Below are 56506 nucleotides of genomic sequence, written 5' to 3'. Positions count from 1 at the left end.
TCGGCCTCGCGCCGCCGCGACGCGGGCCGGCATGCGCACTTGGCACGGCAGGACAAACATGACTCTCGATTTCGCACTCCGTCTTTTCACTGCGTTCGCCTGCGGCGTCGCGATCGGCCTCGAACGCCAGATGCGGCAACGCACGGCGGGCCTGCGCACGATCACGCTCGTCGCGAGCGGCGCCTGCCTGTTCGTCACGCTCGGCGTGCTGACCGGCAACGGCGTGGCCGGCGTCACGCAGATCGCCGCTTACGTCGTGTCGGGCGTCGGCTTTCTCGGCGGCGGCGTGATCATGCGCGACAAGGGCTCGATCCAGGGCATCAACACGGCCGCGACGCTGTGGTGCTCGGCCGCCGTCGGCGTGCTGGCCGGCTCCGGTCACTTCGTTCCGGCGCTGGCCGGCACGGGCGTCGTGCTGCTCACCAACACGGTGCTGCGCGGCGTCAGCCAGGCGATCAACGCGACCCCCGTGTCGAACGCCGACCTCGTGCGCGAATACCAGATCACCGTGATCTGCCTGGCCGACGACGAAGTGCACATCCGCACGCTGCTGTCGAACGCGATGTATGCGAAGCCGCTGTCGTTCCAGAGCCTGACGAGCGAGGACGTGCCCGAGCAGCCGGACCGCCTGAAGGTGACCGCGACGCTGAAGCTGCACCCGAAGGATCAGCAGAAGCTCGAGCAGATCGCGAGCCGGATGAGCATGGAGAAGAGCATTTCCAGCGTGAGCTGGACCGCGAAGGAAGCGGAGCCGATGATGGAGTGAGCGGCGGCCGCCGACGCGACACGACCGCCCCGCCGCCAGCGCCGGGTCAGGGTGTATCGATGAGTCCGGCCGCGATCGCCTTGACGACCGCCTGGACCTTGTTGGTCGCGCCGAGTTTCTCGAGGATGTTGTTCACGTGGAAGTTGACCGTGCGCTCCGAGATGCAGAGGATCTGGCCGATCTCGCACGCGGTCTTCCCTTCGGCCGTCCAGCACAGCACCTCGCGCTCGCGCGCGGTCAGCGTGACGCTCGACTCGGGCGACAGCTTCGGCACCATGAAGCGGCTCATCAGCGAATGCGACAGGTTCGCGAGCCAGTTGGTCTGCAGCGTCAGCATGTTGATCTCGGCCGGCGTGAGCCGGTCCGCATGACGCGCGATGCTCAACAGCCCGAACGCGCCGCGCGCCGCCCAGCTCGACTGCGCGACACCCACCGACAGCCCGTAATCGCGCGCGTCCTGCCACAGCGGGCACGGATCGATCCGGTCGACGTCCGGCCAGACGATCATGTTGGTGCTGAGCGCGCCGTCGCGAACCGTCGAATCGATCTCGATGTAGTTCTGCGCCTGATAGTGCGCCATCCAGCCGTCCGGATAAGTATTGAAGATCGCGACGGCCGGCTTCGACACCGGCAGCGGCACGCGAATGCCGTAACAGCAATATTCGAAGCCGAGGCGTTTAGAATAAGCGGCGATCCGCTGGAAGAGTTGCTGCTCGTCTTCCGCGGCGCTGAATTGTTGGTAGGCATCCTGCCAGCGCAGTTCCATTCGTTCTCCGACAACGTTACGCTGTCATACCTGTCAGGTGCCAGCACCGGTTCGGGGCTGATACATTCCGCGCATGACTTCACCTTTGTTGCATCCGGTCCGCGGCCCGTCTCCGGACGGCTACGTGCGCCTGTCCGAAAGTGCACTGGCCGCGCTCGTGCTCGACCACGTCGCAAGCGGCCTCGATGCATCGCTGCTCGCGGAACTGCGCGACAGCGCCATCGACGCGCGCCTGGCCGGCTATACCGAATGGCATCGCCCGGCCAGTGCCGGCGTCGCATACCTGACGGTCGGCTGGGACTGGTATCTCGAGCGCGCGACGGGCACGTTCGTGATCGCGGGCGGCGACGTTCGCAGCAACATCATGGCCGTCGATGCCACCGGCGCCGACCTCGGCATGTTTCGCACCGCCGCCGTGCTCGCCGCGCGGCTCGTACACGTCGACTGGCCGGCCGCGGTCGCGTCGTCGCTGCTCGGTCGCAACGACGCCTATCATGCCGGTCCCACGCTCCAGTGACAACCGGCCGCGCTTTCCTCTGACATTTCCGCAAGACTGGCGCTCTTTATAAGCAAAAGCCGCCCGTATTTCAATCCCGCCGATCAAGAAACCGATACCACCGGTCGAATGGTATCGGCCTCCCCTCACCCTGTAAGAGTTACCAGTTACCGCCCCCTCGGGACGCGCGATGTAATGCGTGCATACCAAAGTACAGATCCGAGGACACCATGCGGACCTTCGTTCACGAGGAAGGGCGGTTGCCACACGAACTTGCAGCGGATCTCGGGCGCTATCGGCGCCGCGTGTTCGTCGAGCAGCTCGGTTGGGCGCTTCCGTCGGCGAACGAAAGTTTCGAGCGCGACCAGTTCGATCGCGACGATACCGTCTACGTGTTCGCGAGAAACGCCGGCGGCGAAGTGTGCGGATGTGCGCGCCTGCTGCCGACCACGCGCCCGTATCTGCTGAAGTCGCTGTTCGCCGACCTGATCGCCGACGACGTCGCGCTGCCGCAATCGGCAGCCGTCTGGGAGCTGTCGCGGTTCGCGGCGACCGGCGACGAAGGCGGTCCGGGCAATGCCGAGTGGGCCGTCCGCCCGATGCTCGCCGCGGTCGTCGAATGCGCGGCGCAACTGGGCGCGCGGCAGCTGATCGGCGTGACGTTCGCGAGCATGGAAAGGCTGTTCCGCCGGATCGGCGTGCACGCGCACCGGGCAGGTCCCCCGAAACCGGTGGACGGTCGTCTGGTTGTCGCGTGCTGGATCGATATCGATCCGCAAACGTTTGCCGCACTTGGAATCGAGCCGGGACGGGCCACCCGGCAGGCCATCGCCGCCTGAGCCGGAACGCGCGTAGTCCGGCCGGGCGGCATCGTAACGAAGGAGAACCACCGTGGACCAGTCTCAGGTCTTTCGCGCGATGATGCCCGGGTTGACGGGTGCCGGCGGCGCCCGCATCGCAGTCACCTACCCGTCGTTTCCGCGGCCGCTTCCGCTCGTGCGGCTCGATCGCCACGGGCTCGTGTTCCGGGCGGCCGGCGCCGCACCGCTCGTGTGCGGGTTGCCGCGCGCGGCGACGCTGCTGGTTGCGGACGAGCCGCTCTGCTCGCTGCGCCTCGTGATCCGCGACGTCGCTGCTGTCGGCGACGGCCGGCACGACCTGACGATGCAGCCGTCCGGGGCCGCCGGCGACGAACTGCTGTGGCACGCGCTGCGCGACCGCGAACCATACCGGCAGATCGGGCAGCCGCTTGCGCCCGTCGATGCGGCCATGGCGCCGAACGGCGAGCCGCAGACCGTCAGCGCCGCCGCGCAGCATCCGTCGCGCAGTGCGGCGTTCCGTCTGCGCTGCCACAGCGATGCGCTGTTCTTCGCCGACTGGCTCGAATATCACTTCGACGAGCTGCGCGCGCTGTCGCAACGGCACGGGCCGCAATTGCAACTCAAGCAGCTACAGCGGCAAGTCACCGACGATGAGGTGGGCGTGCGCTTCGTCTACGACATCGACGGACACACGACGCGGCACGCGCTGACCGACTGCGCGCGAGAGGCCTGCGCGTGGATCGAGACGGAAATGCGCGACAAGTACGCGGTGCCGGTCGCGCAGGAGCGGTTCGGCGCGTTTGCCGCGCACGCGCGGGCGGGCGGAATGTGAATGCGCCTGCGGCTTCGCGGTTACGCGAAGGCCGCCGCACCGAGGGACGCCGTTTTTTCGGCAGGACACTGCGGGATACCCGCAAGGGCTGTATGGCGCGCCACTCCACCCTTGTCGGGAAGGCCCGGCAGCGCTGCGTTGCACAATTACAACTAGGGCTTGCCAGCCCTCGGGTTTTCCCTTAAAGTTACATCCGTCTCCTCCATGTCTCCAAACATGGATTCAGCCCGCTCCAGTAGCGGGCTTTTTCTTGCCTGCGTGATTTATGAGGGCCGCATCAAAGCGCCCTGTCATCCGCTACCAGTACGCGCGGCCCTGCCCCGGCGGCTTACCATCGGCGAACGGCTTACACATAGCCGATGTCGTCATGCGCCCACCTGTGTATTGCCCTTCGAGATGTCTGGATGCACGCGCATGCGCCGCCGCGCACGGCTTCATGCGAGTGGCGTCATTCAATCTGTATTGGATGCATCCAGACAGGCGTTCGAGGACGCGGACGGTTACCGGATCGCGCTGCAGAACGCGGAGTGGCGCTGACGGGCGCAGATGCCCGGGCCGTTATGTGCTGACGTGGCCGTCGAGACGAACGGACGTTGCGTGCTTGACGAACACCACATGCTGCCGCAAGGCATGTCCCCGCGGCAACGCAGGATGATCGAAATCGCGCAAGGGCTGTCGCGCCATCCCGAGCCGCTGCGCCACGTGCCGCGATCGCAAGTTGGCGGCGGCCGTCCACGCGAAGATTTCGCCGAGCCCGATCCGGCCGAATCCGTCGGCCAATACCGCGGCGGCCGCTTCGCCAACATGGCCATGCCCCCACGATGATCGGGCCTGGCGCCATATGATCTCGACACACGGCGCCATCGGGTGCTCGTCGCGAACTTCGCGTGACAAACCGCAGAGCCCGATCAGCGCGCTCTCCGCACGACGCTCGATCGCCCACACACCGAAACCGTGCGCATCGAAATGCGCTTCGAAGCGCACGATGGTGGCCGCCGCCTCATCGACGGACATCGGGCCACGCGCGAGCCACGCGGTCACATCGGGATCCGCATGCATCGCAGCCAGCGCACCGGCATCGTCCGGTCGCCAGCGACGCAATGTCAAACGTTCGGTTTCAATCTTCACTGGCGGGTTCAACCGTGATCGGGACATGCAGAAGGCACGGGATGCGCCGGCCCGTGCGCACGCAATTCTCGCAGCGAAAGAACACGCCCGAAGGCGCAGCGGCGAGACGAGTCAATCGCGAGCGCCACCTGCGCCGGCAAGGAACGTCGACGGCCGCAAGAACCGGCAACAGGAATTGAATGCAGCGCGACGCGTCGTCCCGCCCGTCGTTCGCCGAACGAGCGCACGACGCCCGCGCTCAGGCGCCAGCGCGTCGAATGCGATTACTCGTTTTCCTCGAAGTAATGCCCAAACTTCGCCTGCTTGGTCCGGATGTAACGCTCGTTTTCCTCGCGCACGGGTACCGCGAGCGCCACGCGTTCGCAGACGGGAATGCCGTGCTTCACGAGCGTATCGAATTTCTTCGGGTTGTTGCTCATCAGTCGCACCGACGTCACGCCGAGGATCCGGAGGATCGCTGCGGCCGAGTCGTATTCGCGGGCGTCGTCGGGCAAGCCGAGGTCGAGATTCGCCTCGACGGTGTCGCGCCCCTGCTCCTGCAACGCGTATGCGCGGATCTTGTTGCTCAGGCCGATGCCGCGCCCTTCGTGGCCGCGCAAATAAAGCAGCACGCCGCGGTCTTCCGCCGCGATGTAACGCAGCGCGAGGTCGAGTTGCTCGCCGCAATCGCAGCGGTAGGAGCCGAACACGTCGCCGGTCAGGCATTCGGAATGAAGCCGCGTCAGCACGGACTGCTCGCCGGTGACGTCACCCATCACGAGCGCGAGATGTTCGGCATCGCTGCCCGATACGCGGAAGGCGTACGACGTGAACGTACCGTAGCGCGTGGGCAGCGACGCCGTGGCGACGAGCGTCACGCACTCGTCGGCCTGGCCATTGCCCGGCGTGGGCGATTGGGGACGCGAAGACATCATGAATTCAATCGAAACGATCAGGAATGTAGGAATTGTGTGGATGGTGCGTGACCGGAGTTTACCGCTAATCTGGAAACGTCACGCGACTGCCGCAACAGGCCCGGCTATACTGGGCCCGTCGGGTGCCGCGCATCACGCCCTGCCTTCCCTGCATCGTCCCGCACACGGAGAAAGCAAATGAGCACGACTGTCGCGCAAATTCTCAAAGCCAAGCCGGATTCCGGCCGCACGATCTACACCGTCACGAAAGCCGATTTCGTCTATGACGCCATCAAGCTGATGGCGGAAAAGGGAATCGGCGCATTGCTGGTCATGGACGGCGACGACATCGCGGGCATCGTCACCGAGCGCGATTACGCGCGCAAGGTCGTGCTGCAGGACCGTTCGTCGAAGGCCACCCGCGTCGAGGAAATCATGACGGCCAAGGTGCGCTACGTCGAGCCGTCGCAATCCACCGACGAGTGCATGGCGCTGATGACCGAACACCGGATGCGCCACCTGCCCGTCCTGCAGGACGGCAAGCTCATCGGCCTGATCTCGATCGGCGACCTCGTGAAGAGTGTGATTGCCGACCAGCAATTCACGATCAGCCAGCTCGAACACTACATCCACGGCACACCGACGGTCACGTCCGCCTGACCCATCCCAGCAAAAAAGGCCCAAACGCGCGAGCGTCTGGGCGGGAAAGCCGCCGGAATGCGGCGACGGAGGTTCTGCTCTGCTGACGCGGACGCGCGCGAGTGGCGCGCGCCCCGTCGGTCACATGCTGTGCGCGGGCAGACCCGGGGATGTTCAGTTGCCGAAGTAGACCGAGTTCACGGGATTCGGGGCTTCACGCGTCATGCGGCGGCCCGACTGGCCTGCGCCCGTCGCCACCGCACCATAGCCGCTCGTGTCGGCTTGGGCGAGCATCGGCTGATTCGGCTGGCTCCGTTGTTCTGCGGCCTGGATGTTCTGCGGATATTGCGCGTCGCTCGCGAGCGGCTTGTAGCCGTTCTGTTCGAGTTGCACGAGTTCGGCCCGGACCTGATCGCGGGTCAAGCCCTGCTCGGACTGCGCGAACGATGCGATCGGGGCGGCAAGGACGGATGCAGCGATCGCTGCGTAGATGATCGACTTCATGATGGACCTCCGAAATATGTTCTCTTTTGGCGTCGCTTCCGGCTGGACTGTCTGAAGCGATGGATCAAGTGTAGTGCTCGCGATACCAAGGGGAAACCCTTGGTTTGAACATACAGCGTTGCATTTTCGGAAAAAATAGACCGGTGCCCTCGTGCAAGATCGCGATTACTTCAATCATTTCCACAACAATGCCTGACGAAAAGCCGACAGCCTGATCACCGACCCGGAAGGTTGTGTTGTAGAATCGAAAGGTTTTATTCGCCTGTCGATACCCCATTCACCATGCACGCGCCCACGCCTCTTTCGGTTTCGCCGTCCGGCCCGTCCGGCGTGCGTGCGCGCGCCGGCCACCCGGCGCACCCCTGCCTTCGACGCACGGCCCAGGCACCGCTCGCCCCTGCCCGGCGCCTGATCTGACAGCACGGCCTCCTCCCGGAGCCAGGTCAGACAGGCTCCGGGCGATCCCCATAGGCACGCCACGCCTGCCCCATGCCGATCATTTGGAGAACTGCCATGAAACAACGCCTTTATCAGTTGACCGAACTCGACGTCGCTCGTCTCGAGAAGCACGCCGAACACAACCCGCGCTTCCAGACGATGCTCGACACGCTGCTCGAGCGCGCGGACATCGTGCAGCCCGACGCCATCAAGTCGAACGTCGTCACGATGAACTCGCAGATCACGCTGCTCGACGAAGCGTCCCAGGAACAGGCCACCTGGACGATTGTTTATCCGGATGCCGCCAATCTCGAACTCGGGCGCCTGAACGTGTTCTCGCCGGTCGGCATGGCGCTGCTGGGCACGCAACGCGGCCAGCTGGTGAAGGTGCTGCAGCCGAGCGGCGCTGAAAAGCTGATGAAGGTCGCGGCAATCGTGTTTCAACCGGAAGCCAACGGCGAATACACGCGCTGATCCACGGATCAAGCGCAACACCTGCGCGGAATGCAAAAAGCGAGGCCTGTGCCTCGCTTTTTTGCATCCCAACGATCCGGATTATCGTCATCGTATTTCACATGCGAAAAAAAGGCGCCCGAAGGCGCCTTTTTCGATGCTGCGTAGCTGGTTACCCAGCCGTCACGCTTAGAAGCGGTGACGCAGACCAACCGTTGCTGCGGTTTGGTTGATCGACGAGCTTGCCGGCGTCGTGTTGTCGCCGTTGTAGATCGACGTGCCGATCGCGTTGCCCTTCGCACCACGTTGGTACACAGCTTGTGCGTACACGTCCGTGCGCTTCGACAGCGAGTAGTCAGCTTGCACGCCGAACTGGTTCCAGTGCGAGCTGCCACCGTCGACCTTCGTGTTCGTGTACGTGTAAGCTGCGCCCAGGCCGAGAGCCGGCGTCAGGTTGTACTTTGCGTTGACTTCGTAGTTGTCCGTGCGGAACGCGCCGGTCAGGCCCGGGACGTTATCGATACGCGATTGCGTCCATGCAGCACCGACTTGTGCCGGGCCGAATGCGTAGCCAGCACCAGCACCGTACGTACGGATACGGCCTTGCGAAGCGATGTTCGTCGCGCCGTTGGCGTTGGTACCGTCACCGAGGTTGGCTTGCGAGTACGCTGCACCCAGCTTCAGGCCTTGGAACTGGTACGACAGACCGCCGCTGTAAGCACGGTTGTTGCCGAAGTTCTGGTTGTTCGAGAACGAGTACGTGCCGCCGAACTGCAGGCCAGCGTAGTTAGCGCTCGTGAACTTGACCGAGTTGTTCAGTGCGACGTCGCCGTTCGTGCTCAGGCGGTCGTTGTTGCCGCGGTGCGCGAAGTACGTGCCGCCCCACGTGCCCGTTGCCGTCAGCGGCGCCAGGTAGTCTTGCGTTGCGTCGTACTGCTTGCCCAGCGTGACCGTGCCGTACTGGCTCGACAGGCCAACGAATGCTTGGCGGTTGAACATGCCGCCGTTGTTGCCCAGCTTGCCGTTACCGATGCCGAAGCCGCTTTCCAACGTGAAGATTGCCTTCAGGCCGCCACCGAGGTCTTCCGAGCCACGCAGGCCGAAACGGCTCTGGTCGATGCCCGAGCCCATCGACCACAGCGACTTGCCGGCGACGTTGCTTTGGTAGGTGATGCCTGCGTCCAGCACGCCGTACAGCGTGACGCTGCTTTGCGCGTGAGCGACGGTAGCGAACGATGCTGCAGCTGCTGCAACGATCAGAGTCTTGTTCATTCGTGGAGCTCCCTTCTAAAAAGAGGCAGGTCTCGCGACCTTGTTCATAAACGGTCTGCAACCGCCCGGGAGCGCCATCGGTCCTTCTGGCCGCGCCCGGATAGTTGCCCGTTTGGGAACCGTGAGTTTAGGGGTGTACCCTAGGGGCGCGATCTGCAAATAAAGAAATAAGCTTTTCCAGAACTAGAAATAATGAAAGTGGGCGCACCTTATAAGTATTTGTTTTAACGTCTTTTTTTGACTGATTGACGGATGCTTTTTGGAGGCTTTCATCGCACCATTCTTTCATGTCATCGTCTTGACGGTTGCATAGAAACAACAAACGGAATCGATGGAACCACGCAAAACCGGTAATTTTTACCCGAATCAGTCTCAAATATTGGGCCTACCCGCCTAAAACGCTGCGACCGAACTGTAAACACGCGGCGGTGCAGCCGTTGCCGTCCCTGTTGGACCGCCAGCGCCTGCAGAGTGGGATCGGTGGCGGGCGCCCCGGCTGCCCGCAGGTCGTCGTGACATGCGGTAACAGCCTTAACGCCCCGCGTAACCCGGCCCCGCGACCAGCCAGCTAACGTAAGGCAGCCCGAATACCTATTAGATAGAGGACTCGCCATGAATCGACGCTCGCTGTTGCGCGCCATCGGACTGACCGCCGCCGTCGCCGCCACCGGCGGTTGGCTGCGCACCGCCTCGGCCCAACCCGCACCGCCCGGGTATCGGCCTCCCGGGCCGCCTCCAGGCCCCGGCAGGCCGCCTTATTCCGATCGCCCGGGCTTCGCGCCACCCGCACTGCGACATGATCGCCGGCCACCGCCGCCGCGGCCGCATGGCTATATCTGGACCGACGGCTACTGGCGCTGGCAGCGCGGCCGCTATATATGGGTGCCCGGACGCTGGGTCGCTCGCCGCCCCGGGCGCAGGTGGGTGCCTGGATACTGGCGTCGCCAGGGGCGAGTGTGGGTCTACGTCGACGGTACCTGGCGATAAGTCGCCCGCGCCGGCCATCGGCCGGCGCGGTGCCGCTGCTTCCACGGCCTTGTCGATCGACACGTCGCGCCGTCCTGCATACGAATCGACCGATCGAGCGGAGGCGGATCGCCCCGCCACAACAGTTCATATCCGTCATACGCCGGTCGCCGCGCGTGCGTCGCACCCCTCGCGACGCCGCATGCGTGAGCAATTCGCTCAAAACATTCGGATAACGAAATCATCCGATGCTGCCGCAACACACGCATACAGTCGCGGATCGCCACACGCCCGCACGACGCACTCCGCTCAATGCCCGTTGCTCTCTAGCTCGCACGCACGGCGACGTGCGGCGCATATCGCACGATGATGTTCGTCGGCCCAACGAATCATCGCGTCCATCGGCGTCAGGAACGAACGCCCGAGGTCCGTCAGCGCATATTCGACGCGCGGCGGCACCTCGGCATACAGCGTGCGGCTGACGAAGCCGTCCTGCTCGAGCCGCTTGAGCGTGCGCGACAGCATCTGCTTCGATACGTCGCCGATCGCGCGGGCGAGTTCATTGAAACGCATCGTGCCGCCGGACAGCGCCTCGAGCACGAGCAGGCTCCATTGGTCGCCGATGCGATCAAGCACATCGCGGATCGGGCACGGCTGATCGAGTTCGACAGATTCGTCGGCGGACGTAAACGGCATGACGGGATTCTCTTTCACGGGCGATGCACGGTCACCGCGGCGTGACCTGCTCACTCCGCGGTGACTTCTTGTGACGGGTTCGCGGCAACTGTACCATTCGATCGACCCGATGGCCGCACGGATTTTCAAGTTCTGCGAAGCATACGGATGCGCACGGTCGGCACTCCTTCGCCCGCCGATGATGACGATCGGCGTCATCCGCGGTCGCGCACCGTGCGCCCACCCACGAACCCCCAGACAAGGAACCCGCCACATGTCACCGCTCCGCTCCCCCGTCCGCGCCGTTGCCGCGTTCGTCCTGCTTGCCGCATCGACCGCCGCGCCGGCCGCCGGTCATGTCACGCGCGACCTGGCCGCCGAGGAAGCCAACCGCCAGCTCGTGCTGACGTTCTACGACCGCTTCTTCAACAAGCACGAAGCGGTCGAGGCTGCCGCCGTCGTCGCCGACGACTACAAGCAGCACAACCCGCACGTGCCCGACGGCAAGAAGCCGTTCGTGTCGTACTTCGTCGGCGCGTTTCAGAAGAACCCCGAATCACGCGCGCAGATCGTCCGCAGCTCGACCGATGGTGACCTCGTCTATCTGCATGTGCATGCGACCGAGCGGCCGGGCGATCGCGGCGACGCGGTGGTCGACATCTTCCGCGTGAAGGACGGCAAGATCGTCGAGCACTGGGACGTGATCCAGTCGGTGCCCGAAAAGGCCGCGAACGCGAACACGATGTTCTGATCGGGCGGCCCGTGGACCGATGCTCGGCCGACCTCGCGACACGACGCTGCCCGGCACGCGCGAACGCCCCTACATCGGGCTTCGCCGCCACGCCCGTCCGACCGCGCCAGGGCCGTCGTCCGCCTGCGCGCGGCCGAGCACGGCTCGGGCCCGGCCGCGCGCATCAGGCGACGTCGAGCGCGAGCACCTGCCCGGTCGTCAGCACGTCGCCGAACGTGTCCGACAGCTCGGCCAGCGTGGCGCGGTGAAGGTCGCGGTGCGACACCGTGCCGCCGTCCGCGACATCGAGGTCGCGCGTCGCGCACGCGTCGTCGACGACGATCACCGCGTAGCCGAGAGGCACGGCATCGCGGGCCGCGCCGGCGACGCACGCATGCGTCATCAGCCCGGTGACGATCAGCGTGTCGATGCCGGCCGCCTTCAGGCGCGCGTCGAGGTCCGTCGTCGGAAACACGCTCACCGACGTCTTCTTCACGACCGCGTGATGCGGCGCCGGCTGCAGGTCCGCATGAAAGCGGAAGCCGTCGCTGCCGTCGGCGAAGAGCGGGCCGCCGGCCGCGCCGACGTGCTGGACGTGGAATACCGGGATGCCGGCGCGATCGGCGAACGCGATCACGCGTCGCGCATTGCCCAGCGCGCGCGGCCCTTCCGGAATCGGCAGGCGGCCGCTGAAATATTCGTTCTGGAAATCGATCACCAGCAGCGCGGTGCGGGCGGCATCGATCGACGTCGGCGCGCTCGCGCCGGCCAGGGTACGGATGGTCGGATGTTGCATGGGTCGCTCTCTACTCAAGGTTGGCACATCGAACGAAACGGCGGCCCGGCAAGGCCCGCGCCACCGCACGCAGCCTTGCGGCAGGTCGCCACCGTGCGTGGGCTGGCCTGCCGTGACCGCGAGGCGCCAGTGTCGTGCCGTGCGGCCCCGCGCGACAGCGGCCCGCAGGACAACGTCCGACAGGATCGGGCCAACCTGCGCGCAGCCGTCTACGACAGCGCGACCGCGCACCTTTAGCGCACCATCATCACGAAGCTGAGCGGGAAGCCCGAGCCGCCGATCCACAACAGCCTGGTCTCGCCGAATACGGGCAGCAGGTTCGTGAGCGGCTCGCCCGAAAACTGCCGGCTGACGGTCAAGGCCCCGAACGCGCGACAACGCGCAGACGCGCCCACTCGCTTCTCCCCCACCGCGCCGCGTCCCCGCGGCTAGTCCGTTTGGATGGCACGAAGCGCCAGGTTTATTGCCATCATGGCCGTCATTCGTCGCACGCCGCATGCCGCATCGAACGGCGCCGCGCACGCTCGCGCCCCCGCCACGGAGACATCATGAACGCCCCCGTCCTCGGCCCCGTCGACCAGATCGGCTATGTGGTCGCCGATCTCGATCGCAGCATCGCGCGCTGGCGCGCCCGCCACGATGCGGGCCCGTGGACCGTGTTCCGCGACGTGCGTCTCGACGGCCGCTACCTCGGTGAAACGGTGACGGTCACGATGGATGTCGGGCTCGCGTATCTCGGCGGCGTGCAGATCGAACTGATCCACGTGACGAACGATGCGCCGTCGCCATACCGCGACGCGCACGGGCAACCGCTCGCGGGCCTGCATCACGTCGCATGGGTGGTCGACGATCTCGATGCCGCGGTGGCGCGGCTCACGGCGCGCGGCCTGCGCGTCGTGTTCGAAGCGCGCAACCCGGCCACGCGCGTCGCCTACCTCGACGACGCCGACGATCCCGGCGTGCGCGTCGAAGTGATCGAAGGCGCCGGCATGCGCGACATGATCGCGCGCGGCATCGCCGAAGCACGCGCATGGGATGGCGCCGATCCGGTCCGCATCATCGACGCGCCGGCCGCCGCATGAGCGGGCTCGTGCGTCCCCCTTCACTCACAGGAGCAACACGATGAAACGACTCGAAGGTAAGGTGGCGCTGATCACGGGCGGTGCCCGCGGCCAGGGCGAGGCGGAGGCACGCCGGTTCGTCGCCGAAGGCGCACGCGTTGTGATCGCCGACGTGCTGGACGACGCCGGCCAACGCGTCGCGGCCGAACTCGGCGACGCCGCACGCTACCAGCATCTCGACGTGACGAACGAAGACGACTGGCACACCGCCGTTCACGCGACGCTCGCGCACTTCGGCCGGCTGGACGTCCTCGTGAACAACGCGGCGATCCTGAAGCTCGTGCCGATCGAGTCCTGTTCGCTCGACGACTATCGCAGGGTGATCGACGTGAACCAGGTCGGCTGCTGGCTCGGCATGAAATCGGCATTGGCCGCGCTGAAGGACGCGGGCGGCGGCTCGATCGTCAACGTGTCGTCGACGGCCGGGATGGAAGGCGTGGCCGGCGGCAGCGCGTATGTGTCGAGCAAGTTCGCCGTACGCGGGATGACGAAGGCCGCCGCGCTCGAGTTCGGCCGCTATGGAATCCGCGTGAACTCGGTCCATCCGGGCGGCATCGACACCGTGATGGCACGCCCGCCGGAATACGCCGATTTCGACCCGTCGTCGATCTACAGCGGGCTGCCGATCGCGCGCATCGGCAAACCCGACGAAGTGGCGAGCCTCGTGCTGTTTCTCGCGTCCGACGAATCCGCGTATTGCACGGGCTCGGAGTTCATCGTCGACGGCGGAATGCTCGCGGGCAGCACGTTCCACTGATCCGCGGCGGGGTCGACGGGCAGGTCCGGCCGCCCATCCGCACCGACCATCAAGCGTCCGAAAACGACCATGCCGCCGGCGGCTTTCCCGCGCAGCGGCACGATGGTTTCCGAAACGAAGCAGCAAACGATGCGGCGCTTCAATACCCCTTCGGCTGGATCGCCGGCGCGCCGACAGCACGCGCCGCCTGCCCTCGGCCGCGCACCAGGAAGCGTCCGTTCGGGCCGTACACGCCGTCCGCTTCCGGATGCACCGTCAGCAGCACGAAATACAGCAATCCGCCGACCAGCAACGACACCGGCACGCTGAGATCGAGCCCGCCCGCCAAGGCGCCGAGCGGCCCGACGAACTGGCCCGGCAGATTCACGAACGACAGCCCGATGAACGCCGCCGGCAGCCACGCGCCCATCGCGCGCAGGTTCCAGCCGTGCGTGAACCAGTAGTGGCCGCCGCGCAGCCCGCGATTGAATACCTGCAGGTCGTCGGCGAGATAGAAGCCGCGACGCGTCACGTAGCCGATCACCATGATCGCCATCCACGGGCAGCTGAACGTGTCGATCAGCGTCGAGAACGTCGCGACGCTTTCGACGAGGTTGAACCAGAAACGCCCGACGAAGATGAACGCGATCGCGATCGTGCCGATCAGCAGCGTCGCACGCACACGGTTCAGGACGCGCGGAAACATGCTCGACACGTCGAGGCCCGTGCCGTACAGCGCGGTCGTGCCGGTCGACATCCCGCCGATGATCGCGATCAGGCACATGGGCAGCAGAAACCAGCGCGGCGATACGGCGAGCAGCCCGCCGACATAGTCGTTCGATGCGATGAACGCGGGCGCCTTCGACGCGATGATCGTCGCGGTCGCGAGGCCGAAGAAGAACGGCACGAAGGTCGCGATCTGCGCGGCAAACACTGCGCCCATCACGTGCCGCTTCGGCGTCTGTTGCGGGATGTAGCGCGCCCAGTCGCCGAGCGTCGACGCGAACGACACCGGGTTGCTCAACGCGACCAGCACCGCGCCGACGAACGCGGCCCAGAAACCCGCACTGCCCTGGCCCAGCGTGCCCGCGTAGTTCATGTCGAACATCCCCGCGAACGCGAACAGGCCGGCGACGAACAACAGGCTCGCCGCCCACACGGCGATCTTGTTGACCCACAGCATGAAGCGAAAGCCGTAGACGCAGACGATCAGCACGAGCACCGCGAACACCATGTACGCGGCGCCGAGCGTGAAGCCGTTGACCGGCACGCCGACCATGTTGTGCGCGCCGCCGACGAGCGCGTCGCCGGAACTCCACACCGCGAGCGAGAAGAACGCGATCGACGTGAGCAGCGCGAGAAACGAACCGACGATCCGGCCGTGGATGCCGAAATGCGCGCCGGACGACACGGGGTCGCTCGTACCGTTGCGCGGACCGAACAGGCTCATCGGCGCGAGGATGCAGGTGCCGGCGAGCACGCCGAGCACGATCGCGCATACGCCCGCCTTGAACGACAGCCCGACCAGCACGGGGAAGCTGCCGAGCACCGACGTGGAAAACGTATTGCAGCCGCCGAACAGCAACCGGAACAGATCGATCGGACGTGCATAGCGCGATGCGTCGGGAATCCGCTCGAAACCGAACGATTCAACTTGCGTAATCCTGCCTTCAGCCATTTGTCTCCAACTCCTCTGGTGCATCGGTACGGCCTGCGACTTCGGCCATACGACACATCGTCATCAATTTGCGGCCACTCTAAACCGGATCGGGCGGCGCAAATATCACGCATTCAAGACGTTTACGACGAAGGAGAACAATGTTTCGCGGCCGGAAATCGGCCGCGTGCCGCGCCGCGCATGCGGTGCGGGCGATGCAAGGCAGGTACGACGGCGAAGCGCGGGGCCGCCGCCAGCAGACAGCGGAACCACAGCCCGGCGCTCACTCCTGCTGAACGGCGGGCAGACGCACCGCGCCCGCCCGCCGCGCGGCCCGGCGTGCTACTGCACCGATCGCGCGAGCGGCCCCGGTGCGGCCTGCGCCGTTCCCGCCGGCCAGCCGCCCGCGAGCGCCTTGTACAGCGCGACCGTCGACGCCGCGCTGCGCACCCGCCCGTCGGCCGCCGCGTCCTGCGCCTGCAGCAGCGTCCGCTGCGCGTCGAGCACTTCGTAATAGTCGATCGCGCCCGCCGAGAAGCGCGTCTGCGCGAGCTGCGCCGCGCGTGCGCTGTCGTCCGCCGCCCGCACGAGGTGGGCGGTCTCGTCCCGCGTGCGGGCGACACGCAGCAGCGCGTTCTCGGTTTCCTCCAGTGCGCCGAGCACGGTCTGACGGTATTGCGCGAGCTGGCCGGCCGCCTCAGCGTCGCTCGCCGCGATCCGCGCGCGCACGCGGCCGACGTCGAGGAACGACCAGTCGACGCCGAGCGCGATCAGGTTCGTGTCACTGCCCGCACGGAAGAACCCATAGCTGCTCGTCGCGCTGCCGAGCAGCCCCGACAGCGTGAAGCGCGGAAACAAGTCGGCCGTCGCGACGCCGACCCGCGCGGTCGCCGCATGCAGCCGCGCCTCGGCGGCCGCGACGTCGGGGCGCCTGCGCAGCAGGTCGCCCGGCGTGCCGGGATCGATGTCGACGGCAAGCGCCGGCAGCGGCACTGGCGTGCCTTTCGATGCGTCGGCGTTCGGCACGTCGAACCGGCCGATCAGCGCATCCGGCGTCTGTCCGGTCAACACCGCGAGCCGGTGCTCGTCGACGCCGATCGCCGCTTCGTACACGGCGATCCGCGACGTCGTCGATTCGAACTGCGCGCGCGCCCGCGCGGCATCGAGTTCGGAACCGCGCCCCGCGCCGACGCGCGCATTGATCAGCGCGAGCGTCTGCTTCTGGTTGTCGGCGTTCTCGCGTGCGATCCGAAGCCGCTCCTGCGAGCCGCGCAGATCCACGTACGTGCTCGCGACCTCGCCCGCGATCGCGACACGCACCGCGCGCACGTCGGCTGCGCTCGCGGCCGTTTCCGCGCGCTGCGACTCGATCGACCGGCGCACGCGGCCGAACAGGTCCAGTTCCCACGCCGCGTTGATTCCGACATTGGAGATCGGCGTATCGCGCTGGCTGCGCGGCGCGCCGAACGCCTGGTCCTTGCTCATCAGCTGGTGGCCGATCCGGCCGCTCGCGGTAATCGTCGGATAGCGGTCGAATGTGGCCTGCGACAACAGCGCGTTCGATGCGTCGTAGCGCGATACGGCGACCTGCAGGTCCTGGTTCGCCGCGAGCGCCGCGTCGATCAACTGCGTGAGCGCCGGGTCGCCGAAGCCGCGCCAGAATGTGGCATCGGCAGCCGCCGACGCATCAGGCGACGACGCATCCTGCGTGGCCGGATGCGCGTCGCGTGCGAAGCGCGCGGCGGCCGCGGTGTCGGGCCGTTTGAAGTCGGGGCCGACCGCGCACGCGGCAAGCGTCACCGACATCGCGAGCGCGGAAAGACGGAAAGCAGCGCTCATCGGTTTTCTCCTTCGAGGGTGCCATGCTGTTCGCTCCACACGGCCGGCGTGCCGCCCGCGAGCTTGCGGATCGCCACATAGAACACGGGCGTGAGGAACAGCCCGAACAACGTGACGCCAAGCATCCCCGCGAACACGGTGACGCCGGTGGCCGCGCGCACCTCGCTGCCCGCGCCGCTGCCGACCAGCAGCGGCACCGAGCCCGCGATGAACGCGACCGACGTCATCACGATCGGCCGCAACCGCAGCCTGCACGCCTCCAACGCCGCGTCGATCACGCCCTTGCCCTGGATTTCGAGCTCGCGCGCAAACTCGACGATCAGGATCGCGTTCTTGCACGCGAGACCCATCAGCACGACGAGACCGACCTGCACGAACACGTTGTTGTCGCCGCCGGACAGCCATACGCCGAACAGCGACGCGCACATGCACACCGGCACGATCAGGATCACCGCGAGCGGCAGCGTCCAGCTCTCGTACAGCGACGCAAGCACGAGGAACACGAGCATCACCGCCAGCGGGAACACGACGATCGCCGCGTTGCTCTGCGTGACCTGCTGGTAGCTGAGGTCGGTCCATTCGAGCGTGATGCCCGGCGGCAGCACGTCTTTCGCGATCTGCTGCAGCTTCGCGATCGCCTGCGACGACGACATCGCCTTCGGGTCCGCGTCGCCGATCAGGTCCGCGGCCGGATAGCCGTTGTAGCGGACGACCGGATCCGGCCCGGACGCGGGCGCGACCGTCACCATCGAGCCGATCGGCACCATCTCGCCTTTCGCGTTGCGCGTGTGCAGGTTCGCGATGTCGGCGGCCGTCTGCCGGTGACCGGCATCGGCCTGCGCCATCACGCGGTACACGCGGCCGAATGCATTGAAGTCGTTCACGTACATCGAGCCCAGATAGACCTGCAGCGTGTTGAACAGATCGGTCAGCGCGACGCCCTGCGCCTTCGCCTTAAGCCGGTCGACCTTCACCTCGAGCTGCGGGATGTTCGCCTGGTACGCGCTGACGGGGTAGCTCATCCCCGGCGTCTTCGCGACCGCGGCCTGGAATGCCGTCAACGCCTTCTGCAATTCGCCGTAGCCGAGCCCGCCGCGATCCTCGAGATACAGCGAGTAGCCCGAACCGTTTCCGAGGCCCTGGATCGGCGGCGGCATCAGCGCATAGGTGATGCCGCCGCCGATTGCCGCGAAGCGCGCGTTCAGGTCCGCGTTGATCTGCGCGGCGCTGCGGTGACGCTGGTCGAACGGCTTCAGGATCACGTACGAGTTCGTGATGTTCGGTGTATTCACGCCCTGCAGCGCGTTCAGTCCGGCGAACGCCGGCACCATCTCGACGCCGTCGGTGCCGAGCGCGATCTTCGTCATCTGCTCGGTCACCGCGCTGGTGCGCGCGAGCGACGCGCCTTCCGGCAACTTCGCGCCGGCGAACAGATACAACTTGTCCTGCACGGGAATGAAGCCGCCCGGCACTGCGTTGAACAGCAGCGCGGTCGCCGCGAGCAGGGCCGCATAGACCGCGAACACCGCGCCGCGCCGCTTCAGCGTGCGCGCGACGACGCCGTGATAGCGACCGGAACTGCGCTCGAAGAAGCGGTTGAACGGATGAAACAGCCAGCCGAATGCGCGGTCGAGCGCACGCGTGAGCGCATCCTTCGGCGCGCCGTGCGGGCGCAGCAGTTTCGCGGCGAGCGCGGGTGACAGCGTGAGCGAATTGACCGCGGAAATCACCGTCGAGATTGCGATCGTCACCGCGAACTGCTTGTAGAACTGGCCGGTCACGCCCGACATGAACGCCATCGGCACGAACACCGCGCACAGCACAAGCGCGATCGCGACGATCGGCCCCGACACCTCGCGCATCGCCTGATGCGCGGCGTCGCGCGGGCTCAGCCCCTGTGCGATGTTGCGCTCGACGTTCTCGACCACCACGATCGCATCGTCGACGACGATCCCGATCGCGAGCACGAGCCCGAACAGCGTCAGCGTATTGATCGAATAGCCGAGCAGGTAGAGCCATGCAAACGTGCCGACCACCGACACCGGCACCGCGACGAGCGGAATGATCGACGCGCGCCAGGTCTGCAGGAACAGGATCACGACGAGCACGACCAGCACGACGGCCTCGATCAGCGTGTGCTGCACCGCGCGGATCGATTCGCGCACGAACACGGTCGGGTCCCACACCGGGCGATACGCGATGCCCGGCGGGAAGCGCTTCGACAGCTCGTCGAGCTTTGCATACACGGACTTCGCGACGTCGAGCGCGTTCGCGCCCGGTGACAGGAAGATGCCGACCACGGCCGAATGCCGGTCGTTGAAATACGAGCGCAGCGTGTAGTCGCCCGCACCGAGCTCGATGCGCGCGACGTCGGACAGCTTCACGACCTGGCCGTCGTCGCCATTGCGCAGCACGATGTCGCCGAATTCCTGCACCGTGCGCAGCCGGCCGCGCACGTTGATCGACACGAGGAAATCGTTCTTCTTCGGCGTCGGCTCCGCACCCAGCTGGCCGGCCGATACCTGCACGTTCTGCTCGCGCACCGCGGCGATCACGTCGCTCGCGGTCAGCCCGCGCGATGCGAGCCGGTTCGGGTCGAGCCAGAGCCGCATCGCGTAATCGCCGGAGCCGTACACGCCGACGTCGCCGATGCCGGTCAGGCGCGACAGCTCGTCCTTCACGTTCAACGTCAGGTAGTTGCGCAGATACAGCGAATCGCGGCTGTTGTCCGGCGAATAAAGGCTCACGTACATCAGCGGCGTCGGCGACTGCTTCTGCGTGGTCACGCCGTACTGGCGCACCTCGTCGGGCAGACGCGACAGCGCCTGGCTCACGCGGTTCTGCACGCGCACGGCGGCCGTGTCGGGATCGACGCCCTGCAGGAACGTGACGACGACCTGCAGGCTGCCGTCCGAGCCCGCGACCGACTTCATGTACATGATCCCTTCGACGCCGTTGATCGCTTCTTCCAGCGGCTCGGCGACCGATTCGGCGATTTCCTTCGGGTTCGCGCCAGGGTACGTCGCACGCACCACGACGCTCGGCGGCACGACTTCCGGATACTCGCCGGCCGGCAGCATCGGGATCGAGATCAGGCCGATCGCGAAGATGACGATCGACAGCACGACCGCGAAGATCGGCCGGTCGATGAAGAATCGGGAGAAATCCATCGCAGGTCTCCCGTTATTGCGCGGCCGGCGCGCCGGCGTCGGCCACGGCCTGCGTGCCGCTGCCCGGCCCGGCGCCGGTGCCCGCATCCGCGCGTGCGGGCAGCGCCTTCGGCTTCACCTGCGCACCCGGATAGTAGATCCGCTGCACGCCGTCGACGACCACGCGATCGCCCGACTGCAGCCCCTTTTCGACGATCCGCTCGCCGTCCAGCACACGGCCGATCGTCACGTCGCGACGCATCGCCTTGTCGCCGGCATCGATCACGTAGACATACTTACGATCCTGGTCGGTGAGCACTGCCTTGTCGTCGACGAGCAGCGCATCCTGGTCGCGGCCGCTGACGAGCTGCACGCGCGCATAGAGGCCCGGCGTGAACGTGTGATCCGCGTTCGGCAGCCGCACGCGCGCGCGGATCGTGCCGGTTTGCGGATCGAGCCGGTTGTCGAGGAAATCGACGGTACCCGCATGCGGGAAGCCCGTCTCGTTGGCGAGGCCCACGCGCACCGGATCCGCGCCGATCGCCCGATGCTTCGGGTCGGCGCGCCGCGCGTTGTAGCGCAGGTAGCTCTGCTCGTCGCAATCGAAATACACGTAGACGGGGTCCTGCGACACGACCGTCGTCAGCAGCGTGTCGTCCGCGCGCGCGAGGTTGCCGGCGGTCGCGATCGCACGGCCGACGCGCCCCGCGATCGGCGCACGCACTTCGGTGAAGCCGAGATTGAGCTTCGCGTCGGCGACGGCCGCGTCGGCCGCCCGCAGGTCGGCGCGCGCCTGCTCCGCGGTCGCGCGCGCGTTGTCGAGTTCCTCCTGGGAGGTTGCATGCGCATCGATCAGCGTCCGCACGCGCTTGAGCTGTACATCCGCGAGGCTCGCGGCCGCGCGCGCCCGCTGCTGCTGCGCGTTCGCGCGATCGAGCGCGATCCGGTACGGGCGTGGATCGATCTCGAACAGCACCGCGCCCTGCGCGACGAGGTCGCCCTCCTTGTACGCGATGCGCTGCAGATAGCCGCTCACGCGTGGCCGCAGCTCGACTGCGTCGACCGCTTCGACGCGTCCGTTGAATTCGTCCGCGAGGCGGATCGTGCGCGGCGCGACGGTCGTCACGCCGACTTCGGGCAACTGATGGGCCGACGATTCGCCTTTGCCGTCGTGACAGCCCGACAACGCCAGCAGCAATGCGCAGGCCGCGCCCAAAGGCGACGTCCTGCGTAGGGATAAGAAGAGCATGATGCCTCGCGACGGGTTAAACTGCCGCGTAGCATAAAAGTTGAAGTTAACTTCAAGTCAAGCTTTCCCGGAGGGCGTCATGGGTATCGACGAAACCCCGCAATGGCCGCTGATGTCGATCCGCGAAGTGGCCGCGCGCAGCGGCGTGCCGGCATCGACGTTGCGCTTCTATGAGAAGCGCGGGCTTATCAAGTCGCACCGCAACGGCTCGAGCCATCGTCACTATTCGCGTGCGGTGCTGCGGCTGATCGCGTTCATCGTGTTCGCGCAGAAGATCGGCTATTCGCTCGACGAGATCGCCGAACAGCTCGTGAGCCTGCCGGAAGACACCGCGCCGACCAACAAGGACTGGCAGCGGCTGTCGCGCGGCTGGAAGCAGCGCGTCGCGAACCGGATCGAGGAACTGCAGCGGCTCTACATCAACCTCGACGAATGCATCGGATGCGGCTGCCTGTCGCTGAAGCGCTGCAAGCTGACCAACCCCGAAGACCGCGCGGGCCGCAACGGGCCCGGCGCGCGGCGCTGGCTCGGCGACGCGCCGCCCGATCTCGACTGACGCGGGCGTCGCGCGCGCGGCGCTCAGACGCGCAGAATGCTGAGCGCGACGTCGAGCACGGCCTGCCGGAACGCATCCTGCCGCGTGGGCAGCGACGTGAACTCCAACATCATGTGGCTGTACGACACCGTCGTGCCGACCGCGCTCGCGATCATGAAGAACAGCACGTTCGGATCGACCGGGCGGATTTCGCCGGCCTCGACCGCGTCGGCCAGCAGCGGAAACATCGCGTCGTGATACGGGCGCACGATCCGCTGCTGCAGGCAGTCGAGCCGCCCGCCCTCTTCGGTCGCCGCCGTCGAGAAGAACATGCCGATGTCCGGCTCCTCGAATTCGTGGTCGACGCACAGCTCGATCGCGCGCCGCACGCGCTCGCGATGCGGCAATGACGACGTGCGCAGCGCGCGCAACGCTTTAAACAGCGGCTCGGCGAGATCGGCGATCTGCTCGACGACGGCCAGCCACAACGTTTCCTTCGCGCCGAAATGGTGGGCGATCAGCGCGGCGTCGATGCCCAGCTCGCGCGCGACCTCGCGCACGCTCGTCGCATCGTAGCCGCGCTTCGCGAACGTGCGACGCGCGGCCCGCAATATCACGTCCGGACCGACGGACGCCTCCGCCAGCGGCCGCCCCCGCGTACGCCGCTTCGACGGCGCGCGCTCAGTGACTTCAGCCACGTTTTCCTGCTCCCGTTGAATGAATCGAATGCCCGCGTTCGGGCCCCGGTTCCACATCGCCAGAACCGGGTCGCCTGCCCCGCTCCGTTGACACGCGAAGCCGGGAAGCGCTAGGATCATACATTATTCATCATGTGATGATTTATCCATGACAGCCCCTACTCGCATCGTGATCGTCGGCGGCGGCATCGCCGGATTGCAGCTCGCGACCCGCCTCGGCGAACGTCTCGGCCGCACCGGGCGCGCCCAGGTCACCGTCGTCGACCGCAGCCCGACCCATATCTGGAAGCCGATGCTGCACACGATCGCGGCCGGCACGCGCGACGTGCAGCAACAGCAGGTGATCTTCCTCGCCCATGCGCGCGATCACGGCTACACGTACCAGCCCGGCGAACTGACGGGGCTCGATCGTGCGCGTCGCCGCGTGCAGCTCGCCGAGATCCGCTCGCAGGACGGCGAACGAATGATCGACGCGCGCGAGCTCGAGTACGACGTGCTGATCCTCGCGCTCGGCAGCCAGGCCAACGATTTCGGCGTGCCGGGCGTGCGCGAGCACTGCTACTTCATCGACAGCCAGCAGCAAGCCGAAACCTTCAACGAAGCGTTGCGGATGCGCGTGTTTCGCAGCATCGCGCGCGACGAGCCGTTTCGCGTCGCGATCGTCGGTGCGGGCGCGACGGGCGTGGAGCTGGCGGCGGAACTGAGCCGGCTGCTGGAAGTGGCGCAGGCATATGGCGACGAGACGGTGCGCGAACGGCTGCGGCTGACGCTGCTCGAAAGCGGCCCGCGCATCCTCGCCGCGTTTCCGCCGCGGATTTCCGCGTCGGCGCAGCGGCGGCTCGAGCAGATCGGCTTTCACGTGCTGACGTCGACGCGCGTGACGGCAGCCGATGCGAACGGCTTCCACCATGGCGATGGTTCGTTCGCCGAAGCGGATCTGATGGTGTGGGCGGCCGGCGTGAAGGCGCCCGATTTCATGCAGGCGCTGGGCGGGCTCGACACGAACCGCGCGAACCAGATCCTGGTCGGGCCCACGTTGCAAGCCACGGCCGACGAGCACGTGTTCGCGATCGGCGATTGCGCGAGCCTGCAGCTCGACGGCCACGAGCGGCCGCTGCCGCCCACCGCGCAGGTCGCGGCCCAGCAGGCGGAGCATCTCGCGAAGCACTTGCCGGCATGGCTCGACGGCAAACCGCTGCCGCCGTTCGCGTTCCACGACTTCGGCGCGCTCGTGTCGATCAGCGACTACGACGCGTTCGGCACACTCGGGCAATTCGGGTTCTTTCGCGGCGGCTTCATCCAGGGGCGTTTCGCGCAATTCAGCCATCTGATGCTGTATCGGCGCCACCAGCAGGCGCTGCACGGATTTTCCAAGGCGACGCTGCTGTGGATCGCCGAACGGATCAACGGCTGCGTGCAGCCGCGCATCCGCCTGTCGTGATGCCGCACGTCGCGGCATCGCGTAACGTTTCGAGGGAAACAAAGATGAGCAACAGTGCAGTAGCCTGGCTCAAGACGGTCGCCGCGATCGGCAGCTTCGACATGCCGTCCGTCTCATGGGCCGCACCGCGACGGCGCAGCATCACGCGCGATCGCCTGCCGTCGTGGGACGCGACGAGCCAGCCGACGATCAGCGTGCTCGAACGTCCCACGGCCGACACCGTGATGATTTCGTGGCGCGACGCGTGCACCGGCCACTACGGTTATCAGAAGTGGCGGCTGTTCACGACGCGCAAGCGCGGCGTCTGTGCGCTGTCGGGGCAGCCGATCGCGCCCGGCGACAGCGTGTATGCGCCGCAACTGCTCGGCTCGGCGCCGGGCAACGCCGCCGCGATGGTGCTCGCGGCGTCCATCGACGAGGCGTGTGCCGCTTAAACGGACGTCGCCTGACCGGCACCATAGGCCGGTTCGCTGTTCTGCCGTTCCAGTTCCGCATCGAGATGCGCGGCATGCGCCAATGCTTCGGACTCCGACATCAGCTCGCCTTCCCACTTCGCGACCACCGCGCTGGCGATCGAATTGCCGACCGCATTGGTGGCCGAGCGGCCCATGTCGAGGAACGTGTCGACACCGAGGATCAGCAGCAGCCCCGCTTCCGGGATATCGAACTGATGCAGCGTCGCCGCGATCACGACGAGCGATGCGCGCGGCACGCCGGCCATCCCCTTCGACGTCAGCATCAGGACCAGCAGCATCGTGATCTGCGTGCCGAGCGACAGATGAATGTTGTACGCCTGTGCGATGAACAGCGACGCGAACGTGCAGTACATCATCGAGCCGTCGAGGTTGAACGAATAGCCCATCGGCATCACGAAGCTCGAGATCTTGCGTCGCACGCCGAACCGGTCGAGCGCGTCGAGGATCTTGGGATACGCGGCCTCGGAGCTCGCGGTCGCGAACGACAGCATGAACGCTTCCTTGATCAGCACGAGCAGCTTGAATACGCGGCGGCCGAGGAACAGCAGGCCGGCGATCACGAGCGTGCTCCACAGCAGGAACAGGCTGACGTAGAAGTCGCCCATGAACACCGCGAACTTCAGCAGCACCGACAGCCCGTTGACCGCGACGGTCGCGGCCATCGCCGCCAGCACCGCGAGCGGCGCGAGTTTCATCACGTAGCCGGTGATCTTCAGCATCACGTGCGCCAGCTGGTCGATCGCGGCCACGAGGATCTTGCCGCGCTCGCCAAGCGCCGACAGCGCGACGCCGAAGAACATCGAGAACACGACGATCTGCAGGATTTCGTTGTTCGCCATCGCCTCGGCGATCGACTTCGGCACCATGTGGCTGACGAAATCCTTCAGCGTGAACTTGGACGTTGCGAGATGCGCGGATGCGCCGATGTCCGGGAGCGGCAGGCCGAGGTTCTCACCGGGGCGCAGCAGGTTCGCCATCAACAGCCCGAGCAGCAGCGAGATCAGCGACGCGGTGACGAACCAGCCGAACGCCTTCACGAACACGCGCCCCACCGACGATGCGTCGCCCATGTGCGCGATGCCGACGACGAGCGTGGAGAACACCAGCGGCCCGATCACCATCTTGATCAGGCGCAGGAACACGTCGGACACGAGGGAGATGTAGCCGGCGATTTCGGTCGCCGCCTGCTTGTCGGGAAACTGCGTGTAGATCATGTAGCCGATGAAGATGCCGGCCGCCATCGCGAGCAGGATCCAGACTGCCGCAGACATTCGTTTGTTCATAACGGAACTCGACGCACGGTGCAGGAGTGAAAGAAAAAATACGCGCGCCGATGCCGTGCCACGGCGCACGTTGCGAGCAAGGCGGGCCCGGGACTCCGGGCACCCGCCACGCTCGATACTGCGAACGTCCGAGAACGGACGCGCTGTCGCTGCCGCGGCGCTCGCGCGAGGGCGAACGCCGGGGCAACCGTTCAGCCTGATGCAATCAAATCGAATCTCATCCGCTCAGGTCAGTAGCCGATCGCCGAACCGGCCGGCCGGCGCGGATCATTGACGCCGTAGATGTAGCCGACGCGCACGTTGCCGGACACCGACGAGTCGTTGCCGGAACTCTGACGGCTCGCCGCCTCGGTGCCGGGCAGGCCGACCAAGATCAGCTCCGCTGCGCCCCACGGCGTCTGCTCGACCATCTTGTAGCCCATGTTGCGCAGGATCGCGAGCGTGTCGGGCGACAGGCCGCGGGTTTCGTAATAGACCTGATCCGGCAGCCATTGATGATGGATGCGCGGCGCCCCGACCGCATCCTGCGGCGTCATTCCGTAGTCGATCACGTTCAGCACGGTCTGCAGCGTGATCGTGATGATGCGCGAGCCGCCCGGCGAGCCGACCACCATGAACACCTTGCCGTCCTTCTTCACGATCGTCGGCGCCATCGACGACAGCGGACGCTTGCCCGGTGCGATCGAGTTGCGCGTGCCCTGCACGAGGCCGAACAGGTTCTGCGCGCCGACCTTGACCGTGAAGTCGTCCATCTCGTCGTTCAGGAAGAAGCCCGTGCCCGGCGCGATCACCACGGCGCCGAAGCGGCCGTTGACCGTGTACGTGGTCGACACCGCGTTACCGTCGCGGTCGATGATCGAATAGTGAGTCGTCTCCGGCTTTTCGTGCACGCCGACACCCGGCTGCACATCGACCGACGCCGTCGCCGTGTCGCCGCTGATCTGCTTGCGGATCTCGGCCGCATAGGTCTTGCTCGTCAGCTTCGCGACCGGATTGTCGATGAAGTTCGGGTCGCCCAGCAGCGTGTTGCGATCCTCGTACGCGTGGCGCATCGCCTCGGTCATGTAGTGGACCACCGAAGCCGACTGGTAGCCGAACTTGCGCAGGTCATACCCTTCGAGGACGTTCAGCGTCTCGCACATCGTCACGCCGCCCGAGCTCGGCGGCGGCGCCGACACGAACTCGTAGCCGCGATACGTGCAGGTCAGCGGCGCCATGTCCTGCGCACGATACGACGCAAAGTCGGCCGCCGTGATCAGCCCGCCGCCGCGCTTCGCGGCCGCTTCGACGATCTTCGGAATCTCGCCGTGATAGAACGCGTCGGGGCCCTGCTCCGCGATGCGCTCGAGCGTGCGCGCCAGGTCCTTCTGCACCAGGCGGTCGCCCGGCTGCAGCGGCGTACCGTCCGGGCGCAGGAAGATGCGCGCGGCTTCCGGGTCCTTCTTGAAACGGTCGATCGTCGTGTCGAGGATGTCCGTATCGCCGCGCGTCAGCACGAAGCCGTCGCGCGCGAGCCGGATCGCCGGCGCCATCACCTGCCGACGCGTCAGCTTGCCGTACTTGCGCTGCGCGAGGTCGAGACCCGCGACCGTGCCCGGCACACCGACCGCGCGATAACCGTACAGGCTGTCGTCCGGAATGACGTTGCCGTTCGCATCGAGATACATGTTCGCGGACGCCGCGGCCGGCGCGGTCTCGCGGAAGTTGATGAAGCGGTCGCGGCCGTCCGCCAGGTGCAGGGTCATGAACCCGCCGCCGCCGATGTTGCCGCAGCACGGGTTGGTCACCGCTTGCGCGTAGCCGACCGCCACGGCGGCGTCGACCGCGTTGCCGCCTTCCTTCAGGATGTCGACGCCGATCTGCGACGCGAAGTGCTGCGACGACACGACCATGCCGTTCTTCGCTTCCACCGCGGGTTCCGAAGCGGCGAGCGCGCCTGCGCTCAGGGCCGACAACAGGGTGAGTACGACGAACCGCCTCATGACGGAATCCTCCAGACGAATGACCGGGCCTTGCCGGTCGACGTTGCTGATCCGGCATGTAATGAACGATACATTCCGGCGAGGCCGCGATCATACATCGGCATTTTGATCTCAAAACCTAGGGTTATCACTCAGCTTATGCGCGAGATCACGCGCTGATCGACCGCGTGGGATGTTCGTTTTATTACACATATGAATGTTTGACGCCCGGAGTGATGCGTCCCTCTAATCTGCGACCTCACGCGATTGGCGGCCTGTCGATGGGCTAACATGCATGGAGTCGCCGGCAGACGCATGTCTGCCGTTTGTCGTTCATTCAGATAAGAGCAAGCCGGAGTGCCCGATGGGGACAAGCATCAGGGCGTTGCTGCTATCCCAGATGGATAGCTTCACGCCGTCGGAACAGAAGGTCGCGCACGCGCTGCTGGATCGCTATCCGAGCCTCGGGCTCGGGCCGATCGCGAGCTTCGCGAAGCAAGCCGAAGTCAGCGACCCGACCGTGTTTCGCTTCGTCGTGCGGATCGGCTTTCCGAACTACCCGTCGTTTCAGCAGGCGCTGCACGACGAGATCGACACCGCGATGAATTCGCCGCTCGCGCGGATGGACGCCTTCCACTCGGAATCGGGGATGCGCGACAGCCATGCGGCGATCTTCCAGCGGCTTTCGCAATCGCTCGCCACCACGATCGAAGGACTCGATGCGGCGGCGTTCGACGAAGCGGTGACGCTGCTGGCCGATCCGGATATCCGCGTGTTCTGCGGCGGCGGACGTTATACCGCCCCGCTTGCGTCGCTGTTTTCCTTCACGCTCGCGTATGCGCGCCCGCATGTGCAATACGTCGAGCCGAACGTGAATCTCGCGTCGGTCTCGCTGACGGACATGGGGCCCGGCGACGTGCTCGTCATTTTCGATTTTCGCCGCTATCAGAAGGACAGCATCCGGTTCGCGCAGGCCGCGCACCGGCTCGGCGCGCGGATACTGCTGATCACCGACGAATGGCGCTCGCCGATCAGCGCGTTCGCCGAGATCGTGCTGCGGATCCAGGGGCGCCCGTTCGCGATGCTGCAGACCAATGTGCCGGCGCTCGCGCTCGCCGAAGCGCTGGTGATCGGCGTGACGAACCGGCTTCCCGAACTGGCGCGGCAGCGGATGGAAAAGATCGAGCGGCTGAGTACGGGCGGCAGCGAGCAGGATGCGAATCAGTGGGATTTGCCCGAATGACGGTCGGCCATCATTCGGGCGCGGGCGTCAGCTCTCGACATCCTCGAGACTGAACACCTCCGTCTTGTCGTTGTACGAGAAGACTTCGCCGTAACGGCCCCAGTCGATCACCGCGTCGAGCGTTTCCTCGGCCGCCTCGTCCGACAGGAAATCCTCCAGCTCCTGCTCGAAACGCACACGCGGCGCGCGATGTCCGGGGCGCTCGTTCAGCACCTTCCTGATTCGCGCGGCGAGCGGCACGTGCTTCAGCAGGTGATCCGCGAACATCAACTTGCGCTCCTGCGTGCCGAACTCCGCGAACACGCGCGCGGGCGGCGTGAGGAACACGTCACCTTCGCGCACGTCGGCGAAGCCGAGGTATTGCAGCACTTCGGCGATCGGGAACAGTTCGTCCACTTCCAGATGCAGCGTGCGCGCGATTTCCGGCATGTCGGCGCGGCCGTGGTACGGCGCCATCGCGAGCGTCTCGATCAGGCCGGCCATCAGGTTGGTCGACACGCGCGGCATCCAGCTGCCGAGCTCGAGCCCCTTCTTCGTCGCCTCGCCGGTCTGGCGTGCGGTCATCTTCGCGTAGATCTCGTCGACGAGCTTGCGGAAATCGGGATCCAGCCGGTTGCGCGGATGCTTGAACGGCACCTTGATCTCCGCGATCACGCGGCCCGGATTCGACGACAGCACGAGAATCCGGTCGCACATGAACACCGCTTCCTCGATGTTGTGCGTGACGATCAGCACCGACTTGATCGGCATGCGGCCTTGCGTCCACAGGTCGAGCAGGTCGGTACGCAGCGTTTCGGCCGTCAGCACGTCGAGCGCCGAGAACGGCTCGTCCATCAGCAGGATCGTCGGGTCGACGACGAGCGCGCGCGCGAAGCCCACGCGCTGACGCATGCCGCCCGACAGCTCGCGCGGGTATGCGTTCTCGAAGCCGTCGAGACCGATCAGGTCGATCGCGGCGAGCGCGCGTTCGCGCCGCTCGCGTGCGCCGACGCCAAGCGCTTCCAGCCCGGCCTCCACGTTCTGCAGCACGGTCAGCCACGGGAACAGCGCGAAGGTCTGGAACACCATCGCGACGCCTTCGGCCGGGCCGGTCAGCGGCTTGCCGAGGTAGGTCACTTCACCGCCTGTCGGCTCGATCAGCCCGGCGATGATCCGCAGCAGCGTGGACTTGCCCGAGCCCGAACGGCCGAGCAGCCCGACGATCTCGCCTTCGCGCAGCGACAGGTTCGCGTCGTCGAGCACGAGCAGTTCGCCCTGCGACTTGTTGAAGCCGCGGCTCACGTGCTCGACGCGCAGGATTTCCTCACCGAGGCGCGGCGGCTGAAGCGGCTGAGACGTCTGGGCGGGGGCGTTGATTACAGTCGAATTTTGCATCGCGCTTACTCTCAATCGAGACGGAGCCGGGATTCCGCATAGGCATACATCGGACGCCACAGCAGGCGGTTGAACAAGGTGACGAACAGGGACATCACGGCGATGCCCAGGATGATCTTCGGGAAGTCGCCGGCCGCGGTCGTCTGTGCGATATACGAGCCGAGGCCGTGCGCGACGACCTTCGTGTCGCCCCACTGCACGAACTCGGACACGATGCTCGCATTCCACGCGCCGCCCGACGCGGTGATCGCGCCGGTCACGTAATACGGGAAGATGCCGGGCAGCATCGCCTGCCGCCACCACTGCCAGCCGCGAATGCGGAAATTCTTCGTCGCCTCCTTGTAGTCGTTCGGATAGGACATCGCGCCGGCGATCACGTTGAACAGGATGTACCACTGCGTGCCGAGCACGATCAGCGGCGACAGCCAGATGTCCGCGTTCAGATGGAAGTGGACGATCACGATCACGAACACCGGGAACAGGAGGTTCGCCGGGAACGCGGCGAGGAACTGCGCGAGCGGCTGGATCTTCTCGGCCAGCGCGGGGCGCAGCCCGATCAGCACGCCGAGTGGCACCCAGACCACCGACGCGATCGCGATCAGCACGATCACACGCAGCAGCGTGATCAACCCGAGCGTCAGCACGTGGCCGACCTCGCTCATCGTCACGCCGGTCGAGACGAAGCTGACGACGCGCCACGCGACGTACACGGTCATCAGGATCACGAATGATCCCCACACGATGTCGCCGACGCGCGACGACCCGCGCGCCGACGTGCCGCGCGAACGCTTGCCCGCAAGCGACGGCACGCGCAGCGGAATCCGTGCGGCCTGAGACAGCAGCCAGCCGGCCGGCACCAGCAGCTGATGGATCAGGTGCGTGCGGCGCAGCATGTCGAGCAGCCAGGACTGCGGCGCATCGCCCGACGCGGTGTTCTCCATCCGGAACTTGTCGGCCCATGCGACGAGCGGGCGGAACAGGAACTGGTCGTACGCGAGGATCACGATCGACATCGCGACGATCACCCAGCCCACCGCGCCGAGGTTCTTGTCCGAGATCGCCTGCGCGAGATACGCACCGATCCCGGGCAGCGTGATGGTCTGGTTGCCGACGGTGATGGCCTCCGATGCGACGACGAAGAACCAGCCGCCCGACATCGACATCATCATGTTCCAGATCAGCCCCGGCATCGAGAACGGCACCTCGAGCTTCCAGAAGCGCTGCCACGACGTCAGGTGAAAACCGCGCGACACTTCGCTCAGGTCGCGCGGTACCGTGCGCAGCGACTGATAGAAGCTGAACGTCATGTTCCACGCCTGGCTCGTGAAGATCGCGAAGATCGCCGCGAGCTCGGCGCCGAGCACGCGGCCCGGGAACAGTGCAAGGAAGAACGTGACCGTAAACGAGATATAGCCGAGCACCGGCACCGACTGCAGGATGTCGAGAATCGGGATCAGCACCATGCCGGCGCGACGGCTTTTCGCGGCGAGCGTGCCGTAGACGAGCGTGAACGCGAGCGACGCGACCATCGCGGCGAGCATTCGCAGCGTGGTGCGCAACGCGTATTCGGGCAGGTTCGACGGATCGAGCGAGATCTTCTGCGTCTGCAGGGTCGCGATCGGCGCCATCGTCTCGTGGAAGCCGACGATCGCCATCGCGAGTAGGCCGATGATCAGCGGAAACGCGACCGCATCCCAGCGGTTGGGGAGCACGCGCCACGCGGACGCGTTGGCGGTGCGATTCGGATCGAAGAAACTGATGTCCATCGGTAGCGTCTGGTTCGAATTGAAAATCGATGGGATCGGCCGCGTGCCGCACGGCCGGGTATGGCATCGGCCGGCGCGGCTCAGAACAGCGAGTGAATCGCCCAGTACAGTGCCGCCGACAGCGCGACGAAGCGCAGCACGATCGGCAGGACCGAACGCTCCTTGACGGGACCGGAATCCGCGCTCAGGCGAGCGCCGACATGAACGATGCCGCAGGCAACGCTCGGAAAGAACGATGCGAGGCCGATGGTGCGCGTGCTTCGACCGCCCGCACCACGGGTTTCCGTTGCCGCGAGATTCGGCATGAGGGGCTCCGGAGAGGTGATTCGGTGTCGCAGGCTAACGAGCGAACATGACGCAAACGTGACGTGTCACTTACAGGACATTGACAGGTCATCCGTCAGCGATCCGTCATCGCGCCGCAAGCCTCGAACGGCCGCATCGGGCCTCGCAAATAAACGGGAATAAATCCGTCGCCGCATCGGTATGGCATGCGAAGGCGCCGGCTAATTCCAGGACGATCCGGCCGTCCGGTTCCGTCATACGAATGCGAGGCAAACATGTCTTCATCGACTCCCACCCGCCCGTCGCGCCGCAAGGCCCTGCAATGCATGGCGTTCGGCGGCCTCGGCACGCTGTTTACGCTGTCGGGCGGCATCCTCACGCCGTTCGATCTCGCGCTCGCGCAAAGCGGCGCCGCGCTCCCCGCGAATGCGGGCCGGCCGCTGTTCGTGCAGATCAGCGACACGCACATCGGCTTCAACAAGGACGCGAATCCCGACGTCGCGGCCACGCTGCGGCAGACCATCGATCTGGTCAACGGAATGCCTGCCACGCCCGCGCTCGCGATCCATACCGGCGACATCACGCACCTGTCCAAGGCGGAAGAATTCGATCACGCGTCGCAACTGCTGTCCGGGCTGCGCGTGCCCGAGCTGCACACGGTGCCCGGCGAACACGACGTGACCGATGGCTCGGGCGCCGAATATTTCAGCCGGTTCGGCAAGGCGTCCGACAACCGCGGCTACTACAGCTTCGATCACGCGGGCGTGCACTTCGTCGCGCTCGTCAACGTGATGCACTTCAAGCCGAACGGGCTCGGCAGCTTCGGCGACGAACAGCTCGCGTGGCTCGCGCAGGATCTGAAGGGGCAATCGTCGAGCACGCCGATCGTCGTGTTCTCGCACATGCCGATGTGGACCATCTACGAGCCGTGGGGCTGGGGCACCGGCGACGCGCCGCAGACGATGGCCCTGCTGCGCCGCTTCGGCTCGGTCACCGTGCTGAACGGGCACATCCATCAGATCGTGTCGAAGGTCGAGGGCAACGTGACGTTCCACACCGCGCGCTCCACCGCGTTCCCGCAGCCGACCGCCGGCAACGGCCCGGGCCCGGTGCCGCTCACGGTGCCGCGCGACCGGCTGCCTGCGATGCTCGGCGTGACGACCGTCGACTTCGCCGGCCATCCCGTCGCGGCATCGCTGCACGACACGACGCTGGCCTGAACCCGACACGCAAGGAGACCGACATGACCTTCCTCAAGCCCTCGACGCTGGCGGCCGCACTGATCCTGAGCGCGGCTGCCGTCGGCACGCCGCTCGCCGCATGCGCGCAGACCCCGGCCGGCCCGCTCGTGACGATCCGCAATTTCATGTTTTCGCCGATGTCGACCACGATCAAGGCCGGCACGACGGTCACGTGGAAAAACCTCGACGCGGAACCGCATACCGTCGTCAACGACGCGGGCATCTTCCACTCGAAGGCGCTCGACCAGGACGAAACCTACTCGTTCCGTTTTGACAAGCCGGGGGTCTACAAGGTGTTCTGCGGGATTCATCCGTACATGAAGGAGACCATCACCGTGGAATGACGCGGCGCGCCGCAAGGCCCCGCGAACATCCGCACCGCGGACGCTGCCCGACGATCGCCTACACTGGTTCCATCCGGCCGGCCCCCGCCGGCCGTCACCGACCACGAGGCAAGCGATGACGGCAAGTCAACCCGCACATCCGAAACTGCCGGGCCAGGTCGTGCTCGTGCTCCAGGGCGGCGGCGCGCTCGGTGCGTACCAGCTCGGCGTATTCGAGGCGATGGATGCGGCGGGCATTCAGCCCGACTGGGTCATCGGCACGTCGATCGGCGCGATCAACGCGGCGCTGATCGCCGGCAACGCGCCCGGACACCGCGCGCAACGGATGGCCGAATTCTGGCGCCATGTCACCGAACGGCCCGCCGTGAACGTGCCGGGCTTCCCGACGAGCTGGGACAAGATCGGCTCGGAACTCGCGGTCATCGGCGCGGGCCTCCCGGGATTCTTCCGGCCGAATCCCGCCGCGTGGTTCGGGCCGCTGGCGCGGGTCGGCGTCGAGCGCGCGTCGTACTACGTGGTCGAGCCGCTGCGCGACACGCTTGCGTCGCTCGTCGATCTCGACCTGCTGAACGCGTGCCGGCCGCGACTGACCGTCGGCGCGGTCAACGCGTGCACGGGCACGATGCGCTATTTCGATTCGCGCGACCGGCCGCTCGGCATCGACCATGTGATGAGTTCGGGCGCGCTACCGCCCGCGTTCCCGGCCGTGCGAGTCGACGGCACGCCCTACTGGGACGGCGGCATCTACTCGAATACGCCGGTCGAGGTCGTGCTGGACGACGCGCCGCGCCGCAGCTCGATCATCTTCTCGGTGCAGATGTGGAATCCGGTCGGGCCGGAACCGCAAAGCATCTGGCAGGTGTCGGAGCGGCAGAAGGACATCCAGTACGCGAGCCGCACAGACAGCAACATCGCGCGGCAGCAGCAGATTCACCGGCTGCGCCACGTGATCCGGGAACTGGTCATGCGGCTGCCCGAGGCGGAGCGCACGACGGCCGATGTGAAGGCACTCGCCGCGTGGGGCTGCCAGACCACGATGCACGTGATCAAGCTCGCGGCGCCGCGGCTCGACGGCGACGATCAGTGGAAGGACATCGATTTCACACCCGCCGGCATCGCGGCCCGCCGGCAGGCCGGGTTCGACGCGACGATGCAGGCGATCGCCGCGCGGCCCTGGGACGTGCCGATGGACCCGACGGAAGGGCTCAGCGTCTGGAGTCCGGAAGAAAACCGGATCGGCGAGCGGCACAACTGATGGCGCGGGCGGCGCGCCCCTTTCCGCTTACAGTGCGCGCACGATCCCGCCGTCGACGCGGATGTTCTGCCCGGTGATGTAGCCGGCGCCTTCCGACAGCAGGAACGTCACGGTCTGCGCGATCTCCTGCGTCCTGCCGAAGCGGCCGACCGGAATGCGGGCGACGATCTCGGGCGTCTCCGGCCAGCTGTCGATGAAGCCGGGCAGCACCGAATTGATGCGGATGTTGTCCTTCGCATACCGATCGGCGTACAGGTGCGTGACGGAGCTCAGCGCCGCGCGCAGCGCGGACGACACCGGCATCGCTTGCTCGGGCGCGTCGGCCGCGAAGCTCGAGATGTTGACCACCGCGCCGCCGCCCTGCTTCAGGAAGACGGGCGTCACCCGGCGCAGCACGCGAACGACGTTGAGCACGATCAGGTCGAGCCCTGCGTGCCACTGGTCGTCCTCGATGGCGAGCAGGTCGCCCTTCGGCGGATGCCCGGTGTTGTTGACGACCGCGTCGATGCGGCCGTACTTCGCGAGCGTCCCGTTTACGAAACGCTCGATGTCGGCGTCTTCGGTGACGGACCCCGCCATGCCGAAACCGCCGAGTTCCCCGGCAAGCTCGACCGCGCTGCCGGACGGCGACATCAGCGCGACGCGATAACCGTTGCTCGCAAGATCCCGCGCGATCGCCGCGCCCATGCCCTTGCCCGCCGCCGTCACCAATGCCACTTTCTCTACAGTCATGCTGTTCTCCTGGATAGGTCGGCTCAATGCCGCGATCGTCGTTCCAAAGCGCCAACTCTAGAACTCTATAATCGCCTTGTCGAACGATGATTTCTCCACACACCCTGTAGATTTTCTACTGCATGAAAGCTCTATCGCGTACCCGCCGGTTCCCGCCGCTCAACGCGCTTCGCGCGTTCGAGGCCGCCGCGCGCCACCTCAATTTCCGGCTGGCCGCCGACGAGCTCGGCGTGACCCAGGGCGCGGTGGCGCAGCAGGTCAGGCATCTGGAGGACGTCGTGGAGATTCAGCTGTTCCGGCGGCTGCCCAGGGGGCTGGCGCTGACGCGCGAAGGGCTCGAGTATTTTTCGTCGGTCCAGCGCGCGCTGCAGATCATTGCCGATGCCACGGACGCCCTGGGCCAGCGCCCCATGGTCCTGGCGGTCAGCACGACGCCGTCGTTCGCGTCGAAGTGGCTGATCCCGCGCCTGTCGGACTTCGGTCGCCTGCACCCCGACATCGAGGTTCGCGTCATCGCCGACGAGCGCCTTGCGTCGTTCCGCGCCGACGGCGTCGACATCGCGATCCGGCTCGGCAAGCCCCCGTTCCCGGCCGGCCTGGTCGCGCAATTGCTGTTTCCGCTCGACATCTTCGCGGTCGCCAGCCCGACACTGCTCGACAGCGGCCCGCCGATCCGCACTCCCGCGGACTTGTCGAAGCATGCGTTGTTGCACGACGCGCACGACCTGTGGCCGGAGTTCATCGAGAAGCTCGGCGGAACGGGGCAGACCGATCCGACGAAAGGGCCGCGGTTCAGCCAGTCGCTGCTCGCCATCGACGCCGCCGTCGCGGGTCAAGGCATCGCGCTGACCAGCGAGCCGCTCGTCGAACGCGATTTCGCGGAAGGCCGGCTGCGCCGCGTGTTCGATTTTTCGTTTCCGATGTCGCTCGGGTTTTACGTCGTCTTTCCGCAGGCCAATGCGCATTCGGAAGCGCTCGAGGCCATGCGCCGCTGGCTGTTCGCGCAATACGGGGGCGCGTGATTCGCTGATGCTCCGGCCGATCGACAACCCCACTCGCGTCAGTGCCTTCACGCATATCGCAATTTTCCGATATATGATTCGCCCATCGACGATACCCGTTTGCACCGGTTTTCCGACAGAACGCTCCGAACACCACACCTTTCCATGCCGACTGAACTCGACATCGACGCGATCCTGAAAGCGCTTTCGAACCCCGTGCGCCGGGAAATCCTCGTCTGGCTGAAAACGCCGGGCGCGCATTTCCCGGAGCAGACGCTGCCGTACGACCACGGCGTCTGTGCCGGGCAGATCGACGCGCGTTGCGGACTGTCGCAGTCGACCGTCTCCGCGCACCTTGCGACGCTGCAGCGCGCGGGGCTCGTGACGTCGACGCGGATCGGCCAGTGGGCGTTCTTCCAGCGCAACGAGGCCGTCATCGACGCATTTCTCGACGCCCTGCGCCGCGAACTCTGACCCAGGCCACGCGGGCCGCACGCCGCGCACGACGCGGCCGTAAGCCCGCCTTTCTGAAAAGGTTATCTGCCATGCCCACCCTGTTCGATCCCGTTACCCTCGGCGACCTGACCCTGCCGAACCGCGTCGTGATGGCGCCGCTCACCCGTGCCCGCGCAGGCAGCGCGCGCGTGCCCAACGACCTGATGGCCCGCTATTACGCCGAGCGCGCGTCGGCGGGCCTGATCATCAGCGAAGCAACTTCGGTCACGCCGCAGGGCGTCGGCTACGCGGACACGCCCGGCATCTGGTCCGACGAGCAGGTGGAAGGCTGGAAGCGCGTGACGCAGGCCGTGCACGCGGCCGGCGGCCGCATCGTGCTGCAACTCTGGCACGTCGGCCGGATTTCCGATCCGGTGTTCTTGAACGGCGACCTGCCGGTCGCGCCGAGCGCGATCGCCGCGGGCGGTCACGTGAGCCTCGTGCGGCCGCCGCGCCCGTTCGTGACGCCGCGCGCGCTCGAACTCGATGAAATTCCGGGCATCGTCGCCGCATACCGCAAGGGCGCCGAAAACGCGAAGAAAGCCGGCTTCGACGGCGTCGAGATCCACGGCGCGAACGGCTACCTGCTCGACCAGTTCCTGCAGGACAGCACCAACCTCCGCACCGACGCGTACGGCGGCCCGATCGAGAACCGCGCGCGCCTGCTGCTCGAAGTGGTCGACGCGGCGATCGACGTGTGGGGTGCGGGCCGTGTCGGCGTGCATCTCGCGCCGCGCGGCGACGCGCATACGATGGGCGATTCCGACCCGGCCGCGACGTTCGGTTACGTCGCGCGCGAACTCGGCCGCCGCAAGATCGCGTTCATCTTCACGCGTGAATCGTATTCGGGCGACCAGTTGAGCCCGCGTCTGAAGGAGGCGTTCGGCGGCCCGCTGATCGCGAACGAGCAGTTCACGCTCGAATCGGCGCAGGAAACGCTCGCGAGCGGCCACGCCGACGCGATCGCGTGGGGCAAGCTGTTCATCGCGAACCCGGACCTGCCGCGCCGCCTCGAGCTCGGCGCGCCGCTGAACAAGCCGGTGCCGGAGACGTTCTACGCCGAAGGCGAAACGGGTTACACCGACTACCCGGCGCTCAGCGACGCGGCCTGACGGCCGGCGGCGTGTTCATGCGCGCACGTCCGCGCGCATGAACACGCGCTGCGTCTCGTCGAGCCCGCGTGCGACGTGATGCGCGCGAATCGCGCGCAACGTGTCGTCGAGCGATGCGTCGTCGATGATGCCGAAGCCGAGGCGCGTGTAGTACGGCGCATTCCACGGCGCATCGCGGAACGTCGAAAGCACGACCTGGGCGATGCCGTCTTGCGCGGCGCGCGTCATGATCCGTTCGATCAGGCGCGCGCCGATCCGCTGCCCCGCGTGCGACGGCGCGACATCCAGCTCCTCCAGATAAAACCGCTGCGCATCGAGCAGCCGGTAGAACGCAAAACCCACGCACGTCCCCGCTTCGTCCGTCGCGACATACGCGCGACCGTCGTCGATGCGCATCCGCACGTCGGCCGCATCGGTCGGCTCGCCTTCGGCGATGTCGGGCATGCCGATGTCGCGAAAGCGCTGGGCGGCGGCCACTTCCACGGCGGCCATCGCGGCCGCGTCTTCCCGCGTGGCGGGACGAATCCGGATCGATACTGTCATCACGACGAGGTAGGCAGGCGGGAACGGCCGTCACTATAATCGAAAGTTCATACGTTTCGAACGCCCTGCCCACGAGGTTCGTCATGACGCTGTCCGCGCTCACCGTGTTCGCCATCGCCCTGCTCGTCACCGCCGGCACGCCCGGCCCGAGCGTCGCCGCGCTCGTCGCGCGCGTGCTGACGAACGGCGTGCGAGACGTGCTGCCGTTCCTCGCCGCGATGTGGATCGGCGAGGCGCTGTGGCTCACGCTCGCGGTTGCCGGGCTGTCCGCGTTCGCGCGCACGTTCGAGACGGGCCTGCTCGTGCTGAAGCTGCTCGGCGTCGCGTACCTGCTGTTTCTCGCGTGGAAGATGTGGACCGCGCCGACCGACACGAAGGCCGGCGACCTGCCGCGCGGCCAGTCGCCGTGGCGCATGTTCGTCGCGGGCACGCTGGTCACGCTCGGCAATCCGAAGATCATGCTCTTCTATCTCGCACTGTTGCCGACGATCGTCGACCTGACGCACGTCGGTGTCCTCGCGTGGGCCGAGCTCGTCGGCACGATGCTCGCGGTCCTGATCCTGGCCGACTGCTTCTGGTCGCTGCTCGCGTCGCGTGCGCGCGCGTTCCTCACGTCGGCACGCGCGAAGCGGATCGCGAACCGCACCAGCGCGACGGCGATGGCCGGTGCGGCGGTGGCGATCGCGACGCGCTGAACGTCGCGGTCGCACGCGCATCCGCACGACGTCTCGTCGTTGCGAAACGGGGCGGACCGCCGCGCCCGCCCGTCAGCGCACGACGGCGCGTTACGGTGTCCCGGCGCTGCAGCAATACGCAAGCAGGAACGTTGCGGTGCCCGCGTCGCCCTGCACGATCGCGCGCATGTCGCCGTTCAGCTTCGCCATCGCCGCCGTCACGTAATCCGGCGCGGGCAGCTTCGCCGTATTGAAGTCGTGTACCGCAACCGCGACCGGCTTGTTGTCCTTCGTCTTCGGCGAAGCCAGCGCCCGGTCTTCCGCGGCGAATCGCTGTTCGCGCGTGGCGACTGCACCGACCTGCCCCGCGCAATAGCCGTGCGTTCCCGACATGATGTGAATCGTGTGACCATCACCGCTCAGTCCCGACGCGATGGTATTCAATGCCGCTGCGACGTCCCTGACATTGCACGGGCCGTGAAAGCCCCAGATCTGCACCGCGTTCGGGGTGCCCTGCATGATGTTGACGAGCGTTGCCATGACCTCTCTCCTTGCAGTCCTGCGTCGTGGACGGTTCGCGGCGAATCGGGCGCTGCTTGCCACGACGACGTTCATGGGCCGGCGCGATGCCGGGCACACGTGCCCGTTGCCTCCCGCCGAGTTGAGAAACATCCGGATATCCGCGACGGACTCGATCGAACCGCGCCCGCCACGGACGGTTCAACCTTATCCATCCACCTCGTTTCGCAACATGGACCGCTCGTCACACATTCGGCAACGTGCCGATCTTCACGGGAAGCGGGAATTGCGGGCCAGCCTGCGCGCGCCACCCGGCTCGGGCACGTGATCGTTGCACGCAACCAGCGCCCGCACCAATGCCCAGTCATCGTCGTCGCAGAAATCGAGCAGCATCGCGCCATATGAACCACGTTGCGCGCGCAACCGCTCCGCGAGCCGCGCCTGAATCCCCTGCACCCTGCCGTCGCCACGCGCGACCACCGACGGATTCGCGCCCATCCCCGTACCGCTGCAGAAATTGATCGCCCAGCGGCCGCTTTCCGGCGACGGCATGCCGGTCAACAGTGCATCGATCGCGCGCCACTTGTAGTTGATCGACCCGGCAACAGGCACGCGGTATTCGTCCTGGATCACGAACGCCGCATCGGGATGATCGATCGTGAAGGTCGCGTTGTCGGGCCACGCGGTCAGGTCGATGCCCAGCGGCCGACTGCTGCGGAACCGCCGCAGCAACACCACCGCGCCGCGCACGTCGCCGAGCGCCGGCAGCGCGCCGCCCGCTTGCCAGCGCAACCGCGGGTGCCGCGCACGATGCGCATCGAACGTCGCGTCGAAACTGCGCGTGCACGCCTGCGCGGGCCATTCGTCCTTCACCGACATCACGATGCATTCGCGCGGATGCGCATCGAGAAAACGCGCACAGTCCGCGAGCACGTCGTCGAATGACATGCCGAGCGCGATCCCGCCGTGATGAATGTCGAACGCATCGCAGCGGTGCCGGCAGCGGATGTCGAGCAGCCGCACGCCGTGCGCGAGCTGCGCGGCGAGCGGCGCGCGTTGCGTGCGCACGAGCGGATCATCGACCGTATACGCACAGGTGTCATGGCTGCCCGGTAGGGTCAGCGTATGCAGCGGCCGCGCGTCGTCGAGCGCCGACATCCAGTCGGCCAGCGGCGTGGAAGCTTCGTATCGCGAAGGGATCATGAATCGATGACTGACAAGGAAAGAAAAACGTGGGTGACCGCGTCGGATGTCGCCGTGCGGGCCGGCGTGTCGCGCTCCGCGGTGTCGCGCGCGTTCTCACCGACGGCGAGCATCGCACCCGAAACGCGCGAACGCGTGATGGTGGCCGCGCGTGCGCTCGGCTACCAGGTCAACCTGATCGCACGCGACATGATCACGCAGCGCAGCAGCATGATCGGCGTCGTGACGGCCGGGTTCGAGAATCCGTTCCGCGCGCGGCTGCTGTCGGACCTGATGGCCGCGCTCGGCCAGCGCGCGTTCACGCCGCTGGTCACCAATGCGGATGATCCGCATCAGGTCCGGCAATCGCTCGAGCGGCTGCTCAGCTACCGGATCGCGGGCCTCGTGATGACGTCCGCGTCGCCGCCGCTGTCGGTCGCGCGCCAGTATCTCGATCACCGGATTCCCGTCGTGATGATCAATCGCGAAGCGAACCTGCCGGGCGCGGACGTCGTCATCAGCGACAACGCGGCGGGTGCCGCCCATGCCGCGCAACGGCTCGTGCGGGCCGGTGCGCGCCGGCTCGCGTTCGTCGGGCCGCGCACCGCGAGCTACAGCGCACGCGCACGTGCGGATGCGTTCGGGCAGGCGCTGCAACGCGGCGACGCGTTCGATGCGGCGCTCGTCCACGTGATCGATACGCACTCCGATACGCATGCATGCGGCATCGACGCCGCGCGGCAACTGTTCGCATCCGGCGAGCGCCCGGACGGCGTGTTCTGCTCGTCCGACCTGCTCGCGCTCGGCGTGATCGACGCCGCCCGCGACGCATTCGGCCTGCGCGTGCCCGACGAGGTGCGCGTGATCGGCTTCGACGACATTCCCGCCGCCGAATACGGCGCGTATCGCCTCACGACGCTGCGCCAGGACACGCAAGGCCTCGCGCACGCGGCCGTCGATCTGCTCGCCGACCGGATCCAGACGTTCAACGGCGTATCGCGCACGCGTGTCGTGCCGGTTACGCACGTGGTCCGGCACAGCTGCGCGTAACCTGTCGCGTCACTTCAGCCCGCCCGCGAAGCCGCGCAGCAGGTAGCGTTGCACGTAGCCGGCCACGGCAAGCGTCGGCAGCGACGCCAGCAGCCCCGCGCTCATCAGGTCGCCCCAGTCGATGCCGTTCTCCGTCACGTAGCCGGCGATGGCGAGCGGCAGCGTGAAGCGGCTCGGCGTCGACACGAACAGCAGCGCGATCAGGAACTCGTTCCAGGCGGCGATGAACACGAAGATCGCGGTCGCGATCAACCCCGGCGCGCACAGCGGCAGCACGATCTGCACGAGCCGCCGCGCGAGCCCCGCACCGTCGATGCACGCGGCCTCCTCGTATTCGACCGGCACGTCGCGCACGAACGCGAGCAGCATCCAGATCGCCATCGGCAACGCGTAGATCTGGTAAGCGAGCATCAGCCCGAACGTCGAATCGAGCAGATGCAGCCGCTTCGCGAGCGCGAACAGCGGCACCGCGATCGTGATCGGCGGCATCAGCTTCAGTGCCAGCACGAGCATCAGGAACAGCAAATCAAGCCGGGCCGGAAACCGCAGCCGCACGAGCGCATACGCGGCCGGAAACGCGAGCGTCAGCGCGAGCAGCGTCGTGCCAAACCCGACCAGCAGCGAATTGGCGAGCGGCGCGCCGATGCCGTTCGACCAGACCGACGCGAAATGCTCGAGCGTCGGCGCGGCCGGCACGATCCGCAGCGGATGATCGAGGCGCTCGAGCGTCGGCATGAACGCCGCGCCGGCCATCCACAGGCACGGCAGCAGCAACAGCGCGAGCGCGGCGACGCGCAGAATCCACGGCACCGCGCGGCCGAATGCGGCCCCCGTTCGCGCGTGCGCGATGCCCGCGGATCGCGCCGTCATGCGCGCCGCTTGCGAACCGTCTGCCATACGTACCCCGAAACAAGCAGCGCGGACGCCGCGAGCATCAGCACCGACGCGGCGCTCGCCGGCCCGACGTTGAAGAAGCGGAAGCCCGTGTCGTAGATGTAGGTCGACAGCGTCTGCGTCGCGTTGCCGGGGCCGCCGCCCGTCAACGCATAGACCTTGTCGAACAACTTGAACGTGTCGATCGAGCGCAGCAGCAGCGCGAGGCCGATCTGCGGCGCCGCGAGCGGCAGCGTGACGTCGCGCAGGCACTGCCACTCGCTCGCGCCGTCGGTGCGCGCGGCTTCGTACAGCTCCTGCGGGATCGATTGCAGCCCGGCCAGCACGATCAGGAACGCCATCGGCGTCCACTGCCACACGTCGACGAGCGCGAGCGACCACAGCGCGAGATGCGGATCGGACAGCCAGCGCACGCCTTCGATGCCGAACACGGCGAGCAGCGCGTTGAGGAAGCCGTCGAAATTGAGCCAGTTGCGCCAGATCGCCGAGCACACGAGCGTGGACAGCATCATCGGCAGGATCGCGAGCGGCAGCGCGATGCGTCGCCCCGGAAACGCGCGCACGAACAGCAGCGCGAGACCGAAGCCGAGCGCGACTTCGACGAACGATGCCGCAATCGTGAAACGCAGCGTGTTGCCGAAGCCGGCCGCGAACGCGTCGTCGCCGAGCACCGCGCGATAGTTCGCGAGCCCCGCGAACGCGCGGCGGCCGGCCGTGTAGTCGACCTGGCAGAACGAGTCGATCAGCACCTGCGCGACCGGGTACAGCGCGAGCGCGGCCAGCACCAGGAGCGCGGGTCCGAGCAGCGCGACGAACGGCAGGCTGCGGCCGAGGGCTTTCATGCGCGGATTCCGGCTGAAGCGTGGCGACAAGCCGTCACTTGCCGGCCGCGGCCATCGCCTGCGCGATCTTCTGCTGCGCCTGACGCAGCGCGGCGTCGGGTGCGGCCTGCCCGGTCAGCGCGAGTTGCAGCTGGTCGCCGAGAATGCTCTCGACCTGCTGCCAGTCCTTCACGCGCGGCCGCGCACGACCGGCCTCGAGCGCCTTCAATTGATCGGGATACCAGCGGTACTGGCGCACCAGCGCCGGATCGGCGAACACGCTGCGGCGCGTCGGCGGAATGCCGATCCCGGCGAGGCGCGTTTGCGTATCGCGCGAACTCAGGTAGGCCAGGAAGTCCTGCGCGAGCTTCGCGTGCGGCGCGTCCTTCGCAATGCCCATCTGCCAGATGCCGAGCATCGGCGCCGGGCCGGCCGTCTGCCCGGGCGGCGGCTGCAGCGCGATCTGCCCGACCACGCGCGACTGCTTCGGATCGTCGAGCGCCGGAATCCACGCCGGCCACACCTCGATCGACTGCGCGGCCGTGCCGCGCTGAAGCGCATCGCGCACTTCGGCGGCGCCGTATACGTCGACGTCCTTCGGCGCGGAGGCCTTCAGCGCGAGGAACGTCTTCAACGCGGCCTGTGACTCGCGCGAATCGATCGTCACGTTGCCGGCGCGGTCGAACACGTCGCCGCCATAGGCCCACAGGATCGGCAGGAAGCCCGTCACGACCGGGTTGCCCTTGGTGCCGCGGAACACGACGCCCGACACGCTCTTGTCCGCACCGCCGACGGTCTGCGCGATCTTCAGCACGTCGTCCCAGTTGCGCGGCGGCTGCAGCTTGTATTTCGCGAGCAGATCCTTCCGGTACGCGAACATCTCGACGTTGCCGACGATCGGCAGCGCGTACAGCGCGCCCGCCGCGTTGCGCCCGAGCGCGACCGCCGACGGCACGAGATCGGCGTCCGCGAGCGACGCCGGCAGCGGCTTCAGCCAGCCGTTGCCGATGAATTCGGGCGCCCACGTGTCGTCCATCATCACGAGGTCATACGTGCCGGTGCCTTCGCGCATCGACAGCTTCAGCTTCTGGTACAGGTTCGCGTTCGGCAGCTTGAGCAGCTCGATGTCGGTGCCCGGATGCAGCTTGGTGAAGCCGGCGACGGCGTCGGCCAGCCCCTTGCCGTAGATGTCGTCGCGGCCCGCGATGACGAGATCCGCCGCGAAGGCGTGCGAGGCGGCAAGGGACAGCGCAACGGCGGCGGACAGCGCGCGCAGGCGGCTCAGCAAGGTCATGTGGTCTCTCTCGATCGGCGTGGTGGCGAGTCGGCCTCGCGTTGCACACGTGTGCAACGCCGGCGACGCTTCGGGCGTCCTGAAGCGAACGCCATTGTTCACGTCGATCGTTAAGAATTTGTGGCAGGCGGCGGAACCGGCCGGCCATCGCAGTCGGCCGCCCCGCCCGCTTCGCCACGTGCGCGCCGTCAGAAGTTCACACGAATCCCGGCCATCACCGCGAGTTGCCGGCTCGAATTGCTGTTCGCGAGCACCGGAATCTGCGCGTAGTTCACCGCATTGCCGTTCGCGTCGGTGCCGAGCCCCGTGCCGCTCGCGATCTGGCCGATCGCGACCGCATACAGCGCAGTACGCTTCGACAGGCTGTAGTTCGTGCCGACGTTGACCTGATGGAAGCGCGTCGTGCCGCGCCCGTCGGTGTGTGCGGCATTGAAGATGTACGCGACGCCGCCCTGCAGCGCGGGCGTGAACATATACGTGACGTTCAGCTCGCCGATGTCGAACGTGAACGCCTGCGTGCGCGGCTGCGCGCCGGTCGAGAAATAGCGGCTGTCGCCGAGGCGCGTGTGCGTGTAGGTCAGCGCGACCGTCGCCGCGCCGAGCGTCACCGAGCCGCCGGCGCCGAACGCGCGCATCGAGCCGGCGTCCTGGAGCAGGCAGTACATCGCGCCCGGATTGCTGCACGCGAAGTCGCCGATATAGCCGCTCGCGCCGCCGAGCGCCGCGTCGAGCGGCTGGTGCAGGTCGAGATAGCCGACCGAGAACGCGACCGGCGCGCGCGTATAGGTCGCGGCGACCGCATAGCCGCGCTTCGCGGAAAAATCGCCTGCCTGCCCGCCGAAGCTGAACGTGCCGCCGAACGTCAGGCCGTTGAAGTCCGCGCTGGTGAACTTCACCGCGTTGTTGAAGTTGAACGCGGCGTTCAGGTTGTCGACGTCGCCGAGATGCGAGCCGTACGGCGTCGCCCAGTTGTTGCTCGACACGTACGCGCCGAGCATGTCCGTGTACGAGTCGTATTGGCGGCCGAGGCCGAGCGTGCCGATCGAATCCTGGCGCAGCCCGACCCACGCCTGCCGGCTGAACGCCGTGCCGCCCTGCAGCGCCTGCCCGTTCGCGGACAGGAACTGCTGCTCGAGCGAAAACACCGCGTTCAGCCCGCCGCCGAGCGGCTCGGCGCCCTGGAATCCGAAGCGGGACGGCACGAGGTTGCCGCCGCCCATCTGCCATGCGTGGCCGCCGCCCGTGCTGCCGTCGGCGCGCGTGAACTGCTGGTTCGTCGAATAGATGATGCCGGTGTCCACGGTGCCGTACAGCGTCACGCTGCCCGAGGTTTGCGCGTGTGCATGCATGCAACCCAGCGCGGCCGCGCTCGCGGCCAGTCTTCGTCCGATCTTCATGTCCCGCCCCTCTGATGTCATCGATTCGCAGTGCAGATCGATGGTGTTGTCGATATGGGTGACAGGACTCTATCCAGCGAAAATTCGGGACCCTTATCCCAAATCAGCAAACGATGAAGCGAACGGACGACACGCGACCATGCCCGGCGGCACCGTCGCGATGCGCGGACGTCATTCGGGACGCAAGGTTTGCGACGGCAGCTCGCCGAACAGGTCGCGATACTCGCGTGCGAAATAGCCGAGATGCGTGAAGCCCCAGCTCGCGGCGGCCTCGCCGACACCGAGTTGCTGCGCCGAGGTCGTGCGCAGCAGGCGCCGCACCGCATTCAGCCGGATCGTGCGCAGATAGCCGACGGGCGTGACGTCGGCGACGCGCTGGAAGCTCGTCTGCAGTGTGCGGCGGCTGCAGCGCAGCGCGCGGCACAGCTCGAGCACGGTGACGGGTTCCTCGGGCCGGTCGCGCAGATGTTTCTCGCAACGGCTGACGATATCGCTGTAGGTCGCGTGCGTGATGTCGCGGCGCTCGACGCCGATGCCCTGGTCGAGCGCATCGAGGAACATGCCGAGCATCGCGTCGCGGAACATCTTGCGGGTGGCCGCGTATTCGAGGCAGCCGGGGTTGCGCTGCGCGTCGTCGATCAGCGACGACAGCCGCGCGCCGAGCGCGACGCCTTGCGCGTCCGACAGCCGCGTGACGTGCCGCAGCTTGCGCGCGCCGGCCGCGCCGAACTCGGCTTCGCACAGCTCGTCGATCATGTCCGACGCGGCGCTGATCCCGACGAGCCCCATCCCTTCCGGCGTGTGGAATTCGAAATCCTCGCCGGCGCGCAGCGCGAGCAGCGCATAGCCGTCGACCGGCTGGCCCTGGAACGTGCCGGCGAGCGGCATCGACAGCGGCACCGCGAGCGACGTGCGCCCGGCCGGCGCGAGGCCGGTTTGCGCGACACGCCGGTTGGTCGTCTCGCGGAAGAAATGGAACTCGTCGTACAGCACCTGCGTGACAGTGCCCCTGAACCGGCCCGGCGTCATCTGGCGGTAGACCTGATGCCAACCCGCGATCGCGAGCCCGTGGTCATGCACGTCTTCGTGTGAGCGTGACTGGAACAGCATCGGCATCTCCGGTGAAACCCTGAATCCACGTTGCACCGCACGGCGCGCAACGGCACAGCTTACCCCCGCAAAATTCCGCGCAGTGCAGTTTCGAATGCAAGGCAGGCCGCCGACAGCGCGGCGGCCTGCTCGCCGGTCAGGCGGACATAGCGGCGAAACGACGGCATCCGGTTCACGACCTCGCTGCCGCCGAACGGCACGACGGCGAGCGTCCAGCGCCCGTCGCGCGCGGCGATCGTGCAGTCGGTCAGGTGCAGCGGGCGCAGCGCGTCGGCGAATAACGAATCGGCGACGAGCGCGGCCACCGCCCGCACGAATCCGGGGCTGCATCCCGCTGCGGGCTCGGCCGCGACCCCGGTGCGCCGCAGCCAGCCGGTCTGCAGCACGCGGGCATGGCCCTGCCCGGCCGGGCCGTCCGCACTGGTCGACACCTGCACGCTGACCGTATGCATCAGGAACTGACGGTCGACGCGTTCTTCGATGGCCACGTGCACGCCATTCGGCAGCCGTGCCAGCGGTTCGGCGGCGCCGCTGCTCGCATCGCGCGCCGCACCGAGGTCGGCCAGCACGCGCGCCGCAATCGCGCCGGGCCGGTGGCCGGGCGGCGGCGTGTCGGGCGCCGCGCGCCACCGGGCGAATGCGAGCCTCACGACGCGACGTGCTCGTTGCGCAGCACTTCCTCGACCGGCACCGGCTTGAACGGATGCCGGCGCTGCACGATGAGCGTCCAGAACAGCGCGTACAGCGCGGTGAGCCCGAGCATCGCGCCGAACGGCACGTAGATGTCGCGCGCGTTCATGCCGGGCGGCGTGATGTACCAGATCGCGAGCACGATGCCGACGCTCGACACGATCTGCGGCAGCGGGAACAACGGCGAACGATACGGACGCGGCAGATCCGGGCGACGGATGCGCAGCATCACGACCGACGCGGTGACGAGCAGATACGCGGTGCCCCACGCGCAGGTCGCGGCGAGCACGAGGTGCAGGATGCTGTCGAGGTTGCCGTTGATCAGCCACGCATGGAAGATCGGCACGATCGCCGACGCGACGATGCCGACCACCGGCGTCTTGAAGCGCGGATGCAGATACGCGAAGCAGCGCGGCAGCGCGCCGTCGATCGCCATCCCGTACAGGATGCGCGGCAGCCCGGCCATCAGCGTGTTGATCGTCGCGGCGCCCGCGCACAGGAACGCGATGCCGAACCACACGCGGCCGAAGGGCCCAAGCACCTGCAGCGCGAACGCGGGAATCGCGCCCGGCGTGTCGAGCAGATGCGTGAGGCCGTCCGGGCTCACCGGCACGTTCGCGACCTGGCGGCGGATCGCCGCGCCGTACAGGAACATGCAGATCGCGACGCCGACGAGGCCGAGCGCCATCGCGCGCGGAATCGTGCGGCCCGGCGCCTTCATTTCCGGCGCGAGCGGCGTGACGAACTCGCACCCGACGAACATGAACATCGCCATCCCGACCAGTGACAGCACCGCCGGCACCGACGTGCCGACTTCCGAGCCGCCGAACCAGCCGTCGAGATGCACGGCCGGCGCGGCCGCGAGGCCGAGGATGCCGAAGATCATCAGCGACAGCCACATGCCGGCCGTCAGCACGATCTCGAGCTTGCTGAACACCTTGATGCCGATGATGTTGGTGATCGCGAACGTGACGACGAGCCCGACGCCGACGAGCCACGAACTGTTGTGCTTCTCGAACGCGGCGTTCAGCGACTCGAAGTTCACGAGCGCCATGATGCCGCTCAGGATCGTCTCCGCCGTGCCGGCGAACACGTGCACCAGGAAATACGCGGAAATCGTGCCGGTGATCGCCCAGAAGCGGCCGAGCCCGCACGACAGGTAATCGTAAACCGAGCCCGCCGTCGGCAGCATCGCGGCGGCTTCGGAGAACGTCGTCGCCTGCGCCTGCATCATCACGAACGCGATGATCATCGCGACCGCGAACGCCCAGCCGCCCATTCCGAAGCCCGACGTCGCGGTGAGAATCACCGGGCTCGCCATGATGAGGCCGACGGCGCTCGCCAGCGCGGTCGGGAAACCGACCGCGCCCGCCTTCAGCACCGTGCCGCCGCCCGCTTCAGCCGACGCACCGGCGGGCGTCTCGCCCGCGGCGCCGGTCACTCCAGACCATCCCGACATCTTCGTCTCCTTCCTTTTTGGGCCAGCGCCGGCGCTGCGGCGCCCGCTCCGTTCCGTGCTTCGCGGTCGGCCCGGGGGCAGCGCTTCGGCGCGTCGCCACCGGGCCCCTGTCGATCCAATCCGGATCCGATGTCGAGAAAATACGCAGGCAAAATAATCCGGTCATAGCGCAAATCGGCAAACCGGCGGTGGCGAACGGGTTATCCCGCCCTCCACCGCCGGTTCGGCGTCATGCGCTCAGCCGTCACGGCCTCACGCGAACGGCACGGCCTCGAAGCCCGCCGCGAGCGCGTCGACGATCCGGTCGAGCTGCTCGCGCTGGATCACGAGCGGCGGCGACAGGATGATCTTCGTGCCGACCGGGCGCACCAGCACGCCGTGCTCGCGCGCCACTTCCGCGACCGCGTTCGCATAGCCGGACAGCGGGTCGATCGGCTCGCGGGTCTGCTTGTTCGCGACGAGGTCGAGCGCCAGCATCAGCCCCTTGCCGCGCACCTCGCCGACCGCCGCGAAGCGTTCGGGGAACGACTGCAGCGCTTCGAGCAGATACGCGCCCTGCTTCGCCGCGTTCGCCGGCAGGTCTTCCTTCACGACGATGTCGAGGCTCGCGAGCGCGGCCGCGCACGCGACCGGGTGCCCGGCGTACGTGTAGCCGTGCATGATCGCGCCGCCGAAGTCCGCGTTCGCGGCGAACGCATCCTCGATCCGCGCGTTCACGGCCGTCGCGCCGAGCGGCACGTAGCCGGACGAAATTCCTTTCGCGAGACACATGATGTCCGGGCGCACGCCCCAGCCGCGGCTGCCGAACATGCTGCCGCTGCGGCCGAAGCCCGTCACGACTTCGTCGGCGATCAGCAGCACGCCGTAGCGGTCGCACACCTCGCGCACGAGCGGCCAGTAGTTGGCCGGCGGCACGATCACGCCGCCCGCGCCCTGCACCGGCTCGGCGATGAACGCGGCGACCGTGTCGGGGCTCTGGAACTGGATCTCGCGCTCCAGCATTTCCGCGCAGATCCGGCCGAGTTCCTCCGGATCCTGCGTGAACGGATTGCGGTACAGCCACGGCGTCTCGACGTGGAAGCAGCCGGGCAGGTTCGGTTCGTAGTTGCGGCGGAACACCGTGTTGCCGTTCACCGACGCGCCGCCGAAGTGCGTGCCGTGATAGCCCTGTTTCAGCGAGATGAACTTCGTGCGGTCGGCCTGGCCGCGCACTTTCCAGTATTGGCGCGCGATCTTCAGCGCGGTCTCGATCGAGTCGGAGCCGCCCGAGCTGTACAGCACGCGGCGCATCCCTTCCGGCTCCAGCATGTCGATCAGCTTCTTCGACAGTTCTTCCGCGCGCGGATGCGAGATGCCGTCGAACAGCTGGAAGTATTCGAGTTCGTCGAGCTGGCGCACGATCGCATCCTTCACTTCCTGGCGGTTGTGCCCGACGTTCACGTTCCACAGGCCCGCGACGCCGTCGACCAGCTGCTTGCCGGTTTCGTCGAACACGTAACAGCCGTCGCCGCGCACGATGCGGATCGGCTTGCGCCGTTTCATTTCGTTCGGGTGCAGCATCGGGTGCCAGAACTTCGCTTCGTTGTAGCTCATTGCAGTCTCCACTTTCGGATCGTTCGAACCTCGGCCGTGGACGGGCGAGGTTCGAGGTTGTCGGGATGTTCGGAACGGGCGCCGCGCGTCAGTGCGCGATGCACACGGATTTGGTTTCGGTGAAGCCTTCGATCGCGTACTGGCCGAACTCGCGGCCGATGCCCGACTGCTTGTAGCCGCCGAACGGCATCGACGGGTCGAGCGGAATGTGACAGTTCACCCATACGGTGCCGGCCTCGATCTGCGGCACGAGATTCATCACGCGCTTCAGGTCGTTGCTCCAGATGCTCGCGGCGAGGCCGTACGGCGACGCGTTCGCGAGACGCACGGCATCGGCCGCATCGTCGAACGGCACGACGACGATCACCGGACCGAACACCTCGTCGCGCACGATCGCGCTGTCGGGATGCGGATCGGCGATCACGGCCGGCTTCACGTAGTAGCCGGGCAGGTCGTCCGCCGGCGTGCCGCCCGCGAGGAACGTGAGGCCCGCGCGGCGCGCGCCCTCGATGTGCTGGACGACCGTGTCGCGATGGTGCGCAGAGACGAGCGGGTTGATCTGCGCGGTCGTGTCGAGGCCCGCGCCGAGCTTCATCGACTGCGCGACGCCCGCGAGGCCGTCCGCGAGCTGCGCGAACTTGCTGCGATGCACGTAGATGCGCGACGCGGCCGCGCACACCTGTCCCTGGTTAAAGAACGCGCCGGCGGCGACGCCGTCGAGCGCCTGCGCGACGTCGACGTCGTCCAGCATCACGATCGGGTTCTTGCCGCCGAGTTCGAGCGAGAAGCGCGTCATGTTCTGCACGGCCGCCGCGCCGACCCGCTTGCCGGTCGCGGTCGAACCCGTGAACGAGATCTTCGCGATCGACGGGTGGCTCGCCAGCGCGGCGCCGCACGTGCGCCCGCCGGTGACGACGTTGAACACGCCGGGCGGCACGCCGGCGTCGAGGGCGAGTTCGGCGAGGCGCAGCGCGGTGAGCGGCGTTTCCGGCGACGGCTTCAGCACGATCGTGCAGCCGGCCGCGAGCGCCGGAATCAGCTTCCACACCGCGATCATCAGCGGAAAATTCCACGGCACGATCGCGGCGACCACGCCGACCGGCTCCTTGCGCGTATAGGCCGTGTAGCGCGCGCCGGGCGGGAACGGGATCGACACGTCGAGCGTCTGGCCGGTGATCTTGGTCGCCCAGCCGGCCATGTAGCGCACGTATTCGACGCTCGCGCCGACTTCGATCGCGCGCGACACGTGGATCGACTTGCCCTGGTTCAGCGTTTCGAGCTGCGCGAGCGTTTCGGCGTCGGCTTCGATCAGGTCGGCGAGCTTCAGCAGGATGCGCTCGCGGTCGGCCGGGCGCAGCCCGCTCCACACGCGCGTGTCGAATGCGTGTTTCGCGCTGGCGACGGCGCGGTCGACGTCGTGCGCGTCCGCATCCGCGACCGTCGCGAGCCGCTCGCCGGTCGCCGGGTCGTACACGTCGAGCCGCGCGGCCGCGTGCGCGGGCTGCATGGCGCCGTCGATGAAAAGGCCGAAATCGCGTGCGACGAAGGTGCGCACGGTGTCGCTGACCGCGACGAAGTTCGTGGTGCTCATGGGCGTCTCGATGATTGTCATGGCTGGGCCGCGTGCGCGCCGGCATGCGGGTGTCGAACCACTGTATCGACGAGGGATCGCGCCCTGTGAGCGCAAATTGGCAAACGCGCGGAGGATCGACACGCGCGCGAGGCGGGATCGTGGAACGGCGGCGTGCGAGGGCCGCGCTATCGTCGGATGAATCGCGCGGGGGGCATGCGGGTGCGAGGCGGGTGCGAAAAAACTACAGGAACAACGTGCCGACCAGCTCGGTGCGGTTCGACACGCCGAGCTTGCGGTACATCCGCATCAGATGCGTCTTGACGGTCGGCTGGCCGAGCGCAAGATCGCGCGCGATCTCCTTGTTCGAGCGGCCGTCGCGTACGAGGCGGGCGATCTGCTCCTCGCGATGGGTCAGCCGCTCCTCGCAATCGATCCGGTGAATCCCGCGCCGCGCGCGCAGCAGCGGGCACAGCGCGGCTTCGACAACGGGCTGCAACCGTGCCAGCGCGTCGATCTCGCCCGGCGCGAACCGGCCCGCCGTGCTATTGCCCGCGCCACCGCCCGCGTCACCCTTCCCGAAGCGCAGCAGCGAAAACGCGCCGACCGTCCGGCCCGCGTCGTCACGCAGCCAGATCTCGACGACGTCTGCAACATCGTGCCGCCGCAGGAAACGGGTCCAGTATGCGGATGCATCGCGTCTTTCGTCAGGCAATTGGGAAGCGAGCGTCACGACCGCGTGAGCGCCTGCCGCGCAGCGCGACGGATGCAGCGGATCGAGCATCCGGTAGCGCGCGATGTAGGTGCGATGCATCGACTCGGGCATGCCGAACAGATCGAAATCGGCCGGCTCGCCGCTCAGGTCGAGCCGGTAGAACACGATCGCGGACGGGCTCACGAACGCGTCGAACGCGTCGACGCACGCGCGCAGCGCGCGCTGCCAGTCGGCGGCTTCGTGATCGGCGGGAACGGGTGAGGTCGGCATGATGGGAGCGGCCGGCGGCCGAACGCGTCGAAGTTCGGGCCAGCCTACCGGCGCCGAAATGGGCCGGTGAGCACAAATCGGCAATTCGTCTGCGAGGTGGATGGCGGACGCCCCGGCCGTATTGCGACAACCGAATTCACGTCAGGCAATCACGCGCCGCGAGCCGCAGGACCGGGAATGGACGTCGAAGACGATGCGGAACATCGCGCGCGCCGATCGAGCGCGACCGGAACGATCGGCGAAGTTTCCGGAGCGGCCGCGCGTGCGGCTTCGCAACGAAGGCGCGGCGACGTGCGCGCCCCGCCCCGTCGGTCAATATCAGTGCGCGTTCGCGGCGAACGTGTCGCAGGCGCTCACTTCGCCCGACTCCATCCCGCGCCGTAGCCAGTACACGCGCTGCTCGCTGGTGCCGTGCGTGAAGCTCTCCGGCACGACGTAGCCCTGGCCTTGCTGCTGCAGCCGATCGTCGCCGATCGCGGCGGCCGCCTTCAGCCCCTGCTCGAAATCGCCGGGCTCCATCAGCCGCTGGTTCGCGCGCTGCGCGTTGTTCGCCCACACGCCGGCGAAGCAGTCGGCCTGCAGTTCCATCCGCACCGACAACGCGTTCGAGCGCGCTTCGCTCGAACGGCGGCGCGCGGCATCGACCTTGTCGGAAATGCCGAGCAGGTTCTGCACATGATGGCCGACTTCGTGCGCGATCACGTAGGCCTGCGCGAAATCGCCGCCCGCGCCGAACCGCTTGCGCAGTTCGTCGTAGAAGCCGAGATCGATGTACACGTTGCGGTCGCCCGGACAGTAGAACGGCCCCATCGCGGTCTGGCCGGTGCCGCACGCGGTCGGCGTCGAGTTCGTGAACATCACGAGCTTCGGCGCTTGGTACTGCGCGTGCAACTGGGTGTTGAACACGCCCGTCCACGTGCGCTCGATATTGCCGAGCACCTTGCGCGTGAACACTGCGCCGGGATCGTTCGCCGGCGCGCCCTGATGCTGCGTCGGCGCGGGTTGCGCCTGCTGCTGCCGGCCCTGCAGCGCCGACGCGCCTTCGAGCACGACGCGCGGGTCGATCCCGAAAAAATAAGATGCGGCCAGCGCGACCACGATCGTGCCGATGCCGATCGTCGCGCGCCCGCCGCCGAACCCGCCGCCGCCGCGTCGATCCTCGACGTTCACGCTTTCTCTTTCGTCGTCCAGCCTCATTGCCGGCCTCTCCCTGTTCTTGTCGATGGTCCGGCCGCGCGATGGGCGACCGGGCGATCAGCCATCGCGCCTACGCCATCGGCGGACGCGATGTATCCATATCGGTCGCATGCACGCGCCGATGCGCGGGCGCGCCCGCGCCATTTTGCCGGGCTTTTGCGACTCATCGCAAAAATACGGAGGATAGAGCGATTCGGCGCCGAACATCGTCAGCCTTTGCAAAATGACCGCGATCAGCGCTTTCCAATGGAACAGGAGCCTGGACGAGGGTCTGCACTGGCTCTTGCGTAGCGCTTTCGGCGCGTTTCCAATGCAAAAGAGCCTGTTGTTGGCCCGACACGCGCGAGTTGACCGACACCG

General features: G+C 67.0%; 56 protein-coding genes. 22 read left to right on the top strand and 34 right to left on the bottom strand.

Annotation, left to right across the window (positions count from 1 at the left end):
• Nucleotides 1-58: 58 nt before the first annotated feature.
• Nucleotides 59-766, top strand: coding sequence for an MgtC/SapB family protein (locus tag HWX22_RS16305; RefSeq protein ID WP_059526501.1), 708 nt, complete (start codon nt 59-61; stop codon nt 764-766).
• A gap of 46 nt (nt 767-812) precedes the next feature.
• Here the strand turns inward: HWX22_RS16305 and HWX22_RS16300 are convergent, their stop codons facing one another.
• Entirely contained in the window at nt 813-1532 is a 720-nt protein-coding gene (locus HWX22_RS16300; protein WP_059526503.1) for an autoinducer binding domain-containing protein, read from the bottom strand.
• A 73-nt stretch (nt 1533-1605) separates the two neighbouring features.
• Between HWX22_RS16300 and HWX22_RS16295 the strand changes: the two genes are divergently transcribed.
• From HWX22_RS16295 to HWX22_RS16285, 3 genes are all read left to right on the top strand, one after another.
• Nucleotides 1606-2049, top strand: coding sequence for a DUF4902 domain-containing protein (locus HWX22_RS16295; protein WP_059686171.1), 444 nt, complete (start codon nt 1606-1608; stop codon nt 2047-2049).
• A gap of 209 nt (nt 2050-2258) precedes the next feature.
• Nucleotides 2259-2867 (top strand): acyl-homoserine-lactone synthase, encoded by a 609-nt coding sequence (locus HWX22_RS16290; RefSeq protein ID WP_059526508.1) that lies wholly within the window; start codon nt 2259-2261, stop codon nt 2865-2867.
• Between the two features lie 52 nt (nt 2868-2919).
• Entirely contained in the window at nt 2920-3681 is a 762-nt protein-coding gene (locus HWX22_RS16285) for a hypothetical protein (RefSeq protein WP_175916012.1), read from the top strand.
• A 558-nt stretch (nt 3682-4239) separates the two neighbouring features.
• Here the strand turns inward: HWX22_RS16285 and HWX22_RS16280 are convergent.
• Together HWX22_RS16280 and ribA are read right to left on the bottom strand one after the other, a co-directional pair.
• Nucleotides 4240-4809, bottom strand: a complete 570-nt coding sequence (locus HWX22_RS16280) for a GNAT family N-acetyltransferase (RefSeq protein ID WP_244135232.1) — start codon at nt 4807-4809, stop codon at nt 4240-4242.
• Nucleotides 4810-5072: 263 nt separating this feature from the next.
• Nucleotides 5073-5723, bottom strand: coding sequence for a GTP cyclohydrolase II (gene ribA / locus HWX22_RS16275; protein WP_059819351.1), 651 nt, complete (start codon nt 5721-5723; stop codon nt 5073-5075).
• Between the two features lie 177 nt (nt 5724-5900).
• On the opposite strand from ribA, the gene HWX22_RS16270 reads away from it, so the two are divergent.
• On the top strand, nt 5901-6362 hold the full coding sequence (locus HWX22_RS16270; RefSeq protein ID WP_059468448.1) for a CBS domain-containing protein: 462 nt from the start codon (nt 5901-5903) through the stop codon (nt 6360-6362).
• Between the two features lie 153 nt (nt 6363-6515).
• Here HWX22_RS16270 and HWX22_RS16265 read toward each other — a convergent pair whose 3' ends face one another.
• Nucleotides 6516-6845 (bottom strand): DUF4148 domain-containing protein, encoded by a 330-nt coding sequence (locus tag HWX22_RS16265; protein WP_059526514.1) that lies wholly within the window; start codon nt 6843-6845, stop codon nt 6516-6518.
• A 513-nt stretch (nt 6846-7358) separates the two neighbouring features.
• Between HWX22_RS16265 and HWX22_RS16260 the strand changes: the two genes are divergently transcribed.
• Complete coding sequence (locus HWX22_RS16260; RefSeq protein WP_059526516.1) at nt 7359-7757, top strand: GreA/GreB family elongation factor; 399 nt, start codon at nt 7359-7361, stop codon at nt 7755-7757.
• A gap of 168 nt (nt 7758-7925) precedes the next feature.
• Here HWX22_RS16260 and HWX22_RS16255 read toward each other — a convergent pair whose 3' ends face one another.
• Nucleotides 7926-9008, bottom strand: a complete 1083-nt coding sequence (locus HWX22_RS16255; RefSeq protein ID WP_059507688.1) for a porin — start codon at nt 9006-9008, stop codon at nt 7926-7928.
• A gap of 612 nt (nt 9009-9620) precedes the next feature.
• Between HWX22_RS16255 and HWX22_RS16250 the strand changes: the two genes are divergently transcribed.
• Entirely contained in the window at nt 9621-9995 is a 375-nt protein-coding gene (locus HWX22_RS16250; RefSeq protein ID WP_082725381.1) for a YXWGXW repeat-containing protein, read from the top strand.
• Nucleotides 9996-10283: 288 nt separating this feature from the next.
• On the opposite strand, the gene HWX22_RS16245 is transcribed toward HWX22_RS16250, so the two are convergent.
• A complete protein-coding gene (locus tag HWX22_RS16245; RefSeq protein WP_175916064.1) occupies nt 10284-10670 on the bottom strand; it encodes a helix-turn-helix domain-containing protein in 387 nt (128 codons plus the stop codon).
• Nucleotides 10671-10923: 253 nt separating this feature from the next.
• On the opposite strand from HWX22_RS16245, the gene HWX22_RS16240 reads away from it, so the two are divergent.
• The gene (locus tag HWX22_RS16240; protein WP_175916010.1) at nt 10924-11400 is read left to right on the top strand and encodes a nuclear transport factor 2 family protein; all 477 of its coding nucleotides are present in this window, start codon (nt 10924-10926) and stop codon (nt 11398-11400) included.
• Nucleotides 11401-11563: 163 nt separating this feature from the next.
• Here the strand turns inward: HWX22_RS16240 and HWX22_RS16235 are convergent, their stop codons facing one another.
• A complete protein-coding gene (locus HWX22_RS16235) occupies nt 11564-12175 on the bottom strand; it encodes a cysteine hydrolase family protein (protein WP_175916009.1) in 612 nt (203 codons plus the stop codon).
• A gap of 233 nt (nt 12176-12408) precedes the next feature.
• Nucleotides 12409-12534 carry a hypothetical protein gene (locus tag HWX22_RS32250; protein WP_279610436.1) on the bottom strand — a complete coding sequence of 42 codons (126 nt, stop codon included), beginning with the start codon at nt 12532-12534 and terminating at the stop codon, nt 12409-12411.
• 189 nt (nt 12535-12723) lie between these two features.
• Here HWX22_RS32250 and HWX22_RS16230 point away from each other — a divergent pair, with 189 nt between their 5' ends.
• Both HWX22_RS16230 and HWX22_RS16225 read left to right on the top strand, forming a co-directional pair.
• Entirely contained in the window at nt 12724-13257 is a 534-nt protein-coding gene (locus HWX22_RS16230) for a VOC family protein (protein ID WP_175916008.1), read from the top strand.
• Nucleotides 13258-13297: 40 nt separating this feature from the next.
• Nucleotides 13298-14053, top strand: a complete 756-nt coding sequence (locus tag HWX22_RS16225) for a glucose 1-dehydrogenase (RefSeq protein WP_059691849.1) — start codon at nt 13298-13300, stop codon at nt 14051-14053.
• 139 nt (nt 14054-14192) lie between these two features.
• Here HWX22_RS16225 and HWX22_RS16220 read toward each other — a convergent pair whose 3' ends face one another.
• The 4 genes from HWX22_RS16220 to HWX22_RS16205 all read right to left on the bottom strand — a co-directional run bounded on the left by HWX22_RS16220 (nt 14193) and on the right by HWX22_RS16205 (nt 21926).
• Nucleotides 14193-15710, bottom strand: a complete 1518-nt coding sequence (locus HWX22_RS16220) for a cytosine permease (RefSeq protein WP_244135231.1) — start codon at nt 15708-15710, stop codon at nt 14193-14195.
• 321 nt (nt 15711-16031) lie between these two features.
• Nucleotides 16032-17528, bottom strand: a complete 1497-nt coding sequence (locus HWX22_RS16215) for an efflux transporter outer membrane subunit (RefSeq protein WP_175909396.1) — start codon at nt 17526-17528, stop codon at nt 16032-16034.
• A complete protein-coding gene (locus HWX22_RS16210; RefSeq protein ID WP_175916006.1) occupies nt 17525-20698 on the bottom strand; it encodes a multidrug efflux RND transporter permease subunit in 3174 nt (1057 codons plus the stop codon). The genes HWX22_RS16215 and HWX22_RS16210 overlap by 4 nt, the downstream gene beginning before the upstream one ends.
• 13 nt (nt 20699-20711) lie before the next feature.
• Nucleotides 20712-21926, bottom strand: a complete 1215-nt coding sequence (locus tag HWX22_RS16205) for an efflux RND transporter periplasmic adaptor subunit (RefSeq protein ID WP_175916005.1) — start codon at nt 21924-21926, stop codon at nt 20712-20714.
• 79 nt (nt 21927-22005) lie between these two features.
• On the opposite strand from HWX22_RS16205, the gene soxR reads away from it, so the two are divergent.
• A complete protein-coding gene (gene soxR / locus HWX22_RS16200) occupies nt 22006-22482 on the top strand; it encodes a redox-sensitive transcriptional activator SoxR (protein ID WP_059526547.1) in 477 nt (158 codons plus the stop codon).
• Nucleotides 22483-22505: 23 nt separating this feature from the next.
• Here soxR and HWX22_RS16195 read toward each other — a convergent pair whose 3' ends face one another.
• Nucleotides 22506-23159 carry a TetR/AcrR family transcriptional regulator gene (locus HWX22_RS16195; RefSeq protein ID WP_175916004.1) on the bottom strand — a complete coding sequence of 218 codons (654 nt, stop codon included), beginning with the start codon at nt 23157-23159 and terminating at the stop codon, nt 22506-22508.
• Nucleotides 23160-23307: 148 nt separating this feature from the next.
• On the opposite strand from HWX22_RS16195, the gene HWX22_RS16190 reads away from it, so the two are divergent.
• Nucleotides 23308-24600 (top strand): NAD(P)/FAD-dependent oxidoreductase, encoded by a 1293-nt coding sequence (locus HWX22_RS16190; protein WP_175916003.1) that lies wholly within the window; start codon nt 23308-23310, stop codon nt 24598-24600.
• Nucleotides 24601-24644: 44 nt separating this feature from the next.
• Nucleotides 24645-25034, top strand: coding sequence for a DUF3331 domain-containing protein (locus tag HWX22_RS16185; RefSeq protein ID WP_175916002.1), 390 nt, complete (start codon nt 24645-24647; stop codon nt 25032-25034).
• Here HWX22_RS16185 and HWX22_RS16180 read toward each other — a convergent pair.
• Nucleotides 25031-26359: a dicarboxylate/amino acid:cation symporter gene (locus HWX22_RS16180; protein ID WP_059526554.1), complete on the bottom strand. Its 1329-nt coding sequence runs from the start codon at nt 26357-26359 to the stop codon at nt 25031-25033. The two genes, HWX22_RS16185 and HWX22_RS16180, sit on opposite strands and share 4 nt — an antisense overlap.
• A gap of 230 nt (nt 26360-26589) precedes the next feature.
• Entirely contained in the window at nt 26590-28341 is a 1752-nt protein-coding gene (gene ggt, locus HWX22_RS16175) for a gamma-glutamyltransferase (protein ID WP_175916001.1), read from the bottom strand.
• A gap of 343 nt (nt 28342-28684) precedes the next feature.
• Between ggt and HWX22_RS16170 the strand changes: the two genes are divergently transcribed.
• Nucleotides 28685-29563: a MurR/RpiR family transcriptional regulator gene (locus HWX22_RS16170; RefSeq protein WP_059526560.1), complete on the top strand. Its 879-nt coding sequence runs from the start codon at nt 28685-28687 to the stop codon at nt 29561-29563.
• A 27-nt stretch (nt 29564-29590) separates the two neighbouring features.
• Here HWX22_RS16170 and HWX22_RS16165 read toward each other — a convergent pair whose 3' ends face one another.
• The 3 genes from HWX22_RS16165 to HWX22_RS16155 all read right to left on the bottom strand — a co-directional run bounded on the left by HWX22_RS16165 (nt 29591) and on the right by HWX22_RS16155 (nt 33008).
• Nucleotides 29591-30937, bottom strand: a complete 1347-nt coding sequence (locus HWX22_RS16165; RefSeq protein ID WP_175916000.1) for a nitrate/sulfonate/bicarbonate ABC transporter ATP-binding protein — start codon at nt 30935-30937, stop codon at nt 29591-29593.
• Nucleotides 30938-30948: 11 nt separating this feature from the next.
• A complete protein-coding gene (locus HWX22_RS16160) occupies nt 30949-32703 on the bottom strand; it encodes an ABC transporter permease subunit (protein WP_175915999.1) in 1755 nt (584 codons plus the stop codon).
• Between the two features lie 80 nt (nt 32704-32783).
• A complete protein-coding gene (locus HWX22_RS16155) occupies nt 32784-33008 on the bottom strand; it encodes a phosphate transporter (RefSeq protein WP_175915998.1) in 225 nt (74 codons plus the stop codon).
• Between the two features lie 255 nt (nt 33009-33263).
• On the opposite strand from HWX22_RS16155, the gene HWX22_RS16150 reads away from it, so the two are divergent.
• From HWX22_RS16150 to HWX22_RS16140, 3 genes are all read left to right on the top strand, one after another.
• A complete protein-coding gene (locus tag HWX22_RS16150) occupies nt 33264-34208 on the top strand; it encodes a metallophosphoesterase (protein WP_059819369.1) in 945 nt (314 codons plus the stop codon).
• Nucleotides 34209-34231: 23 nt separating this feature from the next.
• On the top strand, nt 34232-34573 hold the full coding sequence (locus HWX22_RS16145) for a cupredoxin family copper-binding protein (RefSeq protein WP_059692210.1): 342 nt from the start codon (nt 34232-34234) through the stop codon (nt 34571-34573).
• Between the two features lie 115 nt (nt 34574-34688).
• A complete protein-coding gene (locus tag HWX22_RS16140) occupies nt 34689-35828 on the top strand; it encodes a patatin-like phospholipase family protein (RefSeq protein ID WP_175909372.1) in 1140 nt (379 codons plus the stop codon).
• Nucleotides 35829-35855: 27 nt separating this feature from the next.
• Here the strand turns inward: HWX22_RS16140 and HWX22_RS16135 are convergent, their stop codons facing one another.
• Nucleotides 35856-36560, bottom strand: a complete 705-nt coding sequence (locus HWX22_RS16135; protein ID WP_175915997.1) for an SDR family oxidoreductase — start codon at nt 36558-36560, stop codon at nt 35856-35858.
• A 122-nt stretch (nt 36561-36682) separates the two neighbouring features.
• On the opposite strand from HWX22_RS16135, the gene gcvA reads away from it, so the two are divergent.
• The 3 genes from gcvA to HWX22_RS16120 all read left to right on the top strand — a co-directional run bounded on the left by gcvA (nt 36683) and on the right by HWX22_RS16120 (nt 39168).
• Entirely contained in the window at nt 36683-37582 is a 900-nt protein-coding gene (gcvA, locus tag HWX22_RS16130) for a transcriptional regulator GcvA (RefSeq protein WP_175909368.1), read from the top strand.
• 144 nt (nt 37583-37726) lie between these two features.
• The gene (locus HWX22_RS16125; protein WP_044846683.1) at nt 37727-38035 is read left to right on the top strand and encodes a helix-turn-helix transcriptional regulator; all 309 of its coding nucleotides are present in this window, start codon (nt 37727-37729) and stop codon (nt 38033-38035) included.
• 71 nt (nt 38036-38106) lie between these two features.
• Nucleotides 38107-39168: an alkene reductase gene (locus HWX22_RS16120; RefSeq protein WP_059819371.1), complete on the top strand. Its 1062-nt coding sequence runs from the start codon at nt 38107-38109 to the stop codon at nt 39166-39168.
• Nucleotides 39169-39183: 15 nt separating this feature from the next.
• Here the strand turns inward: HWX22_RS16120 and HWX22_RS16115 are convergent, their stop codons facing one another.
• Complete coding sequence (locus HWX22_RS16115; RefSeq protein ID WP_175912407.1) at nt 39184-39711, bottom strand: GNAT family N-acetyltransferase; 528 nt, start codon at nt 39709-39711, stop codon at nt 39184-39186.
• Between the two features lie 83 nt (nt 39712-39794).
• Here HWX22_RS16115 and HWX22_RS16110 point away from each other — a divergent pair, with 83 nt between their 5' ends.
• Nucleotides 39795-40406: a LysE family translocator gene (locus tag HWX22_RS16110; protein ID WP_175915996.1), complete on the top strand. Its 612-nt coding sequence runs from the start codon at nt 39795-39797 to the stop codon at nt 40404-40406.
• Nucleotides 40407-40496: 90 nt separating this feature from the next.
• On the opposite strand, the gene HWX22_RS16105 is transcribed toward HWX22_RS16110, so the two are convergent.
• Both HWX22_RS16105 and HWX22_RS16100 read right to left on the bottom strand, forming a co-directional pair.
• Complete coding sequence (locus tag HWX22_RS16105; protein ID WP_059526591.1) at nt 40497-40925, bottom strand: hypothetical protein; 429 nt, start codon at nt 40923-40925, stop codon at nt 40497-40499.
• 249 nt (nt 40926-41174) lie between these two features.
• Nucleotides 41175-42107 (bottom strand): phosphatidylinositol-specific phospholipase C, encoded by a 933-nt coding sequence (locus tag HWX22_RS16100; protein ID WP_175912410.1) that lies wholly within the window; start codon nt 42105-42107, stop codon nt 41175-41177.
• Between the two features lie 6 nt (nt 42108-42113).
• On the opposite strand from HWX22_RS16100, the gene HWX22_RS16095 reads away from it, so the two are divergent.
• Nucleotides 42114-43136, top strand: a complete 1023-nt coding sequence (locus tag HWX22_RS16095; RefSeq protein ID WP_175912412.1) for a LacI family DNA-binding transcriptional regulator — start codon at nt 42114-42116, stop codon at nt 43134-43136.
• A gap of 9 nt (nt 43137-43145) precedes the next feature.
• On the opposite strand, the gene HWX22_RS16090 is transcribed toward HWX22_RS16095, so the two are convergent.
• From HWX22_RS16090 to HWX22_RS31785, 12 genes are all read right to left on the bottom strand, one after another.
• Entirely contained in the window at nt 43146-44006 is an 861-nt protein-coding gene (locus HWX22_RS16090) for a carbohydrate ABC transporter permease (protein WP_175912414.1), read from the bottom strand.
• A complete protein-coding gene (locus HWX22_RS16085; protein ID WP_059819375.1) occupies nt 44003-44872 on the bottom strand; it encodes a sugar ABC transporter permease in 870 nt (289 codons plus the stop codon). The genes HWX22_RS16090 and HWX22_RS16085 overlap by 4 nt, the downstream gene beginning before the upstream one ends.
• 34 nt (nt 44873-44906) lie before the next feature.
• Nucleotides 44907-46145, bottom strand: a complete 1239-nt coding sequence (locus tag HWX22_RS16080) for an ABC transporter substrate-binding protein (RefSeq protein WP_059526600.1) — start codon at nt 46143-46145, stop codon at nt 44907-44909.
• 188 nt (nt 46146-46333) lie between these two features.
• On the bottom strand, nt 46334-47542 hold the full coding sequence (locus tag HWX22_RS16075) for a porin (RefSeq protein ID WP_175912418.1): 1209 nt from the start codon (nt 47540-47542) through the stop codon (nt 46334-46336).
• A gap of 171 nt (nt 47543-47713) precedes the next feature.
• Nucleotides 47714-48652: a helix-turn-helix domain-containing protein gene (locus HWX22_RS16070; protein WP_059819686.1), complete on the bottom strand. Its 939-nt coding sequence runs from the start codon at nt 48650-48652 to the stop codon at nt 47714-47716.
• A gap of 59 nt (nt 48653-48711) precedes the next feature.
• Nucleotides 48712-49302: a DUF3156 family protein gene (locus tag HWX22_RS16065; RefSeq protein ID WP_175915995.1), complete on the bottom strand. Its 591-nt coding sequence runs from the start codon at nt 49300-49302 to the stop codon at nt 48712-48714.
• Complete coding sequence (locus HWX22_RS16060) at nt 49299-50801, bottom strand: APC family permease (protein ID WP_175915994.1); 1503 nt, start codon at nt 50799-50801, stop codon at nt 49299-49301. The genes HWX22_RS16065 and HWX22_RS16060 overlap by 4 nt, the downstream gene beginning before the upstream one ends.
• Nucleotides 50802-51053: 252 nt before the next feature.
• A complete protein-coding gene (locus tag HWX22_RS16055) occupies nt 51054-52394 on the bottom strand; it encodes an aspartate aminotransferase family protein (RefSeq protein ID WP_175915993.1) in 1341 nt (446 codons plus the stop codon).
• An 88-nt stretch (nt 52395-52482) separates the two neighbouring features.
• Entirely contained in the window at nt 52483-53985 is a 1503-nt protein-coding gene (locus HWX22_RS16050) for an aldehyde dehydrogenase family protein (protein WP_059527187.1), read from the bottom strand.
• Between the two features lie 223 nt (nt 53986-54208).
• Nucleotides 54209-54949, bottom strand: coding sequence for a helix-turn-helix transcriptional regulator (locus HWX22_RS16045; RefSeq protein WP_175915992.1), 741 nt, complete (start codon nt 54947-54949; stop codon nt 54209-54211).
• Nucleotides 54950-55267: 318 nt separating this feature from the next.
• The gene (locus HWX22_RS16040; protein WP_059819382.1) at nt 55268-56146 is read right to left on the bottom strand and encodes a neutral zinc metallopeptidase; all 879 of its coding nucleotides are present in this window, start codon (nt 56144-56146) and stop codon (nt 55268-55270) included.
• Nucleotides 56147-56309: 163 nt separating this feature from the next.
• The coding region (locus HWX22_RS31785; protein ID WP_208456624.1) for a hypothetical protein at nt 56310-56506 on the bottom strand (197 nt) is incomplete at its 5' end.

The organism is Burkholderia sp. BCC1638 (assembly GCF_902833195.1).
Lineage (GTDB): Bacteria > Pseudomonadota > Gammaproteobacteria > Burkholderiales > Burkholderiaceae > Burkholderia > Burkholderia diffusa.
This window is presented reverse-complemented; position numbering and strand designations above follow the sequence as displayed.

Excerpts from the sequence above, each read along its gene's own strand:
- HWX22_RS16110 (WP_175915996.1), top strand. The coding sequence starts at position 39,795 with ATGACGCTGTCCGCGCTCACCGTGTTCGCCATCGCCCTGCTCGTCACC.
- HWX22_RS16250 (WP_082725381.1), top strand. The coding sequence starts at position 9,621 with ATGAATCGACGCTCGCTGTTGCGCGCCATCGGACTGACCGCCGCCGTC.
- HWX22_RS16190 (WP_175916003.1), top strand. The coding sequence starts at position 23,308 with ATGACAGCCCCTACTCGCATCGTGATCGTCGGCGGCGGCATCGCCGGA.
- HWX22_RS16115 (WP_175912407.1), bottom strand. The coding sequence starts at position 39,711 with ATGACAGTATCGATCCGGATTCGTCCCGCCACGCGGGAAGACGCGGCC.
- HWX22_RS16300 (WP_059526503.1), bottom strand. The coding sequence starts at position 1,532 with ATGGAACTGCGCTGGCAGGATGCCTACCAACAATTCAGCGCCGCGGAA.
- HWX22_RS16070 (WP_059819686.1), bottom strand. The coding sequence starts at position 48,652 with ATGCTGTTCCAGTCACGCTCACACGAAGACGTGCATGACCACGGGCTC.
- gcvA (WP_175909368.1), top strand. The coding sequence starts at position 36,683 with ATGAAAGCTCTATCGCGTACCCGCCGGTTCCCGCCGCTCAACGCGCTT.
- soxR (WP_059526547.1), top strand. The coding sequence starts at position 22,006 with ATGGGTATCGACGAAACCCCGCAATGGCCGCTGATGTCGATCCGCGAA.
- HWX22_RS16305 (WP_059526501.1), top strand. The coding sequence starts at position 59 with ATGACTCTCGATTTCGCACTCCGTCTTTTCACTGCGTTCGCCTGCGGC.
- HWX22_RS16230 (WP_175916008.1), top strand. The coding sequence starts at position 12,724 with ATGAACGCCCCCGTCCTCGGCCCCGTCGACCAGATCGGCTATGTGGTC.
- HWX22_RS16255 (WP_059507688.1), bottom strand. The coding sequence starts at position 9,008 with ATGAACAAGACTCTGATCGTTGCAGCAGCTGCAGCATCGTTCGCTACC.
- HWX22_RS16210 (WP_175916006.1), bottom strand. The coding sequence starts at position 20,698 with ATGGATTTCTCCCGATTCTTCATCGACCGGCCGATCTTCGCGGTCGTG.
- HWX22_RS16040 (WP_059819382.1), bottom strand. The coding sequence starts at position 56,146 with ATGAGGCTGGACGACGAAAGAGAAAGCGTGAACGTCGAGGATCGACGC.
- HWX22_RS16155 (WP_175915998.1), bottom strand. The coding sequence starts at position 33,008 with ATGCCGAATCTCGCGGCAACGGAAACCCGTGGTGCGGGCGGTCGAAGC.
- ggt (WP_175916001.1), bottom strand. The coding sequence starts at position 28,341 with ATGAGGCGGTTCGTCGTACTCACCCTGTTGTCGGCCCTGAGCGCAGGC.
- HWX22_RS16235 (WP_175916009.1), bottom strand. The coding sequence starts at position 12,175 with ATGCAACATCCGACCATCCGTACCCTGGCCGGCGCGAGCGCGCCGACG.
- HWX22_RS16050 (WP_059527187.1), bottom strand. The coding sequence starts at position 53,985 with ATGAGCACCACGAACTTCGTCGCGGTCAGCGACACCGTGCGCACCTTC.
- HWX22_RS16205 (WP_175916005.1), bottom strand. The coding sequence starts at position 21,926 with ATGCTCTTCTTATCCCTACGCAGGACGTCGCCTTTGGGCGCGGCCTGC.
- HWX22_RS16085 (WP_059819375.1), bottom strand. The coding sequence starts at position 44,872 with ATGAAAGCCCTCGGCCGCAGCCTGCCGTTCGTCGCGCTGCTCGGACCC.
- HWX22_RS16220 (WP_244135231.1), bottom strand. The coding sequence starts at position 15,710 with ATGGCTGAAGGCAGGATTACGCAAGTTGAATCGTTCGGTTTCGAGCGG.
- HWX22_RS16060 (WP_175915994.1), bottom strand. The coding sequence starts at position 50,801 with ATGTCGGGATGGTCTGGAGTGACCGGCGCCGCGGGCGAGACGCCCGCC.
- HWX22_RS16120 (WP_059819371.1), top strand. The coding sequence starts at position 38,107 with ATGCCCACCCTGTTCGATCCCGTTACCCTCGGCGACCTGACCCTGCCG.
- HWX22_RS16140 (WP_175909372.1), top strand. The coding sequence starts at position 34,689 with ATGACGGCAAGTCAACCCGCACATCCGAAACTGCCGGGCCAGGTCGTG.
- HWX22_RS16145 (WP_059692210.1), top strand. The coding sequence starts at position 34,232 with ATGACCTTCCTCAAGCCCTCGACGCTGGCGGCCGCACTGATCCTGAGC.
- ribA (WP_059819351.1), bottom strand. The coding sequence starts at position 5,723 with ATGATGTCTTCGCGTCCCCAATCGCCCACGCCGGGCAATGGCCAGGCC.
- HWX22_RS16090 (WP_175912414.1), bottom strand. The coding sequence starts at position 44,006 with ATGACGGCGCGATCCGCGGGCATCGCGCACGCGCGAACGGGGGCCGCA.
- HWX22_RS16215 (WP_175909396.1), bottom strand. The coding sequence starts at position 17,528 with ATGAGCGCTGCTTTCCGTCTTTCCGCGCTCGCGATGTCGGTGACGCTT.
- HWX22_RS16075 (WP_175912418.1), bottom strand. The coding sequence starts at position 47,542 with ATGAAGATCGGACGAAGACTGGCCGCGAGCGCGGCCGCGCTGGGTTGC.
- HWX22_RS16245 (WP_175916064.1), bottom strand. The coding sequence starts at position 10,670 with ATGCCGTTTACGTCCGCCGACGAATCTGTCGAACTCGATCAGCCGTGC.
- HWX22_RS16170 (WP_059526560.1), top strand. The coding sequence starts at position 28,685 with ATGGGGACAAGCATCAGGGCGTTGCTGCTATCCCAGATGGATAGCTTC.
- HWX22_RS16135 (WP_175915997.1), bottom strand. The coding sequence starts at position 36,560 with ATGACTGTAGAGAAAGTGGCATTGGTGACGGCGGCGGGCAAGGGCATG.
- HWX22_RS16185 (WP_175916002.1), top strand. The coding sequence starts at position 24,645 with ATGAGCAACAGTGCAGTAGCCTGGCTCAAGACGGTCGCCGCGATCGGC.
- HWX22_RS16150 (WP_059819369.1), top strand. The coding sequence starts at position 33,264 with ATGTCTTCATCGACTCCCACCCGCCCGTCGCGCCGCAAGGCCCTGCAA.
- HWX22_RS16160 (WP_175915999.1), bottom strand. The coding sequence starts at position 32,703 with ATGGACATCAGTTTCTTCGATCCGAATCGCACCGCCAACGCGTCCGCG.
- HWX22_RS16165 (WP_175916000.1), bottom strand. The coding sequence starts at position 30,937 with ATGCAAAATTCGACTGTAATCAACGCCCCCGCCCAGACGTCTCAGCCG.
- HWX22_RS16100 (WP_175912410.1), bottom strand. The coding sequence starts at position 42,107 with ATGATCCCTTCGCGATACGAAGCTTCCACGCCGCTGGCCGACTGGATG.
- HWX22_RS16270 (WP_059468448.1), top strand. The coding sequence starts at position 5,901 with ATGAGCACGACTGTCGCGCAAATTCTCAAAGCCAAGCCGGATTCCGGC.
- HWX22_RS16055 (WP_175915993.1), bottom strand. The coding sequence starts at position 52,394 with ATGAGCTACAACGAAGCGAAGTTCTGGCACCCGATGCTGCACCCGAAC.
- HWX22_RS16225 (WP_059691849.1), top strand. The coding sequence starts at position 13,298 with ATGAAACGACTCGAAGGTAAGGTGGCGCTGATCACGGGCGGTGCCCGC.
- HWX22_RS16080 (WP_059526600.1), bottom strand. The coding sequence starts at position 46,145 with ATGACCTTGCTGAGCCGCCTGCGCGCGCTGTCCGCCGCCGTTGCGCTG.
- HWX22_RS16045 (WP_175915992.1), bottom strand. The coding sequence starts at position 54,949 with ATGCCGACCTCACCCGTTCCCGCCGATCACGAAGCCGCCGACTGGCAG.
- HWX22_RS16105 (WP_059526591.1), bottom strand. The coding sequence starts at position 40,925 with ATGGCAACGCTCGTCAACATCATGCAGGGCACCCCGAACGCGGTGCAG.
- HWX22_RS16180 (WP_059526554.1), bottom strand. The coding sequence starts at position 26,359 with ATGAACAAACGAATGTCTGCGGCAGTCTGGATCCTGCTCGCGATGGCG.
- HWX22_RS16240 (WP_175916010.1), top strand. The coding sequence starts at position 10,924 with ATGTCACCGCTCCGCTCCCCCGTCCGCGCCGTTGCCGCGTTCGTCCTG.
- HWX22_RS16290 (WP_059526508.1), top strand. The coding sequence starts at position 2,259 with ATGCGGACCTTCGTTCACGAGGAAGGGCGGTTGCCACACGAACTTGCA.
- HWX22_RS16295 (WP_059686171.1), top strand. The coding sequence starts at position 1,606 with ATGACTTCACCTTTGTTGCATCCGGTCCGCGGCCCGTCTCCGGACGGC.
- HWX22_RS16265 (WP_059526514.1), bottom strand. The coding sequence starts at position 6,845 with ATGAAGTCGATCATCTACGCAGCGATCGCTGCATCCGTCCTTGCCGCC.
- HWX22_RS16260 (WP_059526516.1), top strand. The coding sequence starts at position 7,359 with ATGAAACAACGCCTTTATCAGTTGACCGAACTCGACGTCGCTCGTCTC.
- HWX22_RS16095 (WP_175912412.1), top strand. The coding sequence starts at position 42,114 with ATGACTGACAAGGAAAGAAAAACGTGGGTGACCGCGTCGGATGTCGCC.
- HWX22_RS16125 (WP_044846683.1), top strand. The coding sequence starts at position 37,727 with ATGCCGACTGAACTCGACATCGACGCGATCCTGAAAGCGCTTTCGAAC.